Annotated in this window: 58 protein-coding genes and 1 rRNA gene (1 of these 59 running past the window's edge); 22 read left to right on the top strand and 37 right to left on the bottom strand. The window is 74.4% G+C overall.

Annotated features, from left to right (window positions below; genetic code table 11):
• Window positions 1-1125, top strand: the 3' portion of a protein-coding gene (locus tag ACZ6ZR_RS21530; RefSeq protein ID WP_465644547.1) for an MFS transporter. Its footprint begins 120 nt before the window's first position; the window shows 1125 of its 1245 coding nt (coding positions 121-1245); its start codon lies off the left edge, out of view; it ends in the stop codon at window positions 1123-1125.
• 146 nt (window positions 1126-1271) lie between these two features.
• Here ACZ6ZR_RS21530 and ACZ6ZR_RS21525 read toward each other — a convergent pair whose 3' ends face one another.
• Both ACZ6ZR_RS21525 and ACZ6ZR_RS21520 read right to left on the bottom strand, forming a co-directional pair.
• A complete protein-coding gene (locus ACZ6ZR_RS21525) occupies window positions 1272-1808 on the bottom strand; it encodes a GNAT family N-acetyltransferase (protein WP_465644545.1) in 537 nt (178 codons plus the stop codon).
• A gap of 35 nt (window positions 1809-1843) precedes the next feature.
• A complete protein-coding gene (locus ACZ6ZR_RS21520; protein WP_465644543.1) occupies window positions 1844-2701 on the bottom strand; it encodes an alpha/beta fold hydrolase in 858 nt (285 codons plus the stop codon).
• A gap of 155 nt (window positions 2702-2856) precedes the next feature.
• Between ACZ6ZR_RS21520 and ACZ6ZR_RS21515 the strand changes: the two genes are divergently transcribed.
• A complete protein-coding gene (locus ACZ6ZR_RS21515; protein WP_465644541.1) occupies window positions 2857-3426 on the top strand; it encodes a HutD/Ves family protein in 570 nt (189 codons plus the stop codon).
• On the opposite strand, the gene ACZ6ZR_RS21510 is transcribed toward ACZ6ZR_RS21515, so the two are convergent.
• Window positions 3410-4633 (bottom strand): alpha/beta fold hydrolase, encoded by a 1224-nt coding sequence (locus ACZ6ZR_RS21510; protein ID WP_465644539.1) that lies wholly within the window; start codon window positions 4631-4633, stop codon window positions 3410-3412. The two genes, ACZ6ZR_RS21515 and ACZ6ZR_RS21510, sit on opposite strands and share 17 nt — an antisense overlap.
• A gap of 115 nt (window positions 4634-4748) precedes the next feature.
• On the opposite strand from ACZ6ZR_RS21510, the gene ACZ6ZR_RS21505 reads away from it, so the two are divergent.
• The 4 genes from ACZ6ZR_RS21505 (at window position 4749) to ACZ6ZR_RS21490 (ending at window position 8209) form a co-directional block, all read left to right on the top strand.
• On the top strand, window positions 4749-5345 hold the full coding sequence (locus ACZ6ZR_RS21505; protein WP_465644537.1) for a TetR-like C-terminal domain-containing protein: 597 nt from the start codon (window positions 4749-4751) through the stop codon (window positions 5343-5345).
• Window positions 5346-5397: 52 nt separating this feature from the next.
• On the top strand, window positions 5398-6342 hold the full coding sequence (locus ACZ6ZR_RS21500; RefSeq protein WP_465644535.1) for a helix-turn-helix transcriptional regulator: 945 nt from the start codon (window positions 5398-5400) through the stop codon (window positions 6340-6342).
• Window positions 6343-6421: 79 nt separating this feature from the next.
• A complete protein-coding gene (locus ACZ6ZR_RS21495) occupies window positions 6422-7324 on the top strand; it encodes a dioxygenase family protein (RefSeq protein ID WP_465644533.1) in 903 nt (300 codons plus the stop codon).
• A gap of 117 nt (window positions 7325-7441) precedes the next feature.
• Entirely contained in the window at window positions 7442-8209 is a 768-nt protein-coding gene (locus ACZ6ZR_RS21490) for a class I SAM-dependent methyltransferase (protein WP_465644531.1), read from the top strand.
• Window positions 8210-8216: 7 nt separating this feature from the next.
• Here the strand turns inward: ACZ6ZR_RS21490 and ACZ6ZR_RS21485 are convergent, their stop codons facing one another.
• A complete protein-coding gene (locus tag ACZ6ZR_RS21485) occupies window positions 8217-8975 on the bottom strand; it encodes an acyltransferase (protein WP_465644529.1) in 759 nt (252 codons plus the stop codon).
• A gap of 199 nt (window positions 8976-9174) precedes the next feature.
• On the opposite strand from ACZ6ZR_RS21485, the gene ACZ6ZR_RS21480 reads away from it, so the two are divergent.
• Window positions 9175-9357, top strand: coding sequence for a hypothetical protein (locus ACZ6ZR_RS21480; RefSeq protein WP_465644527.1), 183 nt, complete (start codon window positions 9175-9177; stop codon window positions 9355-9357).
• A gap of 80 nt (window positions 9358-9437) precedes the next feature.
• Here ACZ6ZR_RS21480 and ACZ6ZR_RS21475 read toward each other — a convergent pair whose 3' ends face one another.
• The gene (locus ACZ6ZR_RS21475) at window positions 9438-10217 is read right to left on the bottom strand and encodes a nucleotidyltransferase domain-containing protein (RefSeq protein ID WP_465644525.1); all 780 of its coding nucleotides are present in this window, start codon (window positions 10215-10217) and stop codon (window positions 9438-9440) included.
• A 218-nt stretch (window positions 10218-10435) separates the two neighbouring features.
• On the opposite strand from ACZ6ZR_RS21475, the gene ACZ6ZR_RS21470 reads away from it, so the two are divergent.
• Both ACZ6ZR_RS21470 and ACZ6ZR_RS21465 read left to right on the top strand, forming a co-directional pair.
• Window positions 10436-10810, top strand: a complete 375-nt coding sequence (locus tag ACZ6ZR_RS21470) for a hypothetical protein (RefSeq protein WP_465644524.1) — start codon at window positions 10436-10438, stop codon at window positions 10808-10810.
• A 346-nt stretch (window positions 10811-11156) separates the two neighbouring features.
• Complete coding sequence (locus ACZ6ZR_RS21465) at window positions 11157-11849, top strand: DUF2231 domain-containing protein (RefSeq protein ID WP_465644523.1); 693 nt, start codon at window positions 11157-11159, stop codon at window positions 11847-11849.
• A gap of 97 nt (window positions 11850-11946) precedes the next feature.
• Here ACZ6ZR_RS21465 and ACZ6ZR_RS21460 read toward each other — a convergent pair whose 3' ends face one another.
• Together ACZ6ZR_RS21460 and ACZ6ZR_RS21455 are read right to left on the bottom strand one after the other, a co-directional pair.
• Complete coding sequence (locus ACZ6ZR_RS21460; RefSeq protein ID WP_465644522.1) at window positions 11947-12711, bottom strand: enoyl-CoA hydratase family protein; 765 nt, start codon at window positions 12709-12711, stop codon at window positions 11947-11949.
• A gap of 152 nt (window positions 12712-12863) precedes the next feature.
• On the bottom strand, window positions 12864-14147 hold the full coding sequence (locus ACZ6ZR_RS21455) for an MFS transporter (RefSeq protein WP_465644521.1): 1284 nt from the start codon (window positions 14145-14147) through the stop codon (window positions 12864-12866).
• 79 nt (window positions 14148-14226) lie between these two features.
• On the opposite strand from ACZ6ZR_RS21455, the gene ACZ6ZR_RS21450 reads away from it, so the two are divergent.
• The gene (locus tag ACZ6ZR_RS21450) at window positions 14227-15213 is read left to right on the top strand and encodes an ArsR/SmtB family transcription factor (RefSeq protein WP_465644519.1); all 987 of its coding nucleotides are present in this window, start codon (window positions 14227-14229) and stop codon (window positions 15211-15213) included.
• 155 nt (window positions 15214-15368) lie between these two features.
• Here the strand turns inward: ACZ6ZR_RS21450 and ACZ6ZR_RS21445 are convergent, their stop codons facing one another.
• Complete coding sequence (locus ACZ6ZR_RS21445) at window positions 15369-16583, bottom strand: geranylgeranyl reductase family protein (protein WP_465644659.1); 1215 nt, start codon at window positions 16581-16583, stop codon at window positions 15369-15371.
• Between the two features lie 248 nt (window positions 16584-16831).
• Here ACZ6ZR_RS21445 and ACZ6ZR_RS21440 point away from each other — a divergent pair, with 248 nt between their 5' ends.
• Together ACZ6ZR_RS21440 and ACZ6ZR_RS21435 are read left to right on the top strand one after the other, a co-directional pair.
• Window positions 16832-18196, top strand: a complete 1365-nt coding sequence (locus ACZ6ZR_RS21440; RefSeq protein ID WP_465644517.1) for a M20/M25/M40 family metallo-hydrolase — start codon at window positions 16832-16834, stop codon at window positions 18194-18196.
• Between the two features lie 55 nt (window positions 18197-18251).
• Complete coding sequence (locus tag ACZ6ZR_RS21435) at window positions 18252-18602, top strand: hypothetical protein (protein ID WP_465644515.1); 351 nt, start codon at window positions 18252-18254, stop codon at window positions 18600-18602.
• Here the strand turns inward: ACZ6ZR_RS21435 and ACZ6ZR_RS21430 are convergent.
• From ACZ6ZR_RS21430 to ACZ6ZR_RS21405, 6 genes are all read right to left on the bottom strand, one after another.
• The gene (locus ACZ6ZR_RS21430) at window positions 18559-19218 is read right to left on the bottom strand and encodes a DUF4184 family protein (RefSeq protein ID WP_465644513.1); all 660 of its coding nucleotides are present in this window, start codon (window positions 19216-19218) and stop codon (window positions 18559-18561) included. The two genes, ACZ6ZR_RS21435 and ACZ6ZR_RS21430, sit on opposite strands and share 44 nt — an antisense overlap.
• A 10-nt stretch (window positions 19219-19228) precedes the next feature.
• Window positions 19229-19726, bottom strand: a complete 498-nt coding sequence (locus tag ACZ6ZR_RS21425) for an HIT family protein (protein ID WP_465644511.1) — start codon at window positions 19724-19726, stop codon at window positions 19229-19231.
• Window positions 19723-20775 (bottom strand): NUDIX hydrolase, encoded by a 1053-nt coding sequence (locus tag ACZ6ZR_RS21420; protein ID WP_465644509.1) that lies wholly within the window; start codon window positions 20773-20775, stop codon window positions 19723-19725. Before ACZ6ZR_RS21420 ends, ACZ6ZR_RS21425 begins: the two co-directional genes overlap by 4 nt.
• Window positions 20776-20960: 185 nt before the next feature.
• Complete coding sequence (locus ACZ6ZR_RS21415) at window positions 20961-22367, bottom strand: acyl-CoA synthetase (RefSeq protein ID WP_465644508.1); 1407 nt, start codon at window positions 22365-22367, stop codon at window positions 20961-20963.
• A 177-nt stretch (window positions 22368-22544) separates the two neighbouring features.
• Window positions 22545-22736, bottom strand: a complete 192-nt coding sequence (locus ACZ6ZR_RS21410; RefSeq protein WP_465644506.1) for a hypothetical protein — start codon at window positions 22734-22736, stop codon at window positions 22545-22547.
• Window positions 22737-22945: 209 nt separating this feature from the next.
• Window positions 22946-24151 carry a hypothetical protein gene (locus ACZ6ZR_RS21405; RefSeq protein ID WP_465644504.1) on the bottom strand — a complete coding sequence of 402 codons (1206 nt, stop codon included), beginning with the start codon at window positions 24149-24151 and terminating at the stop codon, window positions 22946-22948.
• A 232-nt stretch (window positions 24152-24383) separates the two neighbouring features.
• On the opposite strand from ACZ6ZR_RS21405, the gene ACZ6ZR_RS21400 reads away from it, so the two are divergent.
• Window positions 24384-24857: a hypothetical protein gene (locus ACZ6ZR_RS21400; RefSeq protein ID WP_465644502.1), complete on the top strand. Its 474-nt coding sequence runs from the start codon at window positions 24384-24386 to the stop codon at window positions 24855-24857.
• Here the strand turns inward: ACZ6ZR_RS21400 and ACZ6ZR_RS21395 are convergent.
• Complete coding sequence (locus tag ACZ6ZR_RS21395) at window positions 24817-26214, bottom strand: tetratricopeptide repeat protein (RefSeq protein WP_465644500.1); 1398 nt, start codon at window positions 26212-26214, stop codon at window positions 24817-24819. The two genes, ACZ6ZR_RS21400 and ACZ6ZR_RS21395, sit on opposite strands and share 41 nt — an antisense overlap.
• Before the next feature lie 134 nt (window positions 26215-26348).
• Here ACZ6ZR_RS21395 and ACZ6ZR_RS21390 point away from each other — a divergent pair, with 134 nt between their 5' ends.
• A complete protein-coding gene (locus ACZ6ZR_RS21390) occupies window positions 26349-26561 on the top strand; it encodes a hypothetical protein (protein ID WP_465644498.1) in 213 nt (70 codons plus the stop codon).
• Between the two features lie 63 nt (window positions 26562-26624).
• Here the strand turns inward: ACZ6ZR_RS21390 and ACZ6ZR_RS21385 are convergent, their stop codons facing one another.
• The 3 genes from ACZ6ZR_RS21385 to ACZ6ZR_RS21375 form a co-directional block, all read right to left on the bottom strand.
• Entirely contained in the window at window positions 26625-27587 is a 963-nt protein-coding gene (locus tag ACZ6ZR_RS21385; RefSeq protein WP_465644496.1) for an electron transfer flavoprotein subunit alpha/FixB family protein, read from the bottom strand.
• 41 nt (window positions 27588-27628) lie between these two features.
• Complete coding sequence (locus ACZ6ZR_RS21380) at window positions 27629-28414, bottom strand: electron transfer flavoprotein subunit beta/FixA family protein (protein ID WP_465644494.1); 786 nt, start codon at window positions 28412-28414, stop codon at window positions 27629-27631.
• A 471-nt stretch (window positions 28415-28885) separates the two neighbouring features.
• On the bottom strand, window positions 28886-29299 hold the full coding sequence (locus ACZ6ZR_RS21375) for a thioredoxin family protein (protein WP_465644492.1): 414 nt from the start codon (window positions 29297-29299) through the stop codon (window positions 28886-28888).
• Window positions 29300-29472: 173 nt separating this feature from the next.
• Between ACZ6ZR_RS21375 and ACZ6ZR_RS21370 the strand changes: the two genes are divergently transcribed.
• The 5 genes from ACZ6ZR_RS21370 to ACZ6ZR_RS21350 all read left to right on the top strand — a co-directional run bounded on the left by ACZ6ZR_RS21370 (window position 29473) and on the right by ACZ6ZR_RS21350 (window position 34245).
• Entirely contained in the window at window positions 29473-29883 is a 411-nt protein-coding gene (locus tag ACZ6ZR_RS21370; RefSeq protein ID WP_465644490.1) for a DUF4395 domain-containing protein, read from the top strand.
• Between the two features lie 184 nt (window positions 29884-30067).
• Window positions 30068-30835: a lysophospholipid acyltransferase family protein gene (locus ACZ6ZR_RS21365; protein ID WP_465644488.1), complete on the top strand. Its 768-nt coding sequence runs from the start codon at window positions 30068-30070 to the stop codon at window positions 30833-30835.
• Between the two features lie 376 nt (window positions 30836-31211).
• Window positions 31212-31598, top strand: coding sequence for a hypothetical protein (locus ACZ6ZR_RS21360; RefSeq protein ID WP_465644486.1), 387 nt, complete (start codon window positions 31212-31214; stop codon window positions 31596-31598).
• The gene (locus ACZ6ZR_RS21355) at window positions 31595-33442 is read left to right on the top strand and encodes a GMC family oxidoreductase (protein WP_465644484.1); all 1848 of its coding nucleotides are present in this window, start codon (window positions 31595-31597) and stop codon (window positions 33440-33442) included. Before ACZ6ZR_RS21360 ends, ACZ6ZR_RS21355 begins: the two co-directional genes overlap by 4 nt.
• Window positions 33439-34245, top strand: a complete 807-nt coding sequence (locus ACZ6ZR_RS21350; RefSeq protein ID WP_465644482.1) for a hypothetical protein — start codon at window positions 33439-33441, stop codon at window positions 34243-34245. The genes ACZ6ZR_RS21355 and ACZ6ZR_RS21350 overlap by 4 nt, the downstream gene beginning before the upstream one ends.
• Before the next feature lie 7 nt (window positions 34246-34252).
• Here the strand turns inward: ACZ6ZR_RS21350 and ACZ6ZR_RS21345 are convergent, their stop codons facing one another.
• The 16 genes from ACZ6ZR_RS21345 to ACZ6ZR_RS21270 all read right to left on the bottom strand — a co-directional run bounded on the left by ACZ6ZR_RS21345 (window position 34253) and on the right by ACZ6ZR_RS21270 (window position 48690).
• Window positions 34253-35254 carry a DUF4190 domain-containing protein gene (locus ACZ6ZR_RS21345; RefSeq protein WP_465644480.1) on the bottom strand — a complete coding sequence of 334 codons (1002 nt, stop codon included), beginning with the start codon at window positions 35252-35254 and terminating at the stop codon, window positions 34253-34255.
• 126 nt (window positions 35255-35380) lie between these two features.
• Complete coding sequence (locus ACZ6ZR_RS21340; RefSeq protein WP_465644478.1) at window positions 35381-36022, bottom strand: hypothetical protein; 642 nt, start codon at window positions 36020-36022, stop codon at window positions 35381-35383.
• Window positions 36023-36035: 13 nt separating this feature from the next.
• Window positions 36036-36581 (bottom strand): hypothetical protein, encoded by a 546-nt coding sequence (locus tag ACZ6ZR_RS21335; protein ID WP_465644476.1) that lies wholly within the window; start codon window positions 36579-36581, stop codon window positions 36036-36038.
• A 29-nt stretch (window positions 36582-36610) separates the two neighbouring features.
• Window positions 36611-37162, bottom strand: a complete 552-nt coding sequence (locus ACZ6ZR_RS21330; RefSeq protein WP_465644474.1) for a hypothetical protein — start codon at window positions 37160-37162, stop codon at window positions 36611-36613.
• Window positions 37159-37614 carry a hypothetical protein gene (locus ACZ6ZR_RS21325; RefSeq protein WP_465644472.1) on the bottom strand — a complete coding sequence of 152 codons (456 nt, stop codon included), beginning with the start codon at window positions 37612-37614 and terminating at the stop codon, window positions 37159-37161. The genes ACZ6ZR_RS21330 and ACZ6ZR_RS21325 overlap by 4 nt, the downstream gene beginning before the upstream one ends.
• Window positions 37611-38765 (bottom strand): MlaD family protein, encoded by a 1155-nt coding sequence (locus ACZ6ZR_RS21320; RefSeq protein WP_465644470.1) that lies wholly within the window; start codon window positions 38763-38765, stop codon window positions 37611-37613. The genes ACZ6ZR_RS21325 and ACZ6ZR_RS21320 overlap by 4 nt, the downstream gene beginning before the upstream one ends.
• Window positions 38765-40015, bottom strand: coding sequence for an MCE family protein (locus ACZ6ZR_RS21315; RefSeq protein ID WP_465644468.1), 1251 nt, complete (start codon window positions 40013-40015; stop codon window positions 38765-38767). The genes ACZ6ZR_RS21320 and ACZ6ZR_RS21315 overlap by 1 nt, the downstream gene beginning before the upstream one ends.
• Window positions 40012-41001 carry an MCE family protein gene (locus tag ACZ6ZR_RS21310; protein WP_465644466.1) on the bottom strand — a complete coding sequence of 330 codons (990 nt, stop codon included), beginning with the start codon at window positions 40999-41001 and terminating at the stop codon, window positions 40012-40014. The genes ACZ6ZR_RS21315 and ACZ6ZR_RS21310 overlap by 4 nt, the downstream gene beginning before the upstream one ends.
• Window positions 40998-42056, bottom strand: a complete 1059-nt coding sequence (locus ACZ6ZR_RS21305; protein ID WP_465644464.1) for an MCE family protein — start codon at window positions 42054-42056, stop codon at window positions 40998-41000. The genes ACZ6ZR_RS21310 and ACZ6ZR_RS21305 overlap by 4 nt, the downstream gene beginning before the upstream one ends.
• Window positions 42053-43084 (bottom strand): MCE family protein, encoded by a 1032-nt coding sequence (locus ACZ6ZR_RS21300; RefSeq protein ID WP_465644462.1) that lies wholly within the window; start codon window positions 43082-43084, stop codon window positions 42053-42055. The genes ACZ6ZR_RS21305 and ACZ6ZR_RS21300 overlap by 4 nt, the downstream gene beginning before the upstream one ends.
• Window positions 43081-44328 (bottom strand): MCE family protein, encoded by a 1248-nt coding sequence (locus ACZ6ZR_RS21295; RefSeq protein WP_465644460.1) that lies wholly within the window; start codon window positions 44326-44328, stop codon window positions 43081-43083. Before ACZ6ZR_RS21295 ends, ACZ6ZR_RS21300 begins: the two co-directional genes overlap by 4 nt.
• On the bottom strand, window positions 44325-45152 hold the full coding sequence (locus ACZ6ZR_RS21290; protein WP_465644458.1) for an MlaE family ABC transporter permease: 828 nt from the start codon (window positions 45150-45152) through the stop codon (window positions 44325-44327). The genes ACZ6ZR_RS21295 and ACZ6ZR_RS21290 overlap by 4 nt, the downstream gene beginning before the upstream one ends.
• A 1-nt stretch (window position 45153) precedes the next feature.
• Complete coding sequence (locus ACZ6ZR_RS21285; protein ID WP_465644456.1) at window positions 45154-45948, bottom strand: MlaE family ABC transporter permease; 795 nt, start codon at window positions 45946-45948, stop codon at window positions 45154-45156.
• Window positions 45945-46823, bottom strand: a complete 879-nt coding sequence (locus ACZ6ZR_RS21280; protein WP_465644454.1) for an ABC transporter ATP-binding protein — start codon at window positions 46821-46823, stop codon at window positions 45945-45947. Before ACZ6ZR_RS21280 ends, ACZ6ZR_RS21285 begins: the two co-directional genes overlap by 4 nt.
• Window positions 46824-46831: 8 nt before the next feature.
• Window positions 46832-47821 (bottom strand): hypothetical protein, encoded by a 990-nt coding sequence (locus ACZ6ZR_RS21275; protein WP_465644453.1) that lies wholly within the window; start codon window positions 47819-47821, stop codon window positions 46832-46834.
• Between the two features lie 215 nt (window positions 47822-48036).
• Window positions 48037-48690, bottom strand: coding sequence for a hypothetical protein (locus tag ACZ6ZR_RS21270; protein WP_465644451.1), 654 nt, complete (start codon window positions 48688-48690; stop codon window positions 48037-48039).
• A gap of 412 nt (window positions 48691-49102) precedes the next feature.
• Between ACZ6ZR_RS21270 and ACZ6ZR_RS21265 the strand changes: the two genes are divergently transcribed.
• Both ACZ6ZR_RS21265 and ACZ6ZR_RS21260 read left to right on the top strand, forming a co-directional pair.
• Window positions 49103-50296, top strand: a complete 1194-nt coding sequence (locus ACZ6ZR_RS21265; RefSeq protein ID WP_465644450.1) for a PucR-like N-terminal domain-containing protein — start codon at window positions 49103-49105, stop codon at window positions 50294-50296.
• A gap of 61 nt (window positions 50297-50357) precedes the next feature.
• Window positions 50358-51323 (top strand): alpha/beta fold hydrolase, encoded by a 966-nt coding sequence (locus ACZ6ZR_RS21260; protein WP_465644449.1) that lies wholly within the window; start codon window positions 50358-50360, stop codon window positions 51321-51323.
• 33 nt (window positions 51324-51356) lie between these two features.
• Here ACZ6ZR_RS21260 and ACZ6ZR_RS21255 read toward each other — a convergent pair whose 3' ends face one another.
• Entirely contained in the window at window positions 51357-52265 is a 909-nt protein-coding gene (locus ACZ6ZR_RS21255) for an alpha/beta hydrolase family protein (protein WP_465644447.1), read from the bottom strand.
• Between the two features lie 102 nt (window positions 52266-52367).
• Here ACZ6ZR_RS21255 and ACZ6ZR_RS21250 point away from each other — a divergent pair, with 102 nt between their 5' ends.
• Complete coding sequence (locus ACZ6ZR_RS21250; protein ID WP_465644445.1) at window positions 52368-52934, top strand: TetR/AcrR family transcriptional regulator; 567 nt, start codon at window positions 52368-52370, stop codon at window positions 52932-52934.
• 114 nt (window positions 52935-53048) lie between these two features.
• On the opposite strand, the gene ACZ6ZR_RS21245 is transcribed toward ACZ6ZR_RS21250, so the two are convergent.
• On the bottom strand, window positions 53049-53483 hold the full coding sequence (locus ACZ6ZR_RS21245) for a VOC family protein (RefSeq protein ID WP_465644443.1): 435 nt from the start codon (window positions 53481-53483) through the stop codon (window positions 53049-53051).
• A 104-nt stretch (window positions 53484-53587) separates the two neighbouring features.
• Window positions 53588-53678, bottom strand: a 5S ribosomal RNA gene (rrf, locus tag ACZ6ZR_RS21240); the annotation flags it as partial.

Below are 53678 nucleotides of genomic sequence, written 5' to 3'. Positions count from 1 at the left end.
TTCGCCGTCGACGGCTTCCTGTTCGCCTCCTGGGTGGTCCGCATCCCGGACGTCCGGGCCCAGGTCAACGCCTCGCACAGTGACCTCGGGCTGGCCCTGCTCTGCATCTCCGCCGGGGCGGTGGCCACCATGGCGCTGGTCGGACGGCTCTGCGTGCGGTACGGCAGCCGGCCGGTGACGGTCGCCTCGCTGGCCCTGCTCAGCCTGGCCGTGGTGCTCCCCGCCCACACCTCCTCGGTCACCGTGCTCGGCGCTGTCCTGCTGCTCTTCGGCGCCGGCTACGGCGCGGCGAACGTCGCGATGAACAGCGCCGCCGTCGACCTGGTCGAGGAGCTCCGACGGCCCGTCATGCCGAGCTTCCACGCGGGCTACAGCCTCGGCGGCCTGCTCGGCGCGGCGGCCGGCGGCCTGCTCTCCGGCGCACTCTCCACCGCGTGGGCCCTGGCCCTCGGCGGAGCGCTCGGACTGCTCGTCACCGCCGTCGCCGGGGCAGTCCTGCTGCGCGCCCCGCAGCCCACCCCGAGCCCCGCCCCGGTACCTTCACCCGACCGTCCGCACGCCCCTCGGCCGGCCACCCGCCACACCCGCCTGCTGGTCGTACTGCTCGGGGTCACCGCGCTCTTCACCGCCTACGGCGAGGGCGCACTCGCGGACTGGGCCACCCTGCACCTGACCGACGACGTCAAGGTCGGCGCGGGAGCGGCCGCCACCGGCTACGCGGCCTTCGCCTTCGCGATGACGGCCGGCCGGCTCGGCGGCACCTGGCTGGCCGTCAGGCTCGGACAGACCCGGGTGGTCCTGGCCGGCGGCCTCACCGCCTGCCTCGGAATGCTGGTCGCGGCCTTCGCCCCGACCCTGACCGTCGCCCTGGCCGGGTTCGTCCTGGTCGGCCTCGGACTGGCGAACGTCTTCCCGCTGGCCATCGCCCAGGCCGGAGCCATCGGCGGCCCGCAGGGCGTGGCCACCGCCTCCACCCTCGGCTACGCGGGCATGCTGGTCGGCCCCCCGGTGATCGGCTTCCTCGCCGACGCCACCAGTCTCCCCCTCGCCCTCACCACCGTAGCCGCAGCCGCCGCACTCGCCGGAGCCCTCGCCCTCGCAACCCGCTCCCGCCCCACCCCCTGACGACCCGTCGGCAACGACGCGGCGAGGCTCCGGCGACACGTGACTCCGCCGCGCGGGCACGGGTCGGCTCACCCGCAACCGGGCGTACGTCGGCCAGTTGCAGGTGTCGCCGTCCCCCTGCGGGGCTTGCGCGGCGCAGCCGCTCGCTACCCGACGGCGGTGCGGCTGATCCGGAAGGACTCCAGCTCGATGCCGTACCAGCGGGTGGTGCGTCCCTGCGCGGTCATGCCGAGGCGGCGGCAGACGGCCGCTGACGGTTCGTTGCCAGGGTGGAGCACGGCGTGGATCTCGCTCAGGCCGTCCGTGAAGCCCTTGGCCAGGGCGCCGCGGGCGGCCTCGGTGGCGAAGCCGTGGCCCCAGCTGTCGGGGTGAAGGTGCCAGCCGACCTCCACCTCACCGCCGGCCTCGCCGTCGGCGCCGGGCAGCGGGACCAGCAGGACGGAGCCGGCCACCACCCCGGTGTCCCGCCGTTCCAGCGCCCAGACGCCGTACCGGGGGTCGGCCGAGCGGGCCCGGGAGCGTTCGAGGAAGGCCTCGGCGTCCGCCCGTCCCTCCCAGGCCCGCGGGGTGCTGCCGAGCCAACGGGCCACCTCCCACTGCGAGTAGATGTCGAGGGCCCGCTCCAGATCGCCCTCGCCCCACTGCCGCACGACCAACCGCTCGGTCTCGAAGACCACCGTCACCGTCGCCACCTCTCACCGCCGGAATCCGTTCGGCGTCATGCTGCCCGAACCAGGCTCCGGTCCGCCCGCGCATTCCCGGTCTGCCCGGCCGCCGCGAGGAAACCCTCCACCAATGCGACGAACTCGTCCTCCCGCTCGAAGAAGAGCACGTGCCCGGCGTCCAGCTCGGCGTACTCCACGGAGGCGGCCGACGGCAGCGCGGCCGCCAGCGCCCGGCTGTGCGCGACCGGGACGGTGGCGTCGTGGGTGCCGCCGATCACCAGGGCCGGGGCGGTGATCCGGGGCAGCAGGGAGCGGATGTCAATGGACAGGTCGAGGTCGACGTGGCGCAGGGTGCCGGGGGTGGGCGGCAGGTTGGGGACCAGCTGCTCGACCTGGTCGCGGCCGATCGCCTTGAGGAAGCCGCGGCTGAAGCCGGTCATGGTGACGTGGCGGCCGAAGGCGTCGGACTCCGGGAGCAGGCGGCCGACGGTGCGCCAGACGGTGAAGAGGTTACGCAGGTGCTCGTCGCCCTCGGTGTGCGCCCAACCGGCCACCAGGACAAGGCGGTTGACCAGGTCGGGCCGCAGGGCGGCGACGGCGGCGGAGACCGGGGCGCCCATCGAGAAGCCCAGCAGGTCCACCGGGCCGCGCCCGGCGTGCTCGATCACGGCGATCACCTGGGCGGCCAGGCCCTCGACGGTGAGCGGGCCGCCCGCGTCGGTGGTGCGGTCGGTGCCGGAGAGGTCGGGGGTCAGGACGGTGCGGGTGGCGGCGAAGCGCGGGGCGGTGCGGCCCCAGGTCACGGCGGCTCCGGCGGAGCCGGTGCCGTGCACCAGGAGCAGCGGGACGCCGGGGGCGGTGCCGGTGACGTCGTACTGGACCTGGGCATCGGCGACGGGGACGACGGGCATGGTGACGGCTCCTCATGGGGTGTTCTCCTGCTGACGGGAGAGACTCTGCCGGGCCGCCGGGGCCGGGAGGAGAGCAGCGCTTACCCTGGGACCGGCGGTCCCAGGCTCCGTGCGGGGGCGGCCGGCACCGGCACCAGAGGCAGTGAGGCGAGCAGATGACGACGGTTCAGGTTCAGGCGCTCCCGGCCGGGCAGCGCGCCGCCGCCCCCTGGCTGAACGGCGGCGGCATCACCCGGGAGGTGGCCGGGCACCCGGCCGGGGCGGGGCTCGCGGACTTCCACTGGCGGGTCAGCCTGGCGGACGTGGCGCAGGGCGGCCCGTTCTCCCGCTTCGAGCAGGTGGACCGGGTGATCACGGTGGTCGAGGGCGCCGGGATGGCGCTCACCGTGGACGGCACCGAGCACCGGATCGACCGGCCGTACCGGCCGTTCGCCTTCTCCGGCGACGCCGCGACCGACTGCGTGCTGCTGGACGGCCCGGTGGTGGACTTCAACGTGATGACCCGTCGGGGCAAGGCCACCGCGGAGGTGGAGATCGCCGACTTCCAGCGGGACCTGACCGTCCCGCCGGGCGCCTCGGTGCTGCTGGTCTGCCTCGCCGGCACCGCCGAACTCGGCTCCGCCGACCTCGCCCTGGAGCGCTACGACGCGGCCCTGCTGACCGGCGCGGGCGAGGACCAGCTGCGGGTGGACGGCGTGGTCGCGGTGGTCACCCTGCGGTCCTGAGAGGTTCCCCGGCCGGCAGTGCGGTCTCCAGCCAGTCGAAGGTGATCTGCTGGACGCGGGCCATCGCCCCCATGTGGCAGTGCTCGCCCGCCCCGTCCCGCTCCCGCAGCGTGACCAGGGTGTGCGGGCAGGTCAGCGCGTCGGCGACCAGCTGGGGCTGCCCGCGGAAGAACTGGTCGTCCTCGGCGTCCAGCACCAGGGTCGGACAGGCGATGAGCCCGGCGGCACCCTCCAGGGTGTACGCCGCGGTGCGGCGGACGTAGTCGCAGGGCGAGGAGGCGCCGAAGGTCCACATCCCGTTCCGCATCGCCCAGTTGACCTGGGTGCTGGTCCGCATCACCAGGTCCAGCACCGGCCCGGCGACGTCGTCCCGGCCGGCCGTCACCCACTCTGCCAGGAACGGCGGCATCCCGGCCAGGTGCGGCGCCTGGTAGTCGTACAGGCCGTCGTCGAGCACCAGCGCGGCGATCCGGTGCTCGTACGCGGCGGCCCGGGCCGCCAGGTACCCGCCGAGGCTGTAGCCGAGCAGGACCAGCCGGTCGGGGTCGATCTCGGGACGGGTCAGCGCGTGGTCGACCACCGGGGTGACCACCGCCTCCCAGTCGGGCCTGAAGACCAGGCCCTGGAGGCGCAGCGCGGCGCCCTGCCCGGGGCCGTCGAAGGCGAGCACGTTGTAGCCGCGGCGCAGGGCGGCGGCCGCGACCACGAAGTACGACTCCTCCAGGGTGGAGTCGAAACCGCTGTTGAAGAGGATCGTAGGCCGCGGGGCACCCGAGTCGTCCACCAGGAACAGGTAGCCCGGCAGGGTGGTCCCCTCGTAGGGGACGGTGACCGCCTCGACCGGACGGTCCATCAGATCGGCCGCGGCCGCGAAGGTCTCCCGGGCGAGCGCGGAGAGCCGCTGCGCCTCGGGGTCGTGGGCGGGGTCGTCACGCCGGAAGAACTCGGCGGTGCGGTAGTAGTTCGACGCGCGCAGCAGGGCCTCGCGCGCGCTGACCCGGACCCCGGCCTCCAGCGCCCGGCGGCCGATCGCGTGCACCCGGTCGGCGGTCGCGCTCCACTCGCGCAGCCAGGCCTCCTCGTCGCCCTCCGGGATCCGGCCGGCGGTGGCCACCACCTCGCCCAGGTCGGCGCCGCCGTCGTTGGCGAACCCGGCCGCCCGGAGGGTCTCGAAGGAGAACGACTCGTTCTCGAACAGGAACTTCATGGTGCTCACACCTCCGCAATCGTCGAGACGGAACGGTTCCGTCTCGACTACGACTCCGACGGTACGCCCGCTCCGGTCGAGACGCAACCGTTCCGTCTCGGATAGGATCGCGGCCATGGCAGGCACCCCCACCCCCCGTCCGTCCGGCGGCCCGGTACTCCAGGACTCCGTCACGGCCGCGATCACCGAGGCCTTCTTCGCCGAACTGGCCGCGACCGGCTACGCCCGGCTCTCCCTGGAGGCGGTGGCCAAGCGGGCCGGCGCGGGCAAGGCGGCCATCTACCGGCGCTGGTCCTCCAAGCAGGAGATGACCCTCGCCCTGCTCGCCGACCTGGTCACGGCCACCCCCGAGCCGATCGACACCGGCACCCTGCGCGGGGACCTGCGGGCCTTCCTGGCCGAGACCGCCGAGGGCCTGGACGACCCGCTGATCTCCCGGATCCTCCCCGACCTGGTCGCCGAGGGCGGCCGCAACGAGGAGTTGGGGCAGGCCCTGCTGGGCGCCGTCCGCGACCCGCGCCGCGCCCGCGCCACCCGGATGCTGGACCGCGCCGTCGACCGGGGCGAACTACCGGCCGGCCTCGATCCCACGGTCGCCCTCGACCTGCTGGCCGGACCGCTCTACTGGCACCTCGCGATCGTCCGCGCCCCCGCCACGCCCGAGTACCTCGACCGGCTGACCGCCGCGCTGCACGCCGCCCTCCAGGCCTGAAGGGCACCCTCTGGTCTGGACCACCACCGGCTCCCGGCGGCAGACTCCACGGATGAGCGTCGAGTTCCCCGTCCACCGGTTACAGGTGCCCGAACCGCAGGTGCTGCCGTTCGCCATCGGCTCGTTCGACACCATCGGCGAGCTGTCCAGGGCCGACTTCCCGCACCGGCACACCTTCTACGAGATCGTCCACGTCACCGGCGGCAGCGGCACCCACGTGGTGGACCTGGCGCACTGGCCGCTGGAGCCGCCCCAGCTCTACGTGGTGGCCCCGGGCCAGCTGCACCACTGGGAGGCGGCGGACGGCCTGACCGGCCAAGTGCTGCTGTTCGACGAGGACTTCCTGCTCTCCCACCCCGAGGACGTCACCGCGCTGCGCACCCTGGCCACCCGTCCCTGGCGGGACCTCGGACCGGCAGCGGCCGAAGTGGCCGCCCTGTTCCGGGCGTTGGACCGCGAGTACCGCACCCTGGCGGAGGGCTACCCCGGGATGCTCCGCTCGTACCTACACATCCTGGTGGTCCGCTCGCTGCGCGCCGTCCGCGCCGCCGCCCCGGACGGCGGGTCCGCCGCTCCCGGCCGGGCAGCCGAACTGGCCGCCGCCTTCGGCAGGTTGATCGCCGAACCGGGCCGTTCGGTGGCCGACTGCGCCCGTGAGCTGGGCGTCTCCCCCGGCCATCTGCACGAGCTGGTGAAGCAGGCCACCGGCCGCACACCCGGCCGGCTGATCCGCCAGCGGCAGACCATGAAGGCCAAACTACTGCTGGCCCGCACCTCCCTGACGGTCCGTCAAGTTGCCAGGGAGAGCGGCTTCGAGGACCCGGCGTACTTCTGCCGCTTCTTCCGGCGGGAGACCGGGATGAGCCCCGGCGAGTTCCGCGGCCGGGCCGCGGAACCGGGCGGCTGGTCCGCCGAGCGAGGCGCCGAGCACGGCGGCGGAGAAATTCACCACGATCCCCGGTTGCCGTCCATCGCGAGCCTCCCCGACGGCCCGTAGGTTCACAGCTGCCCGCCCGTCGGCTGTCATGACCGCGCCCCCACAGCGGTCATGCCCCCACACCGGAGGTACCACCGCCATGTCCGCACCGCACGACCCCGAGCAGCCGGAGACCGCGACCGATCCCGGCCAACGGCGGTTCAGCCGCAAGACCATGCTCAAGGGCCTCGCCGTGGCCGGCGCGGCGCCGCTGCTGATCGGCACCGGCCGCGCCCTGGCCCGCGACCAGCGGGGCACCGGCGCCGACCTGGAGGCCACGCCCTTCTGCGACGACCACGACGACCCGACCGTCCCGCAGACCGAGGGCCCGTACTTCAAGCCCAACTCCCCGCTGCGCAGCTCGCTGATCACCGACGGCACCCCGGGCACCCGGCTCACCGTCAGCGGCTACGTCTTCGGCTCGGCCTGCCTGCCGATCACCGGCGCCCTGCTGGACTTCTGGCAGGCCGACGTGAACGGCGCCTACGACAACACCGGCTTCACCTTCCGCGGCCACCAGTTCACCAACGCCCAGGGCGCGTTCAGCCTCACCACGATCGTGCCCGGCCTCTACCCGGGGCGCACCCGCCACATCCACGTCAAGGTGCAGGCCCCGAACCGGCCGATCCTCACCACCCAGCTGTACTTCCCCAACGAGCCGCGCAACAGCACCGACACCATCTTCGACGCCCGGCTGCTGATGAACGTCCGTCAGATCGGCTCGGCGAAGGAGGGCACGTACGACTTCGTGCTGAACGTGCCGCAGACCCCGTCCCCCTCGCCGTCGCCGTCCTCGCCCGGCACGCCGAGCCCCTCCCCCAGCCCCAGCCCGAGCTCCAGTCCGAGCCCGACCGGTGGCACCACCACCTGGAAGGCCGGCGCGAGCTACAAGGCGGGGGACGTGGTGACCTACAACGGCGTCAGCTACCGCTGCGTCCAGGCCCACACCGCGTACGCGGGCTGGGAGCCGCCGAACGTGCCGGCGCTCTGGCAGCGCCTCTGACCGAGGCCCCTCCCGGCTCCACCTCCCCCGGTACCCGGGGCCGAACAGAGGGGACCCCGGGCGGACCGGCGGCGAATTCGTTTGCCGCCGGTCCGTTTCACACGCGATGATCCCGATATGTCACGCACTTTCGAGGACCTCGTCGCCGAGGCCGAGTCCGTCTCCGTCGACGGCTGGGACTTCTCCTGGCTGGACGGCCGCGCCACCGAGCAGCGTCCGTCCTGGGGGTACCAGCACACGCTCCGGACCCGGCTGGCCCGGCCGGAGGTGCGGGCCGCGCTGGACCTGCAGACCGGGGGCGGCGAAGTCCTGGCCGGGGCCGGTCCGTTCCCCCCGCTGATGGTGGCCACCGAGTCCTGGCCGCCGAACGTCGCCAAGGCCACCGCCCTGCTGCACCCGCTCGGCGTCGCGGTGGTGGCCGACCAGGACCGGCCGCCGCTGCCCTTCGCGGACGCCGCCTTCGACCTGGTGACCAGCCGTCACCCGGTGCGCCCCTGGTGGGAGGAGATCCACCGGGTGCTCCGCCCGGGCGGCAGCTACCTCGCCCAGCACGTCGGCCCGGCCAGCGTCTTCGAGCTGGTGGAGTACTTCCTCGGGCCGCTCCCGGAGGAGGTGCACCGGGCCCGCCACCCCGAGGACGAGGCCGAGCAGGCCACGGCGGCCGGGCTGGAGGTGGTGGAGCTGCGGCCGGAGCGGCTGCGCACCGAGTTCCTGGACGTCGGCGCGGTGGTCTACTTCCTGCGCAAGGTGGTCTGGATGGTGCCGGGCTTCACCGTGGAGAAGTACCGCGACCGGCTGCGCGAGCTGCACGAGCGGATCCAGGCCGACGGCCCGTTCGTCGCCCACTCGGCCCGCTTCCTGATCGAGGCCCGCCGCCCGTCCTGACGACCACTCAGCCCGGCTGCTCCCCCGGCAGCCGCAGGTCCCAGCCGATCAGCGCCCGCAGCTGCTCGGCGGTGACCCCCTCCGGGACCGCCGCCGGCGGCTCGTGCCGCAGCGGCGGCTGCCAACCGTCCAGCTCGGACCAGCTGCGCACCACCTTGGCCGGCGCCCCGGCCACCACCGCGTGGTCGGGCACCTCGCCGTTGACCACCGAACCGGCCGCCACCACCACGTTGCGCCCCAGCCGGGCACCCGGCAGGATCACCGCCCCGGTGCCGATCCACGAGCCGGCGCCGATCTCCACCGGCGCGTTGCGCGGCCACTGCTTGCCGATCGGCAGCCCGGTGTCGTGGTACGAGTGGGCGGTGTCGGTGATGTAGACGTACGGGCCGGTCCACACGTCGTCCCCGAGGGTGATCGACTCGTGACCGACGACGTGGCTGCCCCGGCCGATCACGCAGCCCCCGCCGATCCGCACGATCGGCTCCGGCCCGAGGTCGAGACCGGGCAGGAAACCCGCCGAGATGGTGACCCGCTCGCCGATGATCGAGAACGGGCCGATGGTGATCCACTGCTCGTTGAAGACCGCCCCGAGCGGAAAGGCCAGCTTGGTCCCGTCCCCCAACTCCCGGAAGCGGTACGGCCCCGGGCTCTGGTTCGAGACCGCGCCGAGCCTCTGCACCAGCCCCCAGCCCCGGTGCACCAGCCGCCCGGCGGCGCGGCGGCCTCGGTCGCGGGCGGCGGCGAGCAGTGAGCTGGAGTTCGACATGGGCCCCACGCTATCGGTCCGCTCCACCGCCGGGCAGGGCGGAGGGATCAAGGTCACACCAGGTCAGGGCCGGGAGGAGTGCCACGCCGGCCCGCTCCCCGGTGCGACGGGCGACGGCTGACCGCCGAGGGGGTGGACACAGCGCGTCCGGGCGAGGAGCGGCCCGGTGGCGGTGCGGGTGCGCCGCAAGGTGGTGGTCATGAGATCCGTTCGCAGCGCGACCGTCTGGTGCACGGCAGCCCTGCTGGCAGCAGCACCTCTCCTCGGCGCCGGCCCGGCCGGAGCCCGGCCGCGGGCCACCGGTGACCTCAAGCTCACCCTGGTGGCCCGGGTCTGCGCGAGCTACGACGATGTGACGGCCAACCGCCGCCGCACTCGCTGACCGCCGGCGCGAAGGGGCCCGAGGGGATCAACTCCCCTCGGGCCCCTGGTGTTTGTGGTGCCGAGATGGCTGACCGTCCGTCAGGGCCGGGGCGCCTTCGTCCCGTGCACGGCGGTGTACTCGGCGGCCAGCCACGGGCCGAGCTCCTCGGTGACCAGCCGTCGGACCGACTCGTCGGGAGCCGGGTCCAGCGCGGCCAGCGCCACGGCGCGCAGCTGCTCGGCGCGCTCGGGGTAGTACGCCCCGGCGATCTCGGCCGAGCGCAGCAGGTCACTGGTCCAGCCGTCCCAGCGCGGCATGACCAGGGTGAAGGCGCTCCTGACGGTCACCCGGCAGATGCCGCGCACCGTCCCCTGGCCGGCCCGCCAGCGGGCCAGGTGGAGCGGGTAGTCACCGTTGGTCTCCCGGGCGAGCAGCGAGCTCGGCCGGTACCGGGGCAGCCCGGCCGCCAGGTCGGGGCCGATCAGCGGGGTGCAGAGGCAGGCCAGGAACCAGCCGAGGTCGTACCGCTCCAGGTCGCTGAGCAGGGTGGCGGTGTCGAAGAGCAGGATGCCGACGCCGTCCACCTCCGGGTGGGCGGCGTCCAGCCGCGCGGCCAGCCGGTCCGCGTCGGCACGGTCGGCCTCGGTGGGCGGGCGGTGCAGGGCGAGCAGCAGGTCGAGGTCGGAGCGGCCGGGGCGGGCGGTGCCGCGCGGAACGGAGCCGTAGAGGTAGGCGCTGTGCAGACGGTCCGGCCCGTAGGCGGACTCGACGGCGGCCCGGGCCGCCGCCACCAGCGCGGCGAATCCGGGCTGCACCCGGTCGAGCGAGCCCTCCCTGACGAAGTGTCCACCGGCGTCCAGGCCCTTGTCGTTCTCCATCCGCGCCACGCTACCCGCCCCGGCCCGACGGCTCGTCACGGTTTTCCGGGGGCACACCCACCGGGTGCGGCGCGGGACGGCGGGCGGACGGTTCGTGCGCCGCGCTTCCGGTTCGCCCTCAGGTGGGGTTTGGCTCAACTCCCCATCGGTGCGCGGCCGATGGCTCTGGTGGTGCGAGTCCGAACCGATCGGGCTCGCCGCTCGGAAGGGGATCAGAGATGCTGCGGAACAAGCGAGCGCTCGGGGCGGGTCTGCTGGCGGTGGCGCTGACCGTCGGGATGGGCATGGCCGCGCAGGCGGGCGCCGAGGACCGGGCGGCCGGCGCGGAGCGGACGGCCGGGTCGGTCCGGGCCGTGGACGGCCTCCAGCTGGTGACGTTGCCGAACGCCAACGTGCCCAACTTCCAGCGCCGGACGGTGTTCTGCCCGTCCGGCAAGCGGGCCCTCGGCGGCGGGGCCGAGGCCCGGGGCAACGAGGCCATCCTGGCCGGCAGCTTCCCGACCGACGACGGCCGGGGCTGGATCGGCATCGGGCGCCAGGGCAACAGCGGCTCGGTCGGCATCAGCGTCTTCGTGATCTGCGCCAACGGCTGACGCCTGGCCCCGGCCCGACGCCGGGCGGGACGGCTCCCGGGCCGCTCCGCCCGCGCGGTCGCGGATCGGCATGCGCCCCGCCCCCGCAGGCGTAGCCATCTCCGCACCGGGTAGCCGTCGGGGCCCTGGGGAGTAGGGGCTGCGGTGAGTGCCGCGTACCGGCCGACGCCGCCCGACCGTCCGGACCGACCGCACGCCGCGGCATCCACCACACCCCCTCCGCCACCCGGCCGAGTAGCCCGGGCACCAGCGGCCGCAGGCGCGTCGGCCTTCGCGACTTCGGCCGGGCGTGCGATTTCGGCCGGGCGGGCGGTTTCGGCCGGGCCGGGCGGGTCAGACGCGGGGTATGGACACCGTGACCACCGCCCCCACCTCCCCGCTGCCCGGTTGGCTGGACACCCCGGCCGGCTGGAGCGCCCTCGACCCGGTCGCCGACCGGATCAAGCAGCTGGTGGACGGGCTGCCGCTGGGACCGGCCCGCGGCCTGCTGCGCGGCGAGTGGCTGGGCCACCCGCTCCACCCGGCCCTCGTCCAACTCCCGCTCGGCTGCTGGCTGTCGGCGAGCGTGCTGGACCTCACCGGGGGCTCCCCGGCCGCGGCCCGCCGCCTCACCGCCCTCGGCCTGGCCGGAGTACCGCCCGCCCTCTGGGCGGGCTGGCTGGACTGGGCCGCCCTCGACCGCGAGCGCCGCCGCACTGGCCTGCTGCACGCCGCCTCGGCCGTCACCGCCAGCCTGCTGGAGCTCCGCTCCCTCCAGGCCCGCCGCCACGGCCGGCACCTGGCCGGCATCGGCTACGGGCTGGCCGGCAACGGCGTGATCGCCCTGGTCGGCGCACTCGGCGGCCACCTGGCACACCGTCAAGCCGACCCGCACGTTCCCGAACCGCCCGCACACCAGGACGTCGAGACCCCCGAGACCCCCGAGGCCCGGATGACCGACGAGGGCGCCCCGCCCCCGCCGCACGAGGACCTCAAGACCCGCCACGACGGCCCCGAGTACGCCGCCCCCGACCCGGCCCGCCACACCCACGGCGCCTGACGCGCCACCGCCGGCCGCCAAGGCCAAGTCCCAGGCCCGGACCGAGCAGCCGCGTGGCGACCCCGGGGCCGGGGTGCAGCCGGTCGCGCCGGTTACGTCACTGCGCCCAGGGCGCCGGGCGGCGCTCCAGGAAGGCCCGCATGCCCTCCTGCGCCTCCGGGGAGCCGAAGAGGCGGGCCGACTGCGCGACGCGCTCCTCCGCGTCCTGCTCGAAGGAGGCGGCCACGGCCGCGTTGGCGAGCTTCTTGCTCTCGGCCAGGCCCTGCGGCGAGCAGAGGCGGAAGGCGTCGAGGAAGACCTTGAGCGCCACCGCGACGTCCTCCGCCGCCTCGGTGACCAGCCCGATCCGGGCCGCCTCCGCCGCGTCGAAGGTCTCGCCGGTGAGGTAGTAGCGGGAGGCCGCGCGCGGGTCGAGCCTGGGCCGCAGCGGCAGCGAGATGACCGCCGGGGCCAGGCCGAGCCGGACCTCGGTGAAGGCGAAGGTGGACTGCGGGCCGGCCACCACCAGGTCGGCCGCGCCGAGCAGGCCGAGGCCGCCGGCCCGGACGTGGCCGTCGACCGCGGCGACCACGGGCTTGGGGCAGTCCACGATGGCCCGCTGGAGGGCGACCAGGCCGCGCGGACCGACCGTCGGGTCGTCACCGGTGGCCTCGGAGAGGTCGGCCCCGGCGCAGAACACCTTGCCGGTGTGGCCGAGCACCACCGCCCGCACGCCGGGGTCGGCCGCGGCGTCGGCCAGACCCTGCGTCAGTTCCGCCATCAGCCGGGTGGAGAGGGCGTTGCGGTTGTGCGGGGAGTCCAGCTCCAGGGTGGTGACGGCATCGGCGGTGGTGACGCGGACGAACGGTACCTCGCGGGTCATCGCGGCTGTCCTGCTTTCCGACTGAGGGTGTTTCGGAGGGCGGGCCGGTGGGCCCGGTGACAGGACTCTGACACGCGTCACCGGCCCCCGGCCAGAGCACCACCCCGATCACGTCACCGTGGCTCCGGTCACAGTTCCGGTCACAGCTCCGGTCACGCCGTCACACCGTCGGGCCCCGCCCGCCGGGCGGCCCCGCGCACCACCACCGGCATCGTCACCGCCGCCGCCGCGAAGACGGCCCCGGTCAGCAGCCACCCCGTCAGTCCGAGCGGCAGCACCACCGTGGTGACCAGCACCGGACCGAGCATCAGCGCCGCCGCCTGGCCGGAGTTGAAGACGCCCTGGTAGACACCGTGCCGCCCCTCCTCCGCGAGCTCGTAGCTGAGCGACCAGGCGGCGGCCTGGGTGGTGACCTCGCCGAGGCCCTGGAGCAGCACCGCGCCGACCACCAGCAGGGCGGCGGCCCAGCCGGGCAGCCCGTGGGCCAGGCCGAGCACCACCCAGCAGAGCCCGACCAGCAGACCCCCGTACCGGAAGACCCGGCCCGCCCCCGCGACGGTCCCGGTGCCCCGGGCGGCCCGCACCTGGAGCAGCACCACCATCAGGGTGTTGACGATCAGTGAGCCGGCCACCAGCACCCGGGGCGCCTCGGTGTGGTCGACGATCCAGAGCGGCACGCCCACCTCCAGCAGCGGGAACTGCAGGCAGAGCACCGCGTTGAGCAGGGTGACGGCCAGATAGGTCCGGTCCCGCAGCGCGGGGTTGCGGCCTCCGGCCCCCGCCTCCCCCGGGCCGGCCCCCGCGCCGCGCTCCACCGCCGGGACGGCCAGCGCGTACAGCACCGCGACGACCGCGAAGCTGAACGCGTCGGCCAGGATCGCGGTGACGTACGCGCCCCGGGTGTCGATGTGCAGCACCAGCGCGGCGGCGGCCGTGCCGAGGCCGATGCCCACGTTGGTGACCACCCGCAGGTAGGCGCGGCCGACCACCCGCCGGTCGGGCGGCAGCACCTCGGCGTAGAGCGCGCTGCGGACGGCGGCCGAGCCGCGGTCGGCGGCGGCCACCACGCAGGCCAGCGGCAGGAAGAGCGCGTAGTCGCGGACCACCGCGTAGCCCAGCATGCCCACCGCCTCCACGCCGACCAGGCCGATCAGCACCGGCCTGACGCCCCATCGGTCGGCGGCCCGCCCCGCCGGGATGCCGGCCAGCACCCCGCAGATCCCGGCCAGGGTGAGCGCGAGGCCGACCCGGACCGGGCCGAAGCCGAGCACCCGGGTGAAGTAGAGGACCCCGAGGGCCATGGACAGGCCGTTGCCCAGGCAGTTGACCAGGGTGATCCCGGAGAGCCGGCGGATCATCGGGTCCGGGTGCAGCAGGCGGTCGCCGAACCGTTTCCGGGCAGGGGAGGGCGGGGGTTCAAGGGTGGTGGAGGTCATGCGCCGATCCCACCGCCTGCGGGCCGGGCGCGTAACTGATTTAGGGTATGGCTGATTCGTCGGCCCGTTGGTGGGGGATATGCACCGGTTCCGGCTCAGCACCGAGGCGCTGGCCAACGCCTCCTTCGCCCTCTCCCCGCTCCAGGAGACCGTCCTCGGCCTGCGGATGTTCACCCACCCGGGCCGGTACCCGATGCAGGCCCCCTGGGCGGAGGTGCTCCGCCCGTCCTTCGAACGGCTGCCGGAGGCGCCGCTGCTGCTCTCCCTGGTGAGCCGCAACCGGTACGTGCCGGACTTCCTGACGCCCCGTCCGACCACCCCGCAGCCCGACTTCCACACCGAGCTGGCGGTGGTCCGCTCCCTGCCGCCGGAGCGGCTGGCGGCGGAGCTGCGGGCCGCCCACCTGCCGCACGACGAGCGGCTGCCGCCGCCGCTGGCCGAGGGGCTGGAGCGCGACCCGGCGGAGCTGCTGGCCCGGATCGCGGACGCGCTGGCCCGGTACTGGGAGCACTGCGTGGCCCCGCTCTGGTGGCCCCGGGCCCGGCCGGTGCTCCAGGCGGACCTGGTGCACCGCTCCCGGATCCTCGCCGAACGCGGCGCGGCGGCGCTCTTCGCCGACCTGGACCAGCGCCTGGAGTGGGCGGACGGGGTCCTGACGATCCGTCGGGACTGGGGCGACCACGACGCCGACATCACGGTGGCCGCGCGGGGGCTGGTCTTCACCCCGACCTGCTTCGCCCGGGGCGCACTCACCTCGATCAGCCACGACTACCCGCCGTCGGTCGTCTACCCGGCCCGGGGCCAGGGCGCGATGTCACCCACCCCGCAGGCACCCCCGGCCCCGGCCGCCCTGGAACTCCTGCTCGGCGCCCCGAAGGCCCGCCTCCTCGCCCTCCTCGCCGAACCGGCCTCCACCACCCAACTCGCCGCCCGCCTCGGCGTCACCCCGGGCGCGGTCAGCCAACACCTCTCGGTCCTCCACGCCACCCGCCTGGTCACCCGCACCCGCAGCGGCCGCCTCGTGCTGTACGCGCGCAGCGCCCTGGCCGACGAGTTGCTGAGGTAAGTGGTCACACCAGGGGCGCGAGGAACTGCGCGAGTCCGGAAGACGGCTCACCTGCAACTGAGGCTCCATCAGCCAGTTGCACGTGCTGCCGTCCCCCTGCGCGCAGTTCCTCACGCCCCTGGGGCCTCCGCCCCCGAGGCGCCGCCCTTGCGGGGTCAGCGCGCCGCGACGGCGGCGAGGCGGCGGGCCGCGCGGTAGTCCCGCATGATCTGGGCGAAGGTGGTGTGCCCCTGGGTGGTGCGGGCGAAGGCCCGCCAGGCCGGGCCGACGAGGCAGACGGCGGCGTGGAAGAGGTGCGGGCGCTTCTCGAAGGCGCCGAGCATCACCTTGCCGGCCCGCATCTCCACGCCCAGCCCGGCCTTGATGGCGAAGGCGTAGTCGAGGGCCTGCCGCCGGACCGCCGTCGCACCGTCCGCCTCGGCCACCTTGACCGCCCACTCGCCGGCCAGCCGGCCGGACCGCAGGGCGTACGAGATGCCCTCCCGGGTCCACGGCTCCAGCAGACCGGCCGCGTCGCCGGCGACCAGCACCCGCCCCTTGGAGAGCGGGGAGTCCTCGGCCCGGCAGCGGGTCAGGTGGCCGGACTCCACGCTCGGGGTGAAGCCGTTCAGGCCCAACTGCCGGATGTAGTCCGCCAGGTACTTCTTCGTGCCCTCGCCGTCGCCGCGGGCCGAGATGACCCCGACGGTCAGCGAGCCGGAGTCGGTCTTCGGGAAGACCCAGCCGTAACTGCCGGGCAGCGGGCCCCAGTCCAGGTGGATCCGGCCCTGCCAGGCGCGGGAGACCTCCTCGGGGACGGGGATCTCCGCCTCCAGGCCGAGGTCGATCTGGTCGAAGGAGACCCCGACGTGGCGGCCGATCCGGCTGGCGCTGCCGTCGGCGCCGACCACCGCGCGGGCCTCGATCCGACGGCCGTCCGCCGTGGTGACGGTGACGGTCCGTCCGCTGCCCACCGCGCCCTCGGGCTGCTCCACGCCGCTGACCGTGACCCCGGTGACCAGCACCGCCCCGGCCTGCTCGGCGGCCTGCACCAGACGCAGGTCGAACTCGTCCCGGTTCACCAGGCCGAAGAGCATCCGCTTGGAACGGCGGGTGCGGGTGAAGCGGCCGCTGAGCGCGAAGGTGACCGCGTGCACCCGGTCCTGCAGCGGGAGCTTGAAGTCCTCCGGCAGGCTGTCGCGGGACGGGCCGATGATGCCGCCGCCGCAGGTCTTGTACCGGGGGTGCTCGGCCTTGTCGAGCAGCAGCACCCGGCGGCCCCGCTTCGCCGCCGCGTACGCGGCCGAGGAGCCGGCCGGACCGGCGCCGACCACCACCACGTCCCACACGCCGCCCAGCCGGTCCGGCTCCTGCGCGACGGCCTCCGACACGACGCCCGGCGAGGTGTGCGACGCGACGTCCGACGAAGCGTCCGACGCGGCGTCAGGATCGGGCCCGGGCGCGACGGGCTGGTCGGAGAGGTCCTGGCCGAGGGTGCTACCGGTGTCAGTCACAGGCAGCAATCCTAGTGCGCCGGACCTGCGGTGGATCCAGCCCTCGGGGAGTGGCGCCCTATGATCGAAACCACCCGAACACCTGGTTTCCCACCAGTGCCCTCCACACACCCGGAGCACTCCCGATGACCCAGCAGCCCCTGGCGGAGACCGTCCGCGCGCTGATGCCGCGGGCCAAGGCCGACCTCACCGACCTGGTCGCCTTCGCCTCCGTCGCCGACCCCCGGCAGTTCCCCGTCGAGGAGTGCCACAAGGCCGCCCGGTGGGTCGCCGACGCCTTCGCCGCCGAGGGCCTGACGGGTGTTCGGCTGCTGGACACCCCCGACGGCACCCAGTCCGTCTACGCCGAGCTGCCCGGCCCGGCCGGCGCCCCGACCGTGCTGCTCTACTCGCACTACGACGTGCAGCCCCCGCTGGACGAGTCCGGCTGGCACTCCCCCGCCTTCGAACTGACCGAGCGCGACGGCCGCTGGTACGGGCGCGGCGCGGCCGACTGCAAGGGCAACATCCTGATGCACCTCACCGCCCTGCGCGCGCTGCGCCAGGCGGACGGCGGCTACCCCGTCGGCCTCAAGGTGATCGTGGAGGGCTCCGAGGAGCAGGGCACCGGCGGCCTGGAGCGCTACGCCGAGGCCCACCCCGAGCTGCTCGCCGCAGACGTGATCGTGATCGGCGACACCGGCAACTTCGCCCCCGGCCTGCCCACCGTCACCGCCTCCCTGCGCGGCATCGCCGAGGCCTCGATCAGCATCACCACCCTGGCCGGGAACCTGCACTCCGGCGCCTTCGGCGGCGCCGCGCCCGACGCGCTGCAGGCCCTGGTCAGGGTGCTCGCCTCGCTCCACGACGAGAACGGCGACTGCGCGGTGGCCGGTCTGACCACCGGTCAGACCTGGCAGGGCGTCGAGTACTCCGAGGAGCAGTTCCGCGCCGACGCCAAGGTGCTGGACGGCGTCGCCCTGACCGGCACCGGCACCGTGGCGGACCGCCTCTGGGCCCGCCCGGCCGTCACCGTGCTCGGCATCGACTGCCCGCCGGTGGTCGGCGGCGCCTCCTCGGTGCAGTCCGCCGCCGAGGCCCGGGTCAGCCTGCGCGTCCCGCCGGGCACCGAGGTGAAGACCGCTCAGGACGCCCTGGTGGCCCACCTGGAGGCCGCCGTCCCGCTCGGCGCCCATGCCGTGGTCGAGCGCCTCGGCAGCGGCAGTCCGTTCAGCGCCGACACCAGCGGCCCCGCCTACGCCGCGATGGCCGGGGCCATGCGGGAAGCCTTCGGCACCCCCATGGTCGTCTCCGGCGAGGGCGGCTCCATCCCCCTCTGCAACACCCTGCGCACCCTCTACCCCGAAGCCGAGATCATCCTCATCGGCGTCGAGGACCCCACCACCCAGATCCACGCCGTCAACGAGAGCGTCGACCCGCAGGAGCTGGAGCGGATGTCCCTCACCGAGGCCCTCTTCCTGCGCAACTACGCCACCGCGCGCACGCTCTGACCGGGCGCCACCCCCGGCCACCGGGCCGGGGGTGGTCGCGGGTCATCATGGGAGCATGTCCGCGATCACGACCGTCCTGCTCAGCCCCGGTGGCTGGGCGGAGGACACCGACGTCCTCGACCAACTCAACGCCCGCCTCGCCGCCCTCAGCCCTGAGCTGCCGCACCGTTGGCAGCTGCGCGACCTCGGGGCTGCCGCCGGCTCCTGGGGCGGTACGAAGAACCCGCCGTCCCTCTACGGCGGAGCGCTGAACCACCTGCCGTTCGCCGAGTTCGCCCGGATCGTGGCCGAGGTGCCGTGGTCCGAGCCCGAGGAGTTCCAGCTCTTCGTCATGGCGGAGGGCGAAGGCCGCTACCGGGTGCTCACCCTCGCTGACCTCCGCGCGGCGAAGTCCGGCCAAGCCTGACCGCCAGGCCGCAGAGGGTGGCGCCGACCGCCGCTCCGGTGCCCGCGCCGAAGCAGAGTTCGTCGATCCGGCCGCGCTCGTGGCGGGCCAGGCGGTGCAGGGCGCCCGCGGCGGCGGCTGCCGTCAGGACGGCGGCGGCTCTCCGCGGCACGGGGCCCAGGGCAGCCCGATGCGGGGCCAGGGCGGCGAGGCCGAGCAGTGAAGTGCCGTACTGAAGCGCGGTGTACAGCGGCACCCCGGCCACCCGGGTGTTCAGGACCGGGAGGGCCCGGACGCCGCAGCGGCCCTGGTGGGTGAAGGAGTCCCAGAGCACGTGGGTGCCGGCCCCGACCGCAGCCGAGAGCGCGAACCACCCCACCCGCAGCTCCCCGCGCCGCTCCGGCCGGACCACCCCGTACCACCAGGCCGCCGCTACCCCGGCGATCGCCACGTCCACCGTCGGCACGGCCCACCAACGGTGCGTCAGACCGCCGTGGCGGTAACTCCCCCGCACCACCGACTCGGCGAAGAACGGCACGTCCGGCGCCATCGCCCCGGCCACCAGCCCGGCGGCCACCCACCGCCCGCGCCCCATCAAGGGCAGCACGGCGGCGGGGTGACTGAAGGTGAACGGCATGCGCCCGAGGCTAGCCGCCCAGCCGGTCCAGCTCCTCGGTGATCGCCGTGCGCAGCGTGTCGTGCCGCGGGCCGAGGGCATGGCCGTGGCCGGTCCAGTGCTCGCGGGGGTAGAGCCAGACCGGGTGGCCCACCTTGTCGGCGGGCTCCCAGTCGTAGCGGGGCCAGACGTGGGCGTGCAGGAAGGGGTCGGTGTTGCCGAGGATCTCCAGGTTGACCCGGCGGAAGGCGGGGTCGAGGCGGGCGCAGGCGCGTTCGACGGCCTCGCCGAGCAGGGCCATGGAGTCCAGGAAGGCGGTGCGCTGAGGGCGGGTCAGGTCGGAGAGGCGCCCCACCGAGGGGTCGTCGGCGAGCAGGACGGTGTAGCCGGGGAGGAACTGGACGTCCCCGATGACGGCGAAGCCGCCGGGGAGGCGGCGCAGCACGGTGGGGTTCTCGCCCCGCAGGGCCGTCCCGATCCGGTCCTTCTTCCAGCCGTCGTCCGTGGCCGGTCCCGGTCCACCGCTCATGCGCCCGCCCCCACGGCGGCGGGCAGCCCGGCCTCCAGGTAGCGGAGTTCGCCGTGCTCGCGCGCGTCGAGCGCCGCGGCGAGCCGCCGCAGCCGGTTGGGCGGGAGCAGGGCGGCGGCCTCGTCCAGGGTGACGAAGCGCCAGCCGCGCAGCTCCTCCGCGGGCAGCCGCAGGGCGGCCCGGGCGGTGGCGTCCAGGTGGCCGCCGTCGTACATCAGGCGCAGGCCGCCGCGGCGCGGGCCGGTGCGCGGCTCCCAGTCGACTGCGAGCAGCCGCAGCGCGGAGGCCTCCAGCCGCAGGCCGAGCTCCTCGACGGTCTCGCGCAGGGCGGCGTCGGTGGGGGCCTCGCCGCGTTCGACCACGCCGCCGGGGAACTCCCAGTCGGGCTTGTAGACCGGGTCGACCAGCAGCACCCGGTCCTGGTCGTCGAAGAGCAGCACGGCGGCGGCCACGGTGTCGCCGGTGGTGTCGGCGCTCTGCACGATCGGGCAGCGGGCGGTGCCCTGCTCGACCAGCTCGGCCAGCCGTTCGGCGGTCTGGCGGGGCGTCAGGCCGCTGGTGTCCACCAGCTGGGCGTCCCGGCTGAGCCAGCGGCGGGCGGCGCGGTACTGGGGCAGGTGCTCCTGGCACCAGCTGCGCAGCCGGGCGCTGGCCGCCGGGTCGTCCGGACACTCCTCGCGGGCGGCGATCCGTTCGCGCAGGATCGTTTCGTCCGCGTCCAGCACCAGGTGGTGGACGGCCAGACCGCGGGCGGCCAGCGCCCCGAAGATCTCGTCGCGGTAGTCCTCGCGCAGCAGCGTCATCGGCACCACCAGCGGCCCGGGCACCTCGGCCAGCAGGGCGGCCGCCACCTCGGGCACCAGCCGCCGCCAGGCGGCCAGGTCCTGGAAGTCCGAGACGGTGGCCATCCGGTCCGGCGGCAGGATGTGCCGCAGTCCGTAGCCGACCAGCTCGGGGTCGTAGAGCACGCTGCCCGGCAGCAGGCCGACCAACTCCCGGCAGGCGCTGGTCTTGCCCGCGCCGAACGTCCCGTTGACCCAGACGATCACGTGTCCCCCCGCCCTTCGCCGGTGCTGTACCGGCTCTCTACTTCCCGGTCGTCCCCCGCCCGGACCCGGCCCATGCCTGCCCGGTCGGGCGACCGTCGCTTCCCGGCCGTACGGCATGTGTCAGCCGCACGCGCCAGATTCCTGACCTGTTCAGGGCAGGTGGGCCCGCCTCGACGGTCTACGGCTCAACCCAGTTCGGGCAGCTGCTTCTTGAGCACCTTGCCCATCGCGTTCCTCGGGAGGTCGGTCACCAGCACCACCCGCCGGGGCCGCTTGTGCACGGAGAGCCGTTGCGCCACGAAGGCGGTGAGCTGATCGCCCGTCACCGAACCGTCCGCGACGACGTAGGCGACCACGGTCTGGCCGAGGTCCGGATCGGGTGCGCCGACCACGGCCGCGTCGGCCACCGCCGGGTGGTCGCGGAGCGCTGCCTCCACCTCACCGGCGCCGATCTTGTAGCCGCCGCTCTTGATCAGGTCCACCGAGGCCCGGCCGACGATCCGGTGGAAGCCGTCCGGCCCGATCACCGCGACGTCCCCGGTGCGGAACCAGCCGTCGGCGGTCCACGCCTCGGCGTCCGCGTCCGGCCGGTTCAGGTACCCGGTGAACAGCGTCGGCCCGGCCACCTGGAGCTCGCCGACGCTCTCGCCGTCCGGCTCGACCGGGCCGCCGTCCTCGCCGACCAGCCGGGTGCGGACCCCGTCCACCGGCAGGCCGACGCTGCCGGGGCGGCGCTCGCCGTCGGCCCGGGTGGAGACGGTGATCAGCGACTCGGTCATCCCGTACCGCTCGATCGGCGCGTGGCCGGTGAGCGCGTGCAGCCGCTCGAAGACCGGTGTGGGCAGCGGGGCGCTGCCGGAGACCAGCAGCCGGGCCCCGGCCAGCGCGCGGGCCGACGGTGCGTCGGCGGTGATCCTGGACCAGACGGTCGGCACCCCGAAGTAGAGCGAGCCGCCCGCCGCGGCGTACGCGTCCGGCGTGGGGCGGCCGGTGTGCACCAGGCGGCTGCCGGTGCGCAGCGCGCCCAGCACGCCGAGCACCAGGCCGTGCACGTGGAACAGCGGCAGTCCGTGCACCAGGGTGTCCTCGGCGCTCCACTGCCAGGCCCCGGCCAGCGCGTCCAGGCCGGCCGCCACGGCGGAGCGCGGGATGACCGCGCCTTTGGGGGCGCCGGTGGTACCGGAGGTGTAGAGCACGAAGGCGGGCCGGTCGTCGGCCGGTTCGGCGTAGGTGGCGGCCGAACGGACCGTCAGGTCGACCGGCAGCGCCTCGATCCCGTCCACCGGCGGGGCGTCCGCCGCCCGTGCCAGCAGGGCGGCGCCGGAGTCCCGCAGGATGTGCTCGCGCTCCTTGGGCCCGGAGTCGGGCGGCAGCGGCACCACCGGCACCCCGGCCAGCAGACCGCCGACCACGGCGGCCACGGTGTGCGCGCTCGGCGTGGCCAGCACCGCCAGCGCGGGGGCACCGGCCACCCGGTCGGCCACCGCCGCGGCGGCGCCGAGCAGTTGCTCCCGGGAGAGCGGGTGGCCGTCGATCACCAGGGCGTCGGCGGCATCGCCGTACGCACCGTCCAGCGCCGTCAGGAGTCCCATGGCCCCGGACTCTACCGGCGCCACGCGACGGGCCGGCGTAGGGGCACCCCCGAGGCCGGCGAACGCACCCGGCCAGGCCCACGCCCGCCCGCCCCGTGACGGAGCCTCGGATCGGCGGCGGCCGGCGCCCCGGTCTCAGCACACCGGTCTCAGCACACCTGTGTCAGCGGCCCTGTCTCAGCGGCCTGGCTCCGGGCGGCCGCCGGCCTCCGAACACTGCGGGTTCCGGCAGGCGCCGCGCCGCCAGGTGTGGAGCCTGCGGCCGTCGGCGTCAACGGTCTCCCCGGCGTACTCCGCCTCGACGGCGGAGTTGCAGCGGGCACAGGTGAAGTTCCTCGGCTTGGTCGCGCCGGTCTGGAGCTCTTCCATCGGGATGCCACCCACTCTCCGCCCGGGGCACGGCCACCGCGCGGTCGTCGTACGGTCGTCCGAGGTCCGGTGACCCGGTCCGGGTAACGCCATGGTCGGGCGGGCGGCGGCCGCCGGTCCACGGTCCGCCACCCGCCCAGGGCATCCGTCGGATGAACGCCGATCGGCCTCTGACGGGCCCTCACCTGCGCTGATCTGGTCTCACTCCCTCAGTGGTCGATTGACAGCGCGGCGTTCTGTACACCGACGAGGTGGCCGGGCGGAAGGCCGCGGACCTCGCTGGCCGCCCGGCGGTCCACCGTGCTGAGCGGGCCGAGACCGCCGAGCACCGTCAGCAGCCCGGCCGTGGTCAGCGAACCGGGCGGGCCCGGTACGGGTTCGAGGACCGTCAGGGTGGCGGCCTCGGCGAGCAGTTCGGGCCGCAGCCCGGCCAGGGTGCCGGGGCGGACCGTACGGCCCGCCGGGAGCCAGTCCGGCAGCACCGGGCCGAAGGTGCCGAGCAGCAGCACCAGATCGCTCTGCCGGGCCGCCGACTCGGCCGCGTCGCGCAGGTCCGAGGCCCGGTAGCACCACTGGTCGGGGTGCTGGCCGCGCAGGGCCGGGAACCTTCGGCGCAGCACCGTCAGGATCTCCCGCACCTCCTGCACCGGGGTGCAGGGCACGATGACGAAGGCCAGCGGCCCGGCGGCGGGGGCGATCCGTTCGGCCTGCTCCACCGTACCCACCGTCAACTCCTCGGGGTGGCCGGGCAGCACCGCCCGGGGCAGGCCGGTGCCGTAGGCGCCGGTGCCCGCACCGACCAGCAGCAGCGTCTCGCCCTCGGCCTGCCGGCTGTCGGCGGTCCGCCGGGCCTGGCCGGCGGCGGGGCACCCGGCGGAGCGCCCGGCGGCGAGCGGGCCGACGACGGACGGACCCACGGCCGGCGGACCGGCGGCGAGCGGACCGACGGCAGCGGGCGGCGGAGCCGACGGGCCGTCAGGGGCGGTGGCCGGGCGGGGCCGAGGGGTGGCGGCGGCGGGCGGCCAGGCCGCGCACGGGGCGGGCGGTCCGGGCAGCAGCACCCGGCGGGTGCGCAGCACCGCCGTGAAGCCGAGCACCGCCCGGCGGGCCGCCCCGGCGAGGCGGGTGGGCGCGGCGGCGGCCAGGCCGACCGGGCGGCCCGCCGGGTCGAGGTAGGTGGTGGCCAGCAGGCCGGGGCGGCCCTGGTGCCGCTCGGCCGGTTCGGCGCCGCCCCGGATCACGACCGGGCCGGTCCGGTGCGGGATGCCGAGCGCGTCCAGCCAGGCCGCCAGCAGGGGTGCGGCCGGGCAGTCGACGGCGCCCCGGGCGGGATGGTCGAACGCGGTCACCACGGTGACCCGGTCCGCCATGGCGCCCTCCGTACGGAAGAACTCCGTCCTTGTCGAACGGTGCACGTGCCGTCTCCTTCGTCCGATCGCCGGACTCCCTGCCCGGCACACCCCGTGATCTTCGGAACCGGACCGCCCTCGGGATCGCCCTCTCCCAGGGGCGCACAGAGGTGTGCTGACGGAGCGTCGGAGCGCACGCCGTGAAGCCGCGTGCGCCCCGACCGGTACCGGTGGCGCCTCGTCGGCCCGTCGGGGAATTCGGTTGCCGCTCCGAAACCCGGCTGGGAGAGTCGCGCCGGTGAGCGACGAATCCGAGGACCTGGTGCTCGAAGGCGGCCTGACGGCGGAGGAGGCGGTCGAGTTCCGAGGCCTTCTCGACGACCTGTTCGGGATGATGGTGTCCGTGACGGTGGAGGCCGACGGGCCCGTCCCCGGCATGGCGGGGCAGTTGGCGCGGAGGGTCCGCAGCTGGATCGGTGAGCCGGACTGCCGGATCCAGGCGGACGACGACCGCCGGAGCGCACTCCTCGGCCCCACCGGACTGGACGCGGGGGCCCCGGCCGCCGCGCTCGCGGCCGCCACCGACGCCCTCGGCGGGAGCTGGGACGACCCCGTGGTCACCGACACCGACATGGGCCCGGTCGCCCGCACCTCACGGCGCGCGGGTGACGGCCCCGAGGAGGGCGGCGCCACCCGGATCCACGTCTGGGCGGGCCGCGCCTACGCGTTCCTCAAGTACGCGGAGAAGGAGACCCCGAACCCGGCCCCGTGACCGGCCGGGAGTCGAGCAGGTGCGAGGCGTGCGGGCTGCGCCGGTGCGGCAGCAGGGCCGTCCGCATCGCCGCCTGGGCCTCGTCGACCCGGCGGGAGCGCAGCCCGGCGCGCAGCGCGAGGAAGCGTTCCCAGGCCAGACAGGCGGCGTCCAGATCCCCTTCCGCCAGCTGGAGTTCACCGATCCGGGCGAGCACCAGCGCCTGCGCCCGGGCCTCCTGGGCCGGCCGTAGCCGGGTGGAGAGCCGGAGGTCGGTGAGTGCCCCGCCATGGTCGCCGAGGCACCGGCGGACCTCGGCCCGCTGGTGGGCCAGGGCGGCGGCGTTGTAGCCGCCGATGCTGGGCCACGGGCCGGTGGCCCGCTCGAGTTCCCGTTCGGCCTGCCGGATCGCGCCGACGGCCTCCCCGCGCCGGCCCACCGAGGCGCGGGCGAGGGCGAGTTGGCCGTTCAGGAAGGCCAGGGTGCGCGGGTCGGCGCGGCCGGCCGTGGCCACCGCGCGTTCGGCCAGCCGGAGCGCGGCGGCGTCGTGGCCGAGCTGGTGGGCCTGCACGCTGAGGGCCCGCAGCACCAGGGCGAGGGTCTTCGGTTCGCCGCTCTCGTCGGCGAGTTCGGCCGCGGTGCGGTACCAGCGCTGGGCCGTCCCGTGCCGGCCGTGGTCCAGGTGCAGGAAGCCGCCGAGGGTGACCAACCGGGCGCAACTGCCCAGCAGCGAGCGGCGGGTGACGGGCGTGGCGCTCAGCCGGAGCCAGGGCAGGGCGACGCTGGTGGTGAAACCGGTGAGCGCCCGGAGCACGGTGCCGGAGCCGGTCAGGTGGTCGCAGTAGGAGAACTGCGCGATCAGCTCCTCGACGCAGGCCACGTGCCGGGCCCCGAGCCGCTCGCCGCCGCCGGCCACGGGCCGCCGGGGGCGGACCACCCCGGGCCGGGGCGGCAGCAGTTCCAGGTCGGCGGGCCGGTAGACGGCCGCCCCGGCCCGCAGCAGCCCCGGGTCGTACCACCCGTCCACCACCTCCCCCGTGCTCCCCGAGGCCGGACCGGACGAGGACGCACCCGACGGGGACGCAGCCGACGGTCCGTCAGCCGGCGCCCCGGCGGCCCGGCCACCGCCCAGCCCGGTCTCGGCCAGGTCCACCGGGCGGCCCAGCCGCCGGGAGAGCGCCTCCGCGATCAGCAGCGGCACCGGCGGCCTGGGCCTGGTCCCGCCGAGCCACTGGCTGACCGAGGCGCGCTGGTAGTGCAGCCGCAGCCCGGACTCGCGCCCGACGGCGTTCACCGCCCGGGCGAACTCCTCCCCGGTCCAGCCGGCCTGGGCCAGCAACAGGCGCAGGCCCACGTTGTCCTGGGGGGTGCGGGGCATGGTGGCCTCCACTGGTCGAGCGGCCGGGTGGCGGGGGTGCCGATCCGGTCATGCCCGGTGGAACGAGCCGTGAGCGCACACCGAACGGTGGTTCATCGGCGTAAGGGAGCACGCGCCGGTGGTGCGGTGCGCCCATGCGCCGTACGACCCCGGCGGGGCCGTCCGCACACGTCCTCTTGACGGTCTGCGAAGGGGAGTTCCTCGCGCTGATCGGCGTCTGCGAGGGCCTGTCCGGCGGCCCGGCCGGCGCGGTCGGCCCGCTCCACCTCCGGCAGTACGGGATCCCCGCCTCCGCCGTCGCGCCCGGTGACCGCCGGCCCCGGCCGGACACCGTCCTGACGCCCTGAACGGCCGAGCCCCCGCCGGAGCATGACGCTCCGACGGGGGCTCGGGAGTACCCGGGGGAAGGATCAGCCCTTGCGGGCCTTCACCTCGGCGGTGAGCTGCGGCAGGACGGCGAACAGGTCGCCGACCACGCCGTAGTCGACCAGCTCGAAGATCGGGGCCTCGGGGTCCTTGTTGACGGCCACGATGGTCTTCGAGGTCTGCATGCCGGCCCGGTGCTGGATCGCGCCGGAGATGCCCGCGGCGACGTACAGCTGCGGGGAGACCTGCTTGCCGGTCTGGCCGACCTGGTTGGTGTGCGGGTACCAGCCGGCGTCGACGGCGGCGCGCGAGGCACCGACGGCCGCGCCGAGCGCGTCGGCCAGCTCCTCGACCACGCCGAAGCCGTCGGCGGCACCGACGCCACGGCCGCCGGAGACCACGATCGCGGCCTCGGTCAGCTCCGGGCGGCCGGAGGAGACGCGGGCGGTGCGGGCGGTGACCTTGGCGGCCTTGCCGGTGAACTCGACCGTGACGTTCTCGACGGCACCGGCGGCCGCGGCGGCCTCGGGGCTGGTCGAGTTCGGCTTCACGGTGATGACCGGGGTGCCCTTGGAGACCTTCGACTTGACCTGGAAGGAGGCCGCGAAGACCGACTGGGTGGCGACCGGAGCGCCGTCGACGGCCTCCAGGTCCACCGCGTCGGTGATGATGCCGGACTCGAGGCGCAGCGCCACGCGGGCCGCGACCTCCTTGCCCTCGCCGGAGGAGGTGACCAGGACGGCCGCGGCACCGGAGGCCTTGGCGATCTGGGTCAGCGCGTCGACCTTGGGGACGACCAGCTGGGTGGAGAACTCGTCGGCGTCGGCGACGTACACCTTGGCCGCGCCGAACTCGCCCACCTTGGCGGCGATGTCGGCGGCGGCGGCACCGGCGCCCAGGACGACCGCGGACGGCTCGCCGATGCGGCGGGCCAGGGTCAGCAGTTCGAGGGCCGGCTTGCGGACCACACCGTCGGCGTGGTCCACGAGAACCAGGATCTCAGCCATGATTTCTTGCTCCTGATGGATCGTGGGGCACTAACGGGTGGTCAGATGAACTTCTGCTCGGCCAGGTAGGAGGCGAGCGCCTTGCCACCCTCGCCCTCGTCCTTGACGATGGTGCCGGCAGTGCGGGCCGGGCGGGCCGTGACGGCCTCGACCGCGGTCCAGGAGCCGGCCAGGCCGACCTCGTCCGCCTCGATGCCCAGGTCGTCCAGGTCCAGCGACTCGACCGGCTTCTTCTTGGCGGCCATGATCCCCTTGAAGGAGGGGTAACGGGCCTCGCCGGACTGGTCGGTGACCGAGATCACGGCGGGCAGCTCGGCCTCGAGCTGCTCGGTGGCGGCGTCGCCGTCGCGGCGGCCCTTGACCGTGGTGCCCTCCAGGGAGACCTCGGAGAGCAGGGTGGCCTGCGGGACGCCCAGGCGCTCGGCGATCAGGGCCGGCAGGACGCCCATGGTGCCGTCGGTGGAGGCCATGCCGCAGACGACCAGGTCGTAGCCGGTCTTCTCCAGGGCCTTGGCGACGATCGCCGAGGTGCCGATCACGTCGGTGCCGTGGATGTCGTCGTCGTTCACGTGGACGGCCTTGTCGGCGCCCATCGACAGCGCCTTGCGCAGCGCGTCCTTGGCGTCGTCCGGGCCGACGGTGAGGACGGTCACCTCGGCGTCGCCGTGGGCCTCGGCGATGCGGAGCGCCTGCTCCACGCCGTACTCGTCCAGCTCCGACAGGAGGCCGTCGACGGCGTCCCGGTCGGTGGTGGTGTCGTCCGCGAAGCGACGGTCACCGGTCGCGTCGGGCACGTACTTCACACAGACAACGATCCTCAAGCTCACGGCCTGTCTCCTGTACTGGTCTCGTCCGGCGGCAGCGGCCGCGCGAGTGGATGCGAACACGCCACGCACCCACTCCGGGCAGCGGATTCCTGTGCCCGTCCGGAACTTGCTGGCAGCATACTCGCGAGTAGCTTAGCCGTCACTACTGGCCAGTAGCTTAGCTCTGCCGCAGGTCCGGCCGGGCGCTCCGCACCCCGTGCCGCCCATGGCCCGGACGGGCCAGGACGGCCGCACTGCCGTCTGCGCCCCATCCTGCCCCAGCCCGCGCCGACTACCCCCTGACGGGGCGGCTGATCCGCTGTGAGATTGAACGGTCTTGACAAGATCCACCCAAGCGGACGGGGTCGCAGACCGACCGGCAATTGGGGGGCGTCGCGACGCCGGGCCACGCACCTCGACGCCTTCTCGTCGGTCGCCGATGCACGCACCCCACCGCCGCTCCTTCACCCACCCCCCAATTGCCGGTCGGTCTCAGATCGCCTCGCCCAGGGCCGCGATGACGTCCGCGCGGCGGGGCTGGCCGGAGGCGCGGCGGATCACCTGGCCGGCGGCGTCCAGGACCAGGACGGTCGGGGTGCGGAGGATGTCCAGGCGGCGGACCAGGTCCAGGTTGAGCTCGGCGTCCACCTCTACGTGGGCCACGCCCGGCACCATCTGGGCCACTTCGCCGAGCACCCGCTTGGTGGCGCGGCAGGGCTGGCAGAAGGCGGTGGAGAACTGCACCAGCGTGGCCCGCTCCCCCAGCTCCGCGCCCAGCTCCTCCGCCGCCAGCACCTGCGCCGCGTCCTTGGACCGCACCCTGACCCTCCCGTCCCACCGCTTCCTCGCCAGGCCGAATCCGCCCGCGAGCACCAGTACCCCGACGCACACCCACAACCCGGTCACCGCCCCAGTGTGCGGCATCTCACCCGGAGGAGCGGCGCCGGGCGGTACGATCCGCCGCATGGACTCCGCCCGTCTGACCCGCCGTCGAGTGATCGACCTGTGCCGGGTCACCACGAGCCACTGTCGCTGAGACTCCGTCAGCTCGCAGTCCGTTCCGTCACCTCGGAGTCCGCATGCAGATCGACCCGCGCGGGCCGCGCTTCGCCGCCGCGCTCACCTCACTCGTCCTGGCCGCCGTCCTGGTCACCGGCGCCTGGTGGCTGCTGGCCGCCCAGGCCGCCGTCTTCGCCCTCTCACTGGCCGGCCGTTCCCCCTACGGGTGGCTCTACCGCGTCGCCGTCCGCCCCCGCCTCGGCCCGCCGACCGAGCTGGAGGACGCCCGCCCGCCCCGGTTCGCCCAGGGGGTCGGCCTCGGCTTCGCCCTGGTCGGCACGGTGGGCTACCTCGCCGGGGCGCCGGTACTGGGCCTGGCCGCCACCGCCGCCGCGCTCGGCGCCGCCTTCCTGAACGCGGCCTTCGGCTACTGCCTCGGCTGTGAGATGTACCTCCTGCTGCGCCGGAACCAACTCCGCCCCGGCGGCTGAGCACCCGCGATCCCGCGCCCCGCGGGCGGCCACGGTGCGCACCGGCGTGACAGCGACCCCCCCTTCGGGGGATCATGCGCCTGTATCACCCCGTGGCCACCGCGGCGTGCCCGCCTCCGGTCGGCCCCACCCGCACCCCGGGACCACCTGACCGGGCCCAGGCCCGCTGGAAGTAGGGCTGACCGTGGCAGAGTTCGTCTACCCGCCGGTGATCGCGGCGGCGCTGACCGTCTTCCGTGCACTGGACTGCCGGATCGACATCGTCGGTGCCGAGCACATCCCCGCCAAGGGCGGCGCGGTGCTGGTGAGCAATCACATCAGCTACCTGGACTTCCTCTTCGCCGGTCTCGGCGCCGTCAAGGGCGGCAAGCGCAAGACCCGCTTCATGGCCAAGGACGACGTCTTCAAGCACGCCGTCTCCGGCCCGCTGATGCGCGGTATGAAGCACATCCCGGTGGACCGCGCCGACGGTCAGCCCGCCTACGAGGCGGCGGTGAAGGCGCTGCGCGAGGGCGAGGTGGTCGGGGTGTTCCCCGAGGCGACCATCAGCCGCTCGTTCACCCTGAAGAAGTTCAAGACCGGCGCGGCCCGGATGGCGGCCGACTCCGGGACCCCGCTGCTGCCGGTGGTGCTCTGGGGCACCCAGCAGCTGTGGACCAAGGGCCGGCCGAAGACCCTGACCAAGCGTCACGTCCCGGTCACCATCATGATCGGCGAGCCGATCGTGCTGACCCCCGAGGACAAGCCGGTGATGGTCACCCGGCGTCTGCGCGCCGCGATGACCGAGATGCTCGACCGCGCCCAGCGCGAGTACCCGGGCAAGCCGTCCGGCCCGGACGACACCTGGTGGCTGCCCGCCCACCTCGGCGGCACCGCGCCCACCCTGGAGCAGGCGGAGGCCGAGGACGAGGCGGAGGCCGCCGCCAGGGCCGAGCGCCGCGCCCAGCGCTGAACCCGAACGGGGCGGGCCACCGGACACGTCCCGGTGGCCCGCCCCGTCAGCTCAGAACGGCCACGTGCGGCTCCGGGAGGCGTCCCCCTCCGGCGAGTACGGCCGGCCGCGCCCGCCGACCGGCCGCAGCAGCCACCGCAACCCCGCCCACAGCCGCCCGATCGGCTTCTGACCCGTCATCACGTACCCCCGTAGCGTCGGTCCTTCGTGCTCCCACGGTACGTCCGCGACGTCACGGACCTGACACGGCCGTGTCGCCGTACTGCCCCGGGGGCGGCGGAATCCCGCCATCCTCCGGCCCCCGTGCATGAGGTCCGCCCTTCGGGGCAGCGATGCCGACGGTGTCCTGACGAACTGTCGGCGGAGGTGACGGCCCGTGTCAGCGAGGTACGAGCAAGAGGAGACGGCCCGGTTCCTGGCCGTATCGGCGGAATTGACGGGCTGGAGCGAGGACGAACTGCTGGCCACCGGCCTGGCCGGGGAGTACCGCGCGGTGGCCCTGCGCGAGCTGGGCCCGGAGGGGCTGCGGCAGGTGCTGCGGGACGGCGCCCGCCCGACCGCGCCGCTGGACGGCGCCCGGGCGCTCGCCCTGCTCTGGTACACCGGCAGCTGGGCGCTGGGCGGCGGCCCGCCCGTGCCGGTCTCGGCCCGGGCGTACCGGGCGGGCCTGGTCTGGCGGGCCGTCGGCACGCACGCCCCGGGCGCCGGGGCGGCCGGCTTCGGCGAGTGGTCGCGGCCGCCCGTACCGGAGACCCTCCCGTGAGCCCCGGGCCCGGCGGCGGGCGGTACGACGTGATCGTGGTCGGCGCCGGAGTGGCCGGTTCGCTGGTGGCCGCCCGGCTGGGGGAGCTCGGCCGGCGGGTGCTGGTGCTGGAGGCCGGGGCCCGGCCTCCCGGGACGGCGGAGCTGCTGGCGGCGCAGTCCGCCGCCCCGGTCAAGCTGCCGACCGTCGCCTTCCCGCAGACCGCGGGCGCGCCCTGGCCGGAACTCACCGACCCGCCCGCGCCCGGCGGCTACCTGGTCCAGCAGGGCGAACTCCCGTACGGCAGCGGCTACCTGCGGGCCACCGGCGGCACCGGGAACGTCTGGACGGGGCTGGCCCCGCGGATGCTGCCGGAGGACTTCCGGCCCTCACGCTTCGGCCAGGGCCGGGACTGGCCGCTGGACTACACCGCCCTGGAGCCCTGGTACCGGGAGGCGGAGCGGGAGTTGGGCGTCTGCGCGGACGTCACCGAGCAGCGCGAGCAGGCCGGCCTGGACTTCCCGGACGGGTACGTGTTCCCGATGCGCGCCCTGCCGCCCAGCCACCTGGACACCGTGATGGCCTGCAAGCTGGACGCCCGGAAGGTGGCCGACCCGGTCACCGGGGAGCTGGTCGAGCTGAGGGTCACCGGCACCCCGCAGGCCCGCAACGGGCTGCCGCACCCCGGGTACGACGGGGGCCGCGGCTACCTGCCGCGCGGAGCGGACGGCCGTCCGGCACCGGAGGGCCGCTGCCAGGGGTACGCCAACTGCATCCCGCACTGCCCCTCCGGCGCCAAGTACACGCCGCTGCGCACCCAGGGCGGCTGGGCCCCCTCGGTGACCCTGGTGGAGCACGCGGTGGTGAGCCGGGTGCTGGTGGACGGCACCGGCCGGGCCACCGGCGTGGAGTGGCTGGACCACCGGGGCGAGGTCCGCCGGCACACCGCCTCGGCCGACGTGGTGGTGCTCACCGCGCACGCGATCGAGAACGCCAAGCTGCTGCTGCTCTCCGGCCTGGCCGACCGCAGCGGCCAGCTGGGGCGCAACCTGATGGACCATCCGGTGCTGCTCACCTGGGGCCTGATGCCCGATCAGACCGGCCCGTACCGGGGGCCCGGCTCGACCTCCGGCCTGGAGGGCTTCCGCGGCGGCGCGGGCCGGGCCCGGCGCGCGGGCTTCCGGGTGGAGATCGGCAACTGGGGCTGGGCCTGGGCCGCCGGCCCGCCGTCCGGCGAGATCGCCCGGCTGCTGCGCGAGGGCGGGCCGGACGGGCGCGGGCGGTTCGGCCCGGAGCTGCGGGCCGCCGTGACGGACCGGATCGGCCGTCAGTTCGCCCTGCAGTTCGAGCTGGACCAGCCGCCGGACCCGGCCAACCGGATCACCCTGCACCCCACCCTGCGGGACCCGCTCGGCCTGCCCCGCCCGGTGGTCCGCTACGACGTCTCCGACTACGTCCGGGACGGCATGGCCGCCGCCGCGGCCGTCTCCGACCAGCTCTTCGCCCTGCTCGGCGCCGAGGACCACACCGACTACTCACCGGCCGCCCTGTGGCCCGGCCGCTTCGAACGGGACGGCCGGACGTACGCCTACCGGGGCGCGGGCCACGGCGCGGGCACCCACCTGATGGGCCACTCCCCCGCCGACTCGGTGGTCGACCAGTGGCAGCGCTGCTGGGACCACCCGGGCCTGTACGCGGTCGGCTGCGGCTCGATGCCCACGGTGGCCACCTCCAACCCGACCCTGACCATGGCCGCGCTGGCCCTGCGCTCCGCCGGACGGATCGAGGCCGAACTCGCCGAGCGCGACCGGCCCGCCGAGCTGTCCCCCTCGTCCCCGCCCGCACCCTCCGGAGGCACCCGATGAGCCCGCTCCCCCTGCCGCCCGTCCCCGAGCCGTACCGGGTGCCGTTCCACTACGGCGCGCTGCACATGGCCGGCCTGGACTTCCTGGTCGACCCGGGCCCGGTGCGCGCCCTGCTGGGCAAGCACCACCCGGCGCTGGCCGCCGCCGAGTTCGAGGGCAGCGCGGTGGTCTCCGTCAACTACCAGCTGTACTTCGCGCAGTACCCGGGCGGCGGCGGCATCACCCAGGAGATCGAGGTCAACCTGCTGGCGCACCCCGCCGACGCGGCCGACCGGCTGCCGGAGCTGACGTACCGCCAGTACGCCCACGGCTGGGACCGGACGGGGCTGATCGGGATCGCCCGGATCCACGTGCTCTGCGACAACCCGCTGGCGATCGACGCCGGGCGCCGCCTGTACGCCGAGCCCAAGTACCCGGGGAGCTTCGACTCCCTGATGCCCTCGCCGAACGGCCCCGACGACGGCCGGACCTGGCGGGTGGACTGCCGGGACGAGAGCGGCCCGCTGCTCTCCTTCGAGGTCGACCTGACGGACCGTCCGTCCGCCACGGTCAACCACACCCCGATCACCGGCTACGGCACCACCGAGGAGGGCCGGGCGCTGGCCGGGCCGATGACGGTCCACCACCCCGGCACCTGGTACGACCTGGAGGGCACCGGCACCCGGCTGACCCTGCACGCACCCGGCTCGCCGGTCGGCCAGGACCTCGCCGAGCTGCTCGGCGACACCCCCGCCACTGCGGCCTGGGCGTACCAGTCGCCGCCGGTCGCCGCCCACCAGCGGCCGTACTACCTGCGGGGGTGACCGGGCCTCAGACCGAGCCGGAGCGGTCGGTGTTGCTCCACCGGGCGGACTTCAGGCCGCTGACGGTCGGGAGGTACTCGACCGTCAGCTGCTCCGGCGGGACCAGGACGGCGTAGGCGTACCTGCCCACGGCCTCCTGGCCCGGCGCGACCTCGCCGGTGAGCACCTTCATCCGGCCGGAGCCGTCGATCAGCAGGTGGTACCAGTTGCCGCCCGGCTCCCGCACCGTGGGCAGCCCGCCGGCCCCGACCGGCTGCGAGCCGGTGTTGACCACGGTGACGGTGATCTGGAAGGCCTTGGCGCCGTCCAGCAGCCGGGTGTACTTGTCCACCGTGTAGGGCTCCGGGGCCGACACGGTGACCTTCAGGCCGTTGGGGTAGGTGTAGGTCTGCCCGAAGAGCAGGTGCCTGGCCCGCTCCTCGGCGGCCAGCTTGGCGGCCTTCTCCTCGGCCTCCTTGCGGCGGCGCTCCCGCTCCTCGTCCTGACGCTTGATCTCGGCCTCGGCCCGCTGACGGGCCGCGTTCTCCTCGGCCTTGCGCTCCTGCACGGCCTTGTGCACCGTCCAGGCGAACAGACCGCCCTCGGCCACCGTGCCGAGCAGGCCCAGGACCCCAAGGATCACCCCGGCCAGCGCCACGCCCCGGTTGTTCGCGACGCCCCGGCGCACCTGGCGCAGGCCGAACCCGCCGAGCACGACGGCGAGCAGCGCGGGCAGCCAGGCGATCCAGAACAGGATGACGGTGAGCGCCAGCAGCACGCCGACGATGCCGAGCACCAGGGCGGCCACGCCCTGCCCGTTGCGCGGCTGGGGCGCCACCGGGAACTGCGGCCAGTAGGGGGCGCCCGGCACCGCGCCGGCATACGGGCCGGGGTGTTGGCCGGGGTACTGGCCGGGCCCACCTGCCGCCTCGACGGGCTCCGGGCCGGTGCCCGGCTGGGCGGGCACCGTGTCCGCGGCCGGCGGCGCCCACGGGTCGGTGGCGTCCGGCGGCGGGGCTTGCGTCGTCATGCGGGGGTCCTTCGGGCGTTCAGTGATCCGGCCCCTGAACGTACCAGTCACCGGACGAACACTTCCCCGCCATTTCCGCGCACCACGGCCCGGCCTCCTTGACGCCCCGTCAGGGCCGCCGCCGGTTCACCGGCCGAAGGTGTCGATCGCCTCGATCCGCCAGCCCCCGCCGGAGCGGACGGCATCCAGGGCGAACATCGCCGCCGAGTAGCTCGGCCCGCCCTTGGCGTCGGCCGCGGTGCTGGTGTTGCGCTGGTCGGCGAAGACCAGCAGCCGGGCCCGGTCGCCGTCCAGGGCCTCGACGGCGGCGTCGGTGACGGTGGTGGTGAGCACCAGCTTCTTGGCCTCGGCCTGTGCCCGGACCTCGGCGAGCAGGGCCTTGTGACGCTCCACCGCACCGCCGGTCAGGTAGCGGGCGGCGGCCCGGTCGGTGCGGGCCGGGTCGGCGTGGTCGTAGGAGAAGAGCGCGTTCACCGCCTCGCTGAGTTGGCCCTTGGCCTCGCTGGTGCGGGCCGGGTCGGTGAGTGCGGTGTTGTGCCGACCGGAGTCGGCACGCAGCCCGGCGGCGGCGTAGGAGGAGTAGGCGGCGAAGGCCGCGAGCAGCAGGGCGAGGGCGAGCAGCACGGACGGCAGCCTGCGGCGGGCGGGCCCGGTGGGCCCGGCAGAGGTGGTGGGCCTAGCGGGTACCGCCGCCGGGGCGGTGGCCAGGGCGGCGGCCGCGGCCAGGCGGCGCTGACGGTTGATCAGGTGACGGGTGGTGGTGGACATCGCTGCTCGCTCCCTACCGGCTGGTGGTGCCCATCGGGGCCTGCCCGAGGGCGCTGAGCTTCCAGCCCTCGGCGGTCCTGGTCAGCCGGGCCAGCATCCGGCTGTCCTTGCTGGTGGGCTGGGTCTCCTTGGCGGTGCGGACGGTGATCCGGACCGCGACCATGACGGCCGCCTGGCCGGTCCGCTCGTCCAGCTCGGTGACGGCGCCGTCCAGCACCCGGGCGGTGGTGGTGGACTGGGCCTGCCGCACCTGCTTCTCGAACTCGCCTCGCCCCTGCACCAGTTGGGCGTGCAGCTCACCGGTGGTGGAGCGTTCCCAGAGGTCCAGGCCCGGGGCGAGCGCGGCGTGGTCGAGGGTGTTGAGGTTCTGCACCGCCTGCTCCCCGGCGGCCAGCGCCTGGTCCCTGGCCCGGGCCGTCCCGCCGGTGCGGTCGTGGGCGGCGGCGTACCAGGACCAGCCGCCCCAGGCCGCGAGCAGGGTAGTGACCGCCAGCAGGGCGACGGCCAGCAGCTGCAGGCGTTCGCGGATCGGGCGCACGAGGCGGGGGCTGCGTCGCACGGGTCTTCCTCCGGTGGTGGTCGGGGCGTTCAGAGGGAGGTCAGGTCGCTGATCACCCAGCGGCCGTCCACGGGGCGGGCGGTGACGCGCAGTTGGGCGCCGGTGAGGACCGGCGGGTCCTCGCCCCGGCGGGCGCTCTGGTCGAGCAGCACCAGCAGCTCGGCCCGGTCGGCGGTCAGCCGGATCACGCCGGTGGCCACCGCCCGGCTGGTCAGGGTGAGCCGCTGCTCGGCCGTCCAGCCGCGCAGCTGCCCGCTCAGGCGGAGGTACTGCTCCTCGGCGGCGCCGGTGAACGCGGCCCTGGCGGCGGCCCGCCCGGCCTCGTCCTGGTCGGCGGAGTACGAGAAGGCCCGCCCGAGCGCGGCCTCCACCTGCCCGACCACCTGGCCCCGGGCGGCCCGGTCCGTCCAGGCCCGGTCCTCATCCCCTGCCCCGGCGCGTCCGCGCCAGCCGGCGAGGGCCAGCGCAAGACCGAGCAGCAGCGCCAGCGCGGGCAGCCCCCAGCGGACGGACTCCCGTGCGGTGTAACGCTGTTGACTGATCTCCGGTGCCGTCTCAGGCAGCGTCTCGGTGGCCGTCACGGCGCTCCCACCGGCACGGTGGTCAGCGCGGTCGCCCGCCAGCCGCCGTCCCGGCGGGCCAGCTCCACCGCCACCCGGCGGCGGTCGGTGGTCACGGTGCCGTCGGCGAGGGTCTGCCGCAGCCGCAGCACCGCGACCAGCCCGGCCGTCCCGGCCTTCGGGTCCAGCCGGGTGAGCGCGGCCTCGGCGACGGCGGCCGAGGTGGTGGAGTCCGGCCGCACTCCGTCCAGCCGGGCGAGCAGCGGCCCGTCGGCGACCGCCCGCCAGCGCGTCCTGGTCCCCTCCGGGTCCCGTCCGTCGGCGCTGCCGAGCACCTCCGCCGCGCTCCGCCCGGCCGCCAGCGCGGCGTCCCGGGTGCGTGCGCCGTCGCCCGCGCGTCCGGCCTGCCACCAGCTCGCGACGCCCGCGAGCAGCACCAGCACGGCCAGCAGCCGAAACACCGTCAGCCTCACCGGCCCGCCCCCGGGGTGGCCGGCGCGACCGGGGTCGGCACCCCGCCCTTGGGCGCGTTGGCCGAGCCGCGCACGGCGCTGCCGGAGGAGGCCGGGGCCTCGCAGCGCGCGGCGGTGTTCAGCGGCGGGGCGGCGCCGGTGTCGAGCCCGTTCCGGTAGGTGGTGGCCTCGTACCCCTTGGTGCAGGGCAGCGGCGAGAAGAAGGTGACGGCCATGCCCATCCTCGCGCCCTGCTCGGTGATCGCGGTGGAGCCGGCCGCCGCCACCGCCGGGAGCCGCACCAGCAGTTCCTCGATGCCGTGCTGGCGGGTCACCCCGAGTTCGGCGGTGGTCAGCAGGTTGGCCAGCAGCACGCTGGTGGACGGGTCGAGCTGCTTCATCAGCGCGCTCACCTGGCCGGCCGCCTGCGGGCCGTTCGCGATCACCCGCTGCAAGTCGCCGTCCGAGCGGGCGAGTTGGGCGGCCAGCTGGGCGGCGCCGGTGGCGAAGGAGCGGATCGCGTCGGCCTCCTCGGCCTGGGTGCGCAGCACCGTCTCGCCGTCCACGATCAGCCGGGTGGTGGCGGGCAGCGCGGCGTCGGCCGCCTTGAGGAAGGTGCGGCTGCCGTCGAGCAGTGCCTGGAGGTTGTCGGCCTGGCCGTTGAAGGCGGTGCCGAGCTCGTCCACCACGGTGCGCAGCGAGGCCAGCGGCACCGAGCCGACCAGCGCGTCGGTGCGGGTGAGCAGGTCGGTGACGGGCGCCGGGACGCTCGTGTCGGCGCGGGGGATCTGCGCTCCGTCGGCGAGGAAGGGGCCCTGGTCGGTGGTGGGCCGCAGGTCGAGGTACTGCTCGCCGACGGCGGAGAGCCCGGCGACGGCGGCGGTCAGCTTGGCGGGGATCCGGGGCGCGTCGGAGGAGATCCGCAGCTCGGCCCTGACCCCGTCCGGGGTGAGCCGGAGCGCACCCACCCGGCCCACCGAGACGCCCCGGTAGGTGACGTCGGCGTGCTCGAACAGGCCGCCGGTGCGCTCCAGTTGGACGTCGACCCGGTAGTAGTCGCGCAGCCCGACGTAGCGGCCGAGGTCGGCGTGCTGGACGGCGATGTAGCCGAGCACCAGGACGGCGATCAGCAGGAAGGCGAGGTTCTTCGCCCGGATGGCCAGGGTCAGCATCAGCGCGCCTTTCCGGACGGGCGGCCCACCGAGGGCAGCGGCAGCGGCAGACGCCCGGCCTCCGGCGAGGCCGGGTCACTGGGCTGATCGGTCGGCTGGTCGGCCGGTTGGTCCGTGGGGGGATCGGTCGGCGGATCGGTCGGCTGGTCGGTGGGTTCCTCGGTCGGCTCCTCCGTCGGCTCCTCGGTGGGCTGCGGGGTGGGCTGGGCCGGCGGAGCGGCGGTGTCGTCCGGGTCCAGCTCCGGGAAGATCCGGGTGCCGGGCGCCGCGGCCAGGTCGAGGTAGACGTTCAGGTAGTCGCCCTTGACCCCGCGCAGCACCTCGTCGGTGAACGGGTAGGTGAGCAGCACCTGGAGCGAGTCCGGCAGCGCCTTGCCCGCGTCGGCCAGGCTGCGCAGCACCGGGGCGAGCGCCTTGAGGTCGGCCACCGCGTCCTCCTTGCTGCGGTTGACGGTGTCCACCGCGACGCCCGAGAGGGTGTCCAGGGCCCGGAGCAGGGTGACCAGTTCGCCGCGCTGCTGCTCCAGCACCTTCAGGCCGGGGCTGAGCTCGGTGAGCACGGTGCCGATCTGCCGGTCCCGGGTGGCCAGGGTGGCGGCCAGCCGGTCCACCCCGTCCAGGGCGGCGGTCAGGTCGGCCCGGTGGGCGTCCAGTTCGCCGGTGAAGGTTTTCAACCGGTCGAGCACGGAGCGCAGTTGGGCCTCGTTGCCGGTCATCGCCCGGCCGAGCTCGGTGGTGATGGTGCGCAGCTGGTCGATGCCGCCGCCGTTGAGCAGCATGGAGAGCGCCCCGAAGACCTCCTCCACCTCGGTGGAGCGGCCGGTCAGCTGGACCGGGATCACCGCGCCGTCGCCCAGCCGGCCGCCGCCCTGGGCCTGGCCGTCCGCCGGGGTGGTGAGCCGGACGTACTTCTCGCCGAGCAGCCCGGCCTGGGCCACCTCGGCCCGGCTCCCGGCGGGCAGCCGGACGTCGCCGTTGACCCGCAGGGTGACCACCGCGCTCCAGTCCTCGGCCAGCGTGATCGCGGTGACCCGGCCGACCGCGACGCCGTTGACCTTGACCGCCGACTGCGGCACCAGGCTGAGCACGTCGGCGAACCGGGCCTCCAAGCGGTAGGAGTGGTCGCCCAGTTCGGCGCCGCCGGGCAGCGGGGCGTCCCGCAGGCCGCCGAAGCCGGCGCAGCCCGCGGTCAGGCCGGCGGTCAGCGTGGTGGCCAGCGCCAGGGACAGGTACCGCAGTCGACGTCTCATCGGTCCACCCCGGGCAGTGGCAGCGGCAGGGTCAGTTCGGTCAGGTTCGCCCGGCCGGTGATCGCCCCGGTCTTCGGGTCATAGGCGCGCAGCAGGTTGCCGGCCGCCAGCGGGGCGGTGTCCAGCAGTTCGGCCAGCGAGGCCCGCTGGTCCACCAGGCTCTGGGTGATCGGCACCAGCTGGTCGATCCCGTTGGCCAGCCGGGTGCGGTTGTTCTCCACGAAGGTCTTCACCTCGCCCAGGGCGACGGCGAGTTGGTGCAGGGCCTGGCCCAACTCCTCCTTGTCCTCGGCGAGGTAGGAGCTGACGGCGGCCAGCCGGTCGGTGACGGTGCGGACCTGGCCGTCGTTCTGCTTGAGCATCGCGGCGAAGGACTCCAGCTGGGTCAGCGTGGCGAACAGGTCCTCGCTGGAGCCGGAGAGGGTCTTGGCGGCCCGGCCGAGCTGCTCGATGGAATCGCCGATCAGCTTGCCGTTGCCGTTCAGGTTCTTCGCCCCGGTGTCCAGCAGGCGGGAGAGCGCGCCCTGGGAGTTGGCCCCGTCCGGGCCGAGCGCGGTGGCCAGCTCGGTGAGGCTCTGGTAGAGCTGGTCGATCTCCACCGGCTGGGCGGTGCGCTCCTGCGGGATCACCGCCCGGTCGGCCAGCAGCGGTCCCTCGGTCCAGGCGGGGGTCAGCTGCACGTAGCGGTCGGCGACCACGCTGGGGGCGACCACCACGGCGGAGGCCGTGGCAGGCACCTTGACCCCGTGGTCCAGGCCGAGCTCGACCCGCACCCTGGCCCCCTCGGGGTGGACCGAGCGCACGGTGCCGACCTTGACGCCGAGCACCCGCAGGTCGGAGCCGGCGTAGACGCCGACGGCGTGGTCGAAGTACACCGTCACCCGGCTTCCCTCCGGGCCGGGGACGGCGATCAGGGTGGCCGCCAGGGCGGCCACGACGGCGGTGAGGCTGACGGCCACCCGGCCGCGGCCGGACAGGACGCTCATCCCCGGCCCCCCGTCGGCCTGACGGGGCGGCAGCCGGAGGCCGGCGCCGTTCCCTCGGGCAGGTAGGAGGGCGGCACCACCCCGCACAGGTAGGCGTCGAACCAGCGGCCGTTGCCCAGCGTGTTCCCCATCAGCCGGTAGTACGGGCCGAGCAGCGCCAGGGTCTGGTCCAGGCCCTGCTGATTGGCCCGCAGCACGGCGGTGACCCGCTCCAGGGCGTCCAGGGTGGGCGCCAGCTGACGCTCGTTGTCCTTCACCAGGCCGGTCAGCTGGGTGGCCAGCGCACCGGTGCCGGTGAGCAGTTGGTGCACCGCCTCGCGGCGGCGCTGGAGCTCGGCCAGCAGTGAGTCGCCGTCGCTCAGCAGGGCGGTGAAGCGCTCGTTCTGGTCCGCCACGGTCTTGGTCAACTTGCGGCTCCCGGCGAGGAGTTCGGCCATCCGGGCATCCCGGTCGGCGATGGTGCGGGAGAGCCCGGCCAGGCCCTCGGCGGCGCTGCGCACCGAGTCGGGGGTGGTCGCGAAGGTGTCCGAGATGGTCCGGAAGGACTCGGCCAGCTTGGCGGTGTCGATGGCCCCGACGGTCCGGCCGAGGCCCTCCAGCGCCTGGGTGACGTCGTAGGGCGAGGTGGTCCGGCCGGACGGGATGGTCACCTCCGGGTCCTGCTCGGTGGTGCCCAGCGGGTCCAGCGCCAGGTACTTGGCGCCGAGCACGGTGCGGATGCCGATCGCGGCGGTGGAGGAGTCGCCCACCCACACGTCGCGGACCCGGAAGCCCACCCGCACCTTGGCCCCGTACAGCGCGACCTCGGTCACCTTGCCGACCTTGGCCCCGGCCACCCGGACCTCGTCGCCCGGCCGCAGCCCGCCGGCCTCGCTGAACTCGGCCGTGTAGGCGGTGCCCCGGCCCAGCAGCGGCAGCCGGTCGCCCTGGTAGGCCAGCGCGCAGACCAGCGCGATCAGCAGCAGTCCGACCGCGCCGACCGCCACCGGGCCGCGTTCGCGCAGCGGACGGAAGAGCGGCCCGCGCGTGCTGGCGCCCCTGTCGGAGCGGCTCATCCCCGGCACCTCGCTTCGTCCACGGTGACCCCGGTCGGCGGCGCGGAGCCGTCGCCGGTGGTCACGCCCGTCACGGTGGCCTGGCACAGGTAGAGGTTGAACCAGGAGCCGTAGGAGGCCAGCCGGCCGAGGGTGGTCAGCTTCTCCGGGCTGCGCCGGAGGAAGTCCTCCAACTGGGTGCTGTTGTCCGCCAGTCCGGCGGAGAGCCGGCCCAGCTGGCCGATCGTGTCCTTGAGCGGCGCCCGGCCCTCGGCGAGCAGCCCGGCGGTGGAGGCGGTGAGCGCGCCGACGGCCTGCACCGCCTCACCGATCGGCTGCCGGTCCCGGTTGAAGCCGGCCACCAACTGCTGGAGCGTGGAGACCAGTTCGGTGAAGCCCTGGTCGTGGGTGTTGACGGTGGCGACCACCGTGTTCAGGTTCTCGATCACCCGGCCGATCACCTCGTCCTTGGCGGCCAGCGTGCCGGTCAGCGAGCCGACGCTCCGCAGCAGCCCGTCCACCGTCCCGCCCTGCCCCTGGAGCACCTGGACGATCTCCTCGGCCAGCTTGTTCACCTCGTCCGGGGCCAGGCCCTGGAAGAGCGGCTGGAAGCCGCTGAACAGCTGGGTCAGGTCCAGCGCGGGGCGGGTGCGCTCCACCGGGATGGTGGCGCCGGGCGCCAGCTGCGCATCCAACGGGCCGGTCGCGCGCGCCAGTTCGAGGTAGCGGCGGCCGACCAGGTCGAGGTACTTGACCGAGGCGGTGACGCTGCCCGGCAGCGGGATGCCGCGGCGGACCTTGAACCGCACCAGCGCGTAGCGGCGGTCGGTGACCCCGACCGACTCCACCTCGCCGACCCGCACACCGGCGATCCGCACGCCGTCGCCGGCGGTCAGGCCGGTGACGTCGGTGAACCGGGCCCGGTAGCCGACGGTCTCGCCCACCCCGGTGTCGGCGATGCCGAAGGCCAGGGCGGTGGTGGCCAGCGCGGTGACCAGGACGAAGACCAGGGACTTGACGACCGGTCCGATCAGGCTGCGGCGTCTCACTTGAGCCTCACCTCGGCTCCGCGCAGCAGCGGCCCGGCCAGCACGCTGCTCCAGTCGGGCAGGTCACCGGCCGGTGCGAGCAGTTCGTTCACCAGGGCGTTCTCCTGCGGTGAGTTGGGCAGGCCGAGACCGGCCTCGCCGGGGACCGGGAAGCCCTGACCCGCCGAGGCTCCGGCCGGGGTGGTGCCACGGCCGGTGTAGGGGGTGTCGTAGCACTTGGGGCCCCCACCGGCGGTGTACGCCGGGGTGTCCTTGCCCGGCTGGTAGCGGCCGGGGCTGGGCACGGTGTCGACGGTGACGTGCAGGCCGGGCTTGTCGGTGCCCTTGCCGAGCGCCTTGTCCATCACCGGCACGAAGTCGGCCAGGGTGCGCAGCGTGCACGGGAAGGCGGGGGCGTACTCGGCCAGCAGCTCCAGGGTCTGCCGGCTGTCCGCGGCGAGCCTGATCAGCGTGGCCCGGTTGCGCTTCAGGAAGTCGGTGACGTCCCCGGCGGCGGCCGTGGAGGAGGCGTAGAGCGCGCGCAGCCCGGCCCGCTCGCGGGCCAGCGTTCCGCTGGTGGTGGTGAAGTCGTCGAGTGCCTGGAGCAGTTCGGGCGCGGCTTCCTGGTAGGCCTGACTGACCGTCACCAGCTGCCTGATGTCCCGGTTCAGCGCCGGGAGTTCGGGGTTGAGCCGGGCCAGGTGGGCGTCCAGCTCGGTGAGGGTGGCGCCGAGCTGGGCACCGCGTCCGCGCAGCGCGGTGGCCACCGCGCTCAGGGTGGCGGCCAGTTGGTCCGGCTGGACGGCGCTGAGCAGCGGCAGCAGGTGGTCCAGCACCTGCTCCAGTTCGACGGCCTCGGCGGTACGGTCCTGGGCGATCACCGCCCCGGCCCGCAGCGTCCCGGTTCCGGTGTCGCTGCCGGACGGCACCAGGGCGACGTAGCGCTCCCCGAACAGCGTGGTCGGCAGCAGACGGGCCGTCACCCCGGCCGGGATCTCGGCCAGCCGGGCCGGGTCAAGGGCCAGCGTGAGCCGGGCCCGCTCGCCGTCGGCGCCGATCCCGCTGACCCGGCCGACCACCACGCCGCGCAGCTTGACGTCGGCGTTGACCCGCAGCTCGTTCCCGGTGGCGTTGGTCTCCAGCAGCACGGTGCTCTCGTCGCTGAACGCCTTGCGGTAGACCGCGACGCAGAGCCCGGCCAGCAGCGCGGGCACCAGCAGGAACACCAGGCCCAGCACGGCCCGCGACGGACGGCGGGCGCTCATCCGGTCACCCGCACGGTGGTGGTGGCGCCCCAGATCGCCAGCGAGAGGAAGAAGTCGGTGATGCTGATGATCACGATGGCGTTGCGCACCGAACGGCCCACCGCGATGCCGACCCCGGCCGGCCCGCCGCTGGCGTGGAAGCCGTAGTAGCAGTGCGCCAGGATCACGATCACGCTGAACAGCAGCACCTTCAGCCCGGAGAGCAGCACGTCCGCCGGGGCCAGGAAGAGCCCGAAGTAGTGGTCGTAGGTGCCGGGTGACTGCCCGTTGACGAAGACCGTGACGGCCCGGGAGGCGGCGTAGGAGGAGAGCAGCCCGACGCCGTACAGCGGCACCACGGCCACCACCCCGGCGATGATCCGGGTGGTCACCAGGTACGGCAGGCTGCGGATGCCCATGCCCTCCAGCGCGTCCACCTCCTCGTTGATCCGCATCGCGCCGAGCTGGGCGGTGAAGCCCGCGCCGACGGTGGCCGAGAGTGCGAGCCCGGCCACCAGCGGGGCGATCTCCCGGGTGTTGAAGTAGGCCGAGATGAAGCCGGTGAAGGCGGTGGTCCCCAGCTGGTCCATCGCCGCGTGGCCCTGCAGGCCGACCACCGTGCCGGTGGCCGCGGTCATCCCGACCATCACCCCGACGGTGCCGCCGATCACCCCCAACCCGCCGCTGCCGAAGGCGACTTCGGCCAGCAGCCGCTGCACCTCGCGGAAGTAGCGGAGCAGCGCGCGGGGCACCCAGAGCAGCGCGGCCAGGTGGAAGACCAGATGGTCCCCGACGGTCTCCAGCCATCCGAGCGGGCCCCGGGCGGCGCGGCCGGGCAGCACCATCTCAGGCTCCCTTCTGCGGGATGACCCGCAGGTAGACGGCGGTGATCACCACGTTGATCACGAACAGCAGCAGGAAGGTGACCACCACGGTCTGGTTCACCGCGTCGCCCACGCCCTTGGGCCCGCCGCGCGGGTTGAGCCCCCGGTAGGCGGCCACGATCCCGGCCACGAAGCCGAAGACCAGTGCCTTGAGCTCGCTGACGTACAGGTCCGGCAGCTGGGCCAGGGCGGAGAAGCTGGCCAGGTACGCGCCGGGGGTGCCGCCCTGGAGCATCACGTTGAAGAAGTAGCCGCCGAGCGTGCCGACCACCGAGACCAGGCCGTTGAGCAGCACCGAGACCGCCATCGCGGCCAGCACCCGGGGCACCACCAGGCGCTGCACGGGCGAGACGCCCATCACCGCCATCGCGTCCAGCTCCTCGCGGATCTTGCGCGAGCCGAGGTCGGCGCAGATCGCCGAGCCGCCCGCGCCGGCGATCAGCAGCGCCACGATCAGCGGGCTGGCCTGCTGGATCACCGCCAGCACACTGGCCCCGCCGGTGAACGACTGGGCACCCAACTGCTCTGCCAGCGAGCCCACTTGAAGCGCGATCACGGCGCCGAACGGGATCGAGACCAGCGCCGCCGGCAGGATCGTCACGCTCGCCAGGAACCAGAACTGCTCGATCAGCTCCCGCCACTGGAACGGCCGGCGGAAGACGTCCCGCAGCGTGGTCGCGGCCAGCGCGAGCAGCTGCCCGGTCTGGCGCAGGCCGCCCGCGAGCGGGTTGCCCTTCGCGGGCTCGGCGGCGCTCACCGCGGCACCGCCCGGCGGCGCGGCGGCAGGCCCGGCGAGGGCTGCAACTGCTCGGGCAGCGGCCCGGGTTCGGCCTCCTGGTAGGGCTCCTCCAGCGCCAGCTGCGCCTCGTCCTTCTCCTCCGACATCCCGATCGGCCCCTCCCGGCGCCCACCGAGGAACTGCCGCACCACCGGCTGACGGCTGGTCAGCAGCTCCTCCCGGGAGCCGAAGGCCACCAGCCGGCGGCGGAACAGCATGCCGATGTGGTCCGGCACGGTGGCCGCGATGTCCAGGTTGTGGGTGACGATCAGCATGGTGGCGCCGATCTGCGCGTTCAGGTCCACCAGCAGCTGCGACAGGTAGGAGGTGCGGACCGGGTCCAGGCCCGAGTCCGGCTCGTCGCAGAGCACGATCTCCGGGTCCAGCACCAGCGCCCGGGCCAGGCCCGCGCGCTTGCGCATCCCGCCGGAGATCTCCCCCGGCAGCTTGGCCTCGGCCCCGTTCAGGCCGACCATCTCCATCCGCTCCAGCACGATCCGGCGGATCTCGGCCTCGGTCCTGCGGGTGTGCTCGCGCAGCGGGAAGGCCACGTTGTCGTAGAGGTTCAACGAGCCGAACAGCGCGCCGTCCTGGAACATCAGGCCGAACCGCCGGCGGGCCCGGTAGACCTCCCGCTCCGGGCTGCTGACCATGTCGACGCCGTCCACCAGCACCCGGCCGCGCTCGGGGCGCAGCAGGCCGATCACCGACTTCAGGAAGACGGTCTTGCCGGTGCCCGAGGGCCCCAGCAGCACCGTCACCTCCCCGGGCGGCAGCGTCAGCGTGACGTCCTCCCAGACGGTCTGGCGGCCGAAGGACTTGGTCAGCCCCTCGACGGTCACCTCGATCCCCATCCCGGCTCCTAGCCCTGGTCCGTGGTGCGGCGGTGCGGCAGGGCCGGGAGCTGGATCTCCGGCTCGCAGCCGTTCGGCTGGTCACTGGTCGGGGTGCAGATCGCGCCCTGCACCAGGTTGAGCGAGTTGCCCGGCCCCGAGACGGCCGCCGTGAAGAGCGCGTCCAGGTTCTCGGTCTTGGACCCGCAGCCCTTGAACTCCGGTATCACCAGGTCCCGTTGGGAGAGCGGGCCACCGCCGATCAGGGTGTAGTCGGGCTTGCCGTCACCGCCGCCCGGCAGGTGCGAGTCCTGACGGCCCTTCAGCTCCAGGTTCACCGGCCGGGCCGTGCGGCAGTTCGGGCCGACGTCCAGCGGGGTCCCGTTCACCTTCACGTCCCGCAACTTGATCCACTGGTAGCCGCCGATGGTGAACTCGACCGGCTGGTCCCAGTTGAGGTTCCCGGTCGCCACGATGGTCATCAGGCCCTGCGGCTGCAGCTCCATCACGGCGGTGGTCGGCATGAAGCCGTAGGTGAGGAAAGTGCTCTCGGTGGGCGGCAGTTGGAGGTAGGCGAGGTTGTCCGCCTCGAAGTACGGCTGCTGCCCCTCCTGCGGCTCCCAGACGGAGACGAACCGCCGGCTCATGTTCACCGCGGTCAGCGCCGGATGCCCGGCCGGGTCGTTGAGCACCGAAGCCTGGTGCTGCTTGCGGACGTTGGCGAAACCCACCGCGTAGGCACAGGCCGGCACCGGCGGGAACGGATCCATGTCCGGCGTCGGCACCACGAACGCGCCCTCGGGCACCGGTGGCAGCCGCGCCTGGTCCAACTCCCCCTCCGGCGCGGGCGGGCAGGTGTTCACCCCGGAGTGCGGCTCGTCCCCGGCGGCCACCGCCGCGGGGGCGCTCCCGGGCGCCGCCCCGGACGGGGCACCCGCCACCGTGCCGGCCAGCAGCGCGGCCACCAGCACGGCGGCCGGCTTCACGGGCATGGCAAGGCGACGCACCGCGTCCCTCATCTCTGGACTCCTCTCCCAGACCGACGGTCTCGGGACGCAGGACAGTACGGCCGGGTAACAAGCCCTCACAAGCGATCGCGCGCGGATCGTCGGGAGCGCTCTCCCCGGCCCGGATTTCCTGTCACCGGATGACAAAGCGCCGCTGACGCCCTGTCATCCGGTGCGCGTGTTCGTACCCGGAGCCGGGCGGTGGCCCGGATCCGGGTACGGACGGCTCACGGGGAGGTGATGACCTGCGGAGCGCTCAGCACGTACGCGGCGTTGTAGACCGCCGGGTCGTTGTTGTTCAGCAGACCGAGGCAGGAGCCGGAGACGGCGTAGGCGTGCAGGTCGCCCCCGCTGATGGTGAGGGTGTTGGTGGAGTTGGTGTAGGTGCCGGTGAGGGTGGCCGGCGTGGTGGAGGTCGGGCCCGCGAAGTCGGCCGTGCAGCCGGCGCCGCTGATGTGGGCCTTCACCCCGCTCAGGGTGCCGGTGGTGACACCGGTCCCCGCGTTGTAGCTGACAGCGTTCAGCGACCACGGCAGACCCAGCGGGGTGACGCTGAAGGTGATGCCCAGCGGACCGGAACAGCTGGTCCAACTCACCGAGGTGATCGAGGAGATGCCCGCACCGGTGGCGCTGCTGGTGGCCAGGGTGCCGGCCGCCGAGGAGGAGCTGCAGGTCAGCTTGGTGCCGGTCTTGGTGTCGGTCAGCTTCGGCGAGGTCGCCTTGGCCGTCCACGGGCCGCCCGGGCTGGCGGTCCAGCCGGCCAGCAGACCGGAGGAGGCGGACTGGGTGCCGGCCGTCGCGGTGGTCGGGGCGAGCGTCATGCCGGCCACGGCGGCGAGAGCCGCAGCAGCCACCAGGGCGCCCTTGACAGGCTTGCGCACGATGGGTCCTCTCTGTGGGGGCGGACCAGCCGGGCAGGCCAACTCTCCTGACGAGAACGTGAGTTGGCGCCGAGGCGAATCCGGTGAAGCGAGGTGCACGGGTGGGGCCGCCCTCGCTGGTCCCGGACATTACGCGCCGGTAATCAGGCCCCGCAACGGAGCCGGACCAGTTCCGGGAATCCCGGCCCCGCGCTGCGGATTTCTTGTTCCGGCGCTACCAGAAAAGCCCCCTGTCCTTGTCCCGGAGTGAGCCCCTGGTCTCACCCCGGCGCGCACAGTGCCAAGCTCCTTCCGGAACGCCGACCGGCAATTCGCCGTCACGACTGGTGCGCTGACGACCACTCGTGCCCTATCGTCAGCGAACCACCACACGTCGTATGCGTCCGGCCGCCCCCGGACGCCAGGGGGACTCATGGCCACGCCACGCCGGGGGCCCGGCTCCAGCTCGCCGCTCGACCAGGTGCCACGCGAACTCGCCGCCGTGATGCGCCCCGAACTCCCGGGCCTGCTCAAGGAGATGGCCGCCGAGATCGTCGCCACCATCCCCGAGTACCGCGAGCTGCTGGAAGGCCCCGCCGCCCGCGTCATCCGGGTCGGCATCGAACAGAACATCGCCACCTTCGTCGACCAGGTCGCCGCCCCGACCGCCACCACCTCGCTGCGCGACGAGATCTGCCGCCGCTTCGGCCGGCACGAGGCCCTGGAGGGCCGCAGCCTCGACATGCTCCAGGACGCCTACCGGATCGGCTGCCAGGTCGCCCTGCGCCGGGTGCGCGCCGTCGGCCGCCGCCACAACCTCTCCGCCACCGTCCTGATGGCCTTCGCCGACGCCCTCTTCGCCTACATGGGCGAGATCGCCGAACTCTCCCGCGAGGGCTACCTCCAGGCCATGGCCGAACTCGGCGAGGAGCCCGACAACCGCCGCCGCCGGCTGCTGCGCCGCATCCTCGGCGGCACCGGCGCCGCCCGCGCGGCCCTCGCCGAACTCGCCGACCACGCCGCCTGGCCGCTCCCCGACCAGGTCACCCTGGTCGCCCTCGACCCCGGCGCCCGCCCCCACCGCGGCGTCCTCGACCGCGACGTCCTGCTCGACCTCTCCGACCGCGAGCCCCACCTGCTGTTACCCGGCCCGCTCACCCCCGCCCGCCGCGAAGGCCTCACCGCCGCCCTGGCCGGCTGCCGCGCCGCCGTCGGCCTCACCACCCCGCTCGCCGAGGCCGCCGACTCGCTCCGCTGGGCCCGCCGCCTCCTCCCCTACACCACCGGCCCCCTGACGTACTGCCAGGACCACCTCGTCCACCTCTGGCTGCTCAGCGACCCGGCCCTGCTCCGCCAGCTCGACCGCCACTACCTCGCCCCGCTCGCCGCCCTCACCCCCACCCGGCGCGCCCGCCTCCTCGACACCCTGCGCGCCTGGCTCACCACCCGGGCCAGCGCCCCCGAACTCGCCGAGCAGCTCGGTGTCCACCCGCAGACCGTCCGCTACCGGCTGCGCGTCCTGGACCGAGCCTTCGGCGAACGGCTCGCCGACCCGGAGTCCCGCTTCGCCACCGAGATCGTGCTCCGCGCCACCGCCCTCACCGGCCCGCCCCCGCCCGATCGCTGACCACCCGTCACTGCGCGGCGGCACCCTTCCGCTCCGTGCGCGGAGCAACCACGATGACCCCATGACGACCGCGATAACGCACCGCTACGTCGAGTCCGCCAGTGGCCTGCGCATGCACGTCGCCGAGGCCGGCACCGGACCGCTCGTCCTGCTGCTGCACGGCTTCCCGGAGGGCTGGTACTCCTGGCGCCACCAGCTCACCGCCCTCGCCGAGGCCGGCTACCACGCCGTCGCCCCCGACCAGCGCGGCTACGGCCGCACCGGCGGCCCGGACGCGGTGGACCAGTACACCATCCTCCAACTCGCCGGTGACGCCCTCGGGTTGATCCCCGCCCTGGGCGCCCGCCAGGCCGTGGTGGTCGGCCACGACTGGGGCGCCCCGGTCGCCTGGCACACCGCGCTCTTCCGCCCCGACCTGGTCCGCGGCGTGGCCGGCCTCTCCGTCCCGCCCTACCCGCGGATGCCGGTGCGGCCCACCGAACTGTTCCGCAAGGTCTTCGGCGACTCCTACTACATGCTCCACTTCCAGCAGCCCGGCGTCGCCGACGCCGAACTCGCCCGCGATCCCGACACCACCTTCCGCCGCCTGCTGGCCGGCCGCGCCGCCGACCCCGCCGCCGGCCTCACCCCGCTGGTCCCCGAGGGCAAGGGCTTCCTCGACGCCTTCCGCACCCCCGCGACCCTCCCGGCCTGGCTCACCGAGGCCGACCTCGCCCACTTCGCCGCCGAGTACGCGGAGAGCGGCTTCACCCGCCCGCTCAACTGGTACCGCAACCTCGACCGCAACTGGGAGCTCACCGCCCCCTGGCAGAACGCCCGCATCCTCAGCCCGGCCCTGCTGGTCGTCGGCGACCGCGACCTGGTCGTCGCCAACGACGCCGCCAAGGCCGTCATCGCCACCCTCGACCAGCACGTCCCCGAACTCGCCGCCCCCGTCTGGCTCTCCGACTGCGGCCACTGGACCCAGCAGGAGAAGCCCGCCGAGGTCAACGCCGCTCTGCTCCGCTTCCTCACCGACCTGGACTGACCCGCCCCCACCTCTCGGGCCTCGGGCCTCGGCCTACTTACCGGCGGTGCTCCACGTTCCGTCGCCGGCCCCGGCGGCGCGGGTGAAGGCGGTCCACCCGGCGTCGTCGAGGCCGAGCGCCGTGCGGAGGTAGGCCGAGACCGCATCGGCGACGAGGACGACCCGGGCGGGTTCCTCGTCGGTGGTCTCGGCCACCATCTCACCGGCGATCCCGCCCATGGTGTGCTCGGCCTCGGCGATGGTGAGCAGGCTCTTCGGGGCCGGGCTGAGGCGGAAGGCGTCGGTGAACCACTCCGGCCCCCGGGTGGTGAGCCGCGACCGGTCCTTGCCCCCGGCGACGACCAGGGCCGGTGCGGCCATGGTCGAGAAGTCCGGCTTCATGAACGGGAGGTTCTCGGCGGCGAACGGGGTGGGCGCGTCGCCGCTCCCGGCCACGGCGATCAGCGCACCGGCCGACACCGCGGGGTGGGAGAAGTCCTCACCCGGAACGCCGTCGGCATCGAGCACCCGGGCACCGAGGACGGCACCCGCGGTCTGGGCACCCCAGGAGTGCCCAGCCACGGCGATGCGCCCGAGGTCGGCACGGGTCTCCAGGCCGGCCTGGGCGAGCACGTCGCCGAGGTTGTCGAGGATCGCGTGCAGGTCGGCGATCCGCACCCGCCAGATGGTGGCGAAGCGCGGATCGTCCCAGCCGATGGCGTTGCGGCGGGAGTCCAGGTGGGTCGGCTGCACCACCACGAATCCGGCGGCCGCCCACCGGTCGACGAGCGGCCCGTACCCGTCCAGGGACCACGCGTTGCCGTGGGAGAAGACGATCACGGGAAGGTTCCGGCCGACCTGCGGGGCGGTGACCTTCACCAGCAGGTCGAGGGCACGGCCGGGCGCGGGAACGGGGATGGGCTTGACCGAGGAGATCGAGTGGCCGAGGGGGCGAGAAGACATGGGTGACCTGTGCTTTCGCTACGGACCGGCTCTGCCATACTTTGACGGAGCAACGTTCCGCCAACTTAGCGGAACATCGTTCCGCGAGTAAAGGGGTCACCCGTGCAGGAGTCGGTCGGAGTACGCCAGGCACAGGCACAGCGCACCCGCGACGGCGTGTTGGAAGCAGCGGCGGCGGCCTTCGTCGAGCAGGGCGTCCAGGTGCCCGTCCGTGACGTCGCCGACCGCGCCGGCGTCGGCGTCGGCACGGTCTACCGGCACTTCCCGACCCGAGCGGACCTGGTCACCGCCGTCTACCGGCACCAGATCGACGCCTGCGCCGCGCTCGCGCCCCGGCTCCTCCAGGACGCCGCCGCGCCGTTCACCGCGCTGACCGAGTGGACCGACGCGTTCGTGGACTTCCTCGTGACCAAGCACGGCCTGTGCGCGGCCCTGGGGTCCGCGGATCCGGGGCTGGAGAACCTCCACGCCCTCATGCTCGACAACCTGGTCCCGGCCTGCGCGTCGCTGCTGGACGCCTGCGCCGGCGAACTCCGCCCCGGCGTCACCGCCTACCCGCTCATGCGCGCCATCGGAAACCTCTGCATCACCGGCCCCGACTACGACCAGGCCGACGCCAAGCGCATGATTACCTTCCTCCTCACCGGATGCCGCCGCACCGCGGCATGACCGCGGGCGCGGACTCCGGCTTCGAATCGGGGGGCCGTCACGCCGACTGGCAGGGCACGGAGTTCACCTCCGAGCCCTGCCAGTCACGTCTCCGCCCACCCTCCTGACGCACGGTCAGTCGAGGCAGAACTCGTTGCCCTCCACGTCCCGCATCACGATGCAGGACTCGTTCTCCTCATCGGCGTAGAGCACCACGTCGCAGACGGCGCCGAGCGCCACCAGCCGGTCGCGCTCGGCCTCCAGCACCGCCAGCCGCTCGGCCCCCACCAGTCCGGTGCCGGCCCGCACGTCGACGTGCACCCTGTTCTTGGCGACCTTCCCCTCCGGCACGGGCTGGAAGTAGAACCGCGGCCCCTCCCCCGTGGGATCGACGGCCGCCGACCAGGCACCCGGCCCGGAGGCCGGCAGCGTACTCACGTACTCCTCCCAGCCGGCGAACCCCTCCGGCGCGGACGGAGCGACGTACCCGAGCACCTCCCGCCAGAAGCGGGCGACCCGCTCCGGCTCGGCGCAGTCGAACGTGATCTGAACTTTCCTCAACGCTGCCATCCGTGCACCGTAGCAAGAAAGATCATCACGGGCACCGGATTTTTCCGGCCCGGAAATGCGAAAAGGCCCCCCGGCATAAGCCGGGAGGCCTTCTCTGAAAGATTGTTCGGCGGCGTCCTACTCTCCCACAGGGTCCCCCCTGCAGTACCATCGGCGCTATGAGGCTTAGCTTCCGGGTTCGGAATGTAACCGGGC

This window comes from Kitasatospora sp. NPDC088742, assembly GCF_055584905.1.
This window is presented reverse-complemented; position numbering and strand designations above follow the sequence as displayed.

Excerpts from the sequence above, each read along its gene's own strand:
- ACZ6ZR_RS21265 (WP_465644450.1), top strand. The coding sequence starts at position 49,103 with ATGGCCACGCCACGCCGGGGGCCCGGCTCCAGCTCGCCGCTCGACCAG.
- ACZ6ZR_RS21410 (WP_465644506.1), bottom strand. The coding sequence starts at position 22,736 with ATGGAAGAGCTCCAGACCGGCGCGACCAAGCCGAGGAACTTCACCTGT.
- ACZ6ZR_RS21305 (WP_465644464.1), bottom strand. The coding sequence starts at position 42,056 with ATGAGCCGCTCCGACAGGGGCGCCAGCACGCGCGGGCCGCTCTTCCGT.
- ACZ6ZR_RS21510 (WP_465644539.1), bottom strand. The coding sequence starts at position 4,633 with ATGAAGTTCCTGTTCGAGAACGAGTCGTTCTCCTTCGAGACCCTCCGG.
- ACZ6ZR_RS21310 (WP_465644466.1), bottom strand. The coding sequence starts at position 41,001 with ATGAGCGTCCTGTCCGGCCGCGGCCGGGTGGCCGTCAGCCTCACCGCC.
- ACZ6ZR_RS21450 (WP_465644519.1), top strand. The coding sequence starts at position 14,227 with ATGCACCGGTTCCGGCTCAGCACCGAGGCGCTGGCCAACGCCTCCTTC.
- ACZ6ZR_RS21415 (WP_465644508.1), bottom strand. The coding sequence starts at position 22,367 with ATGGGACTCCTGACGGCGCTGGACGGTGCGTACGGCGATGCCGCCGAC.
- ACZ6ZR_RS21425 (WP_465644511.1), bottom strand. The coding sequence starts at position 19,726 with ATGAGCGGTGGACCGGGACCGGCCACGGACGACGGCTGGAAGAAGGAC.
- ACZ6ZR_RS21275 (WP_465644453.1), bottom strand. The coding sequence starts at position 47,821 with ATGAGGGACGCGGTGCGTCGCCTTGCCATGCCCGTGAAGCCGGCCGCC.
- ACZ6ZR_RS21515 (WP_465644541.1), top strand. The coding sequence starts at position 2,857 with ATGACGACGGTTCAGGTTCAGGCGCTCCCGGCCGGGCAGCGCGCCGCC.
- ACZ6ZR_RS21280 (WP_465644454.1), bottom strand. The coding sequence starts at position 46,823 with ATGGGGATCGAGGTGACCGTCGAGGGGCTGACCAAGTCCTTCGGCCGC.
- ACZ6ZR_RS21390 (WP_465644498.1), top strand. The coding sequence starts at position 26,349 with ATGCGCCGTACGACCCCGGCGGGGCCGTCCGCACACGTCCTCTTGACG.
- ACZ6ZR_RS21470 (WP_465644524.1), top strand. The coding sequence starts at position 10,436 with ATGCTGCGGAACAAGCGAGCGCTCGGGGCGGGTCTGCTGGCGGTGGCG.
- ACZ6ZR_RS21435 (WP_465644515.1), top strand. The coding sequence starts at position 18,252 with ATGTCCGCGATCACGACCGTCCTGCTCAGCCCCGGTGGCTGGGCGGAG.
- ACZ6ZR_RS21480 (WP_465644527.1), top strand. The coding sequence starts at position 9,175 with ATGAGATCCGTTCGCAGCGCGACCGTCTGGTGCACGGCAGCCCTGCTG.
- ACZ6ZR_RS21340 (WP_465644478.1), bottom strand. The coding sequence starts at position 36,022 with ATGTCCACCACCACCCGTCACCTGATCAACCGTCAGCGCCGCCTGGCC.
- ACZ6ZR_RS21255 (WP_465644447.1), bottom strand. The coding sequence starts at position 52,265 with ATGTCTTCTCGCCCCCTCGGCCACTCGATCTCCTCGGTCAAGCCCATC.
- ACZ6ZR_RS21460 (WP_465644522.1), bottom strand. The coding sequence starts at position 12,711 with ATGACCCGCGAGGTACCGTTCGTCCGCGTCACCACCGCCGATGCCGTC.
- ACZ6ZR_RS21295 (WP_465644460.1), bottom strand. The coding sequence starts at position 44,328 with ATGAGCGCCCGCCGTCCGTCGCGGGCCGTGCTGGGCCTGGTGTTCCTG.
- ACZ6ZR_RS21350 (WP_465644482.1), top strand. The coding sequence starts at position 33,439 with ATGAGCCCGCTCCCCCTGCCGCCCGTCCCCGAGCCGTACCGGGTGCCG.
- ACZ6ZR_RS21385 (WP_465644496.1), bottom strand. The coding sequence starts at position 27,587 with ATGGCTGAGATCCTGGTTCTCGTGGACCACGCCGACGGTGTGGTCCGC.
- ACZ6ZR_RS21345 (WP_465644480.1), bottom strand. The coding sequence starts at position 35,254 with ATGACGACGCAAGCCCCGCCGCCGGACGCCACCGACCCGTGGGCGCCG.
- ACZ6ZR_RS21430 (WP_465644513.1), bottom strand. The coding sequence starts at position 19,218 with ATGCCGTTCACCTTCAGTCACCCCGCCGCCGTGCTGCCCTTGATGGGG.
- ACZ6ZR_RS21315 (WP_465644468.1), bottom strand. The coding sequence starts at position 40,015 with ATGAGACGTCGACTGCGGTACCTGTCCCTGGCGCTGGCCACCACGCTG.
- ACZ6ZR_RS21485 (WP_465644529.1), bottom strand. The coding sequence starts at position 8,975 with ATGTCGAACTCCAGCTCACTGCTCGCCGCCGCCCGCGACCGAGGCCGC.
- ACZ6ZR_RS21440 (WP_465644517.1), top strand. The coding sequence starts at position 16,832 with ATGACCCAGCAGCCCCTGGCGGAGACCGTCCGCGCGCTGATGCCGCGG.
- ACZ6ZR_RS21455 (WP_465644521.1), bottom strand. The coding sequence starts at position 14,147 with ATGACCTCCACCACCCTTGAACCCCCGCCCTCCCCTGCCCGGAAACGG.
- ACZ6ZR_RS21395 (WP_465644500.1), bottom strand. The coding sequence starts at position 26,214 with ATGCCCCGCACCCCCCAGGACAACGTGGGCCTGCGCCTGTTGCTGGCC.
- ACZ6ZR_RS21500 (WP_465644535.1), top strand. The coding sequence starts at position 5,398 with ATGAGCGTCGAGTTCCCCGTCCACCGGTTACAGGTGCCCGAACCGCAG.
- ACZ6ZR_RS21370 (WP_465644490.1), top strand. The coding sequence starts at position 29,473 with ATGCAGATCGACCCGCGCGGGCCGCGCTTCGCCGCCGCGCTCACCTCA.
- ACZ6ZR_RS21495 (WP_465644533.1), top strand. The coding sequence starts at position 6,422 with ATGTCCGCACCGCACGACCCCGAGCAGCCGGAGACCGCGACCGATCCC.
- ACZ6ZR_RS21260 (WP_465644449.1), top strand. The coding sequence starts at position 50,358 with ATGACGACCGCGATAACGCACCGCTACGTCGAGTCCGCCAGTGGCCTG.
- ACZ6ZR_RS21520 (WP_465644543.1), bottom strand. The coding sequence starts at position 2,701 with ATGCCCGTCGTCCCCGTCGCCGATGCCCAGGTCCAGTACGACGTCACC.
- ACZ6ZR_RS21505 (WP_465644537.1), top strand. The coding sequence starts at position 4,749 with ATGGCAGGCACCCCCACCCCCCGTCCGTCCGGCGGCCCGGTACTCCAG.
- ACZ6ZR_RS21490 (WP_465644531.1), top strand. The coding sequence starts at position 7,442 with ATGTCACGCACTTTCGAGGACCTCGTCGCCGAGGCCGAGTCCGTCTCC.
- ACZ6ZR_RS21475 (WP_465644525.1), bottom strand. The coding sequence starts at position 10,217 with ATGGAGAACGACAAGGGCCTGGACGCCGGTGGACACTTCGTCAGGGAG.
- ACZ6ZR_RS21290 (WP_465644458.1), bottom strand. The coding sequence starts at position 45,152 with ATGGTGCTGCCCGGCCGCGCCGCCCGGGGCCCGCTCGGATGGCTGGAG.
- ACZ6ZR_RS21245 (WP_465644443.1), bottom strand. The coding sequence starts at position 53,483 with ATGGCAGCGTTGAGGAAAGTTCAGATCACGTTCGACTGCGCCGAGCCG.
- ACZ6ZR_RS21465 (WP_465644523.1), top strand. The coding sequence starts at position 11,157 with ATGGACACCGTGACCACCGCCCCCACCTCCCCGCTGCCCGGTTGGCTG.
- ACZ6ZR_RS21320 (WP_465644470.1), bottom strand. The coding sequence starts at position 38,765 with ATGCTGACCCTGGCCATCCGGGCGAAGAACCTCGCCTTCCTGCTGATC.